This is a genomic window from Stieleria sedimenti, assembly GCF_025060895.1.
Classification (GTDB): domain Bacteria; phylum Planctomycetota; class Planctomycetia; order Pirellulales; family Pirellulaceae; genus Stieleria; species Stieleria sedimenti.
This window is the reverse complement of sequence record NZ_JANZKV010000200.1, coordinates 1-47,270: the sequence shown is the minus strand read 5'-3', so window position 1 is coordinate 47,270 and position 47,270 is coordinate 1. Positions and strand designations below refer to the sequence as shown.

Annotated in this window: 43 protein-coding genes and 1 tRNA gene; 21 read left to right on the top strand and 23 right to left on the bottom strand. The window is 58.8% G+C overall.

Features of this window, described 5'->3' with window-relative positions; genetic code table 11:
* Positions 1 to 80: 80 nt before the first annotated feature.
* Positions 81 to 1,316 (bottom strand): DUF1559 domain-containing protein, encoded by a 1,236-nt coding sequence (locus NZK35_RS24710; RefSeq protein WP_259635197.1) that lies wholly within the window; start codon positions 1,314 to 1,316, stop codon positions 81 to 83.
* Between the two features lie 85 nt (positions 1,317 to 1,401).
* On the opposite strand from NZK35_RS24710, the gene NZK35_RS24705 reads away from it, so the two are divergent.
* The 9 genes from NZK35_RS24705 to NZK35_RS24665 all read left to right on the top strand — a co-directional run bounded on the left by NZK35_RS24705 (position 1,402) and on the right by NZK35_RS24665 (position 8,501).
* The gene (locus NZK35_RS24705) at positions 1,402 to 2,574 is read left to right on the top strand and encodes a GspE/PulE family protein (protein ID WP_259635196.1); all 1,173 of its coding nucleotides are present in this window, start codon (positions 1,402 to 1,404) and stop codon (positions 2,572 to 2,574) included.
* Complete coding sequence (locus tag NZK35_RS24700; protein ID WP_259635195.1) at positions 2,571 to 3,626, top strand: type II secretion system F family protein; 1,056 nt, start codon at positions 2,571 to 2,573, stop codon at positions 3,624 to 3,626. Before NZK35_RS24705 ends, NZK35_RS24700 begins: the two co-directional genes overlap by 4 nt.
* Positions 3,623 to 4,447 carry a hypothetical protein gene (locus NZK35_RS24695; RefSeq protein WP_259635194.1) on the top strand — a complete coding sequence of 275 codons (825 nt, stop codon included), beginning with the start codon at positions 3,623 to 3,625 and terminating at the stop codon, positions 4,445 to 4,447. The genes NZK35_RS24700 and NZK35_RS24695 overlap by 4 nt, the downstream gene beginning before the upstream one ends.
* A gap of 104 nt (positions 4,448 to 4,551) precedes the next feature.
* On the top strand, positions 4,552 to 5,730 hold the full coding sequence (locus NZK35_RS24690; protein ID WP_259635193.1) for a type II secretion system F family protein: 1,179 nt from the start codon (positions 4,552 to 4,554) through the stop codon (positions 5,728 to 5,730).
* Positions 5,731 to 5,773: 43 nt separating this feature from the next.
* The gene (locus NZK35_RS24685; RefSeq protein ID WP_259635192.1) at positions 5,774 to 6,151 is read left to right on the top strand and encodes a type IV pilus modification PilV family protein; all 378 of its coding nucleotides are present in this window, start codon (positions 5,774 to 5,776) and stop codon (positions 6,149 to 6,151) included.
* A complete protein-coding gene (locus NZK35_RS24680; protein WP_259635191.1) occupies positions 6,148 to 6,669 on the top strand; it encodes a prepilin-type N-terminal cleavage/methylation domain-containing protein in 522 nt (173 codons plus the stop codon). The genes NZK35_RS24685 and NZK35_RS24680 overlap by 4 nt, the downstream gene beginning before the upstream one ends.
* Positions 6,666 to 7,025, top strand: coding sequence for a hypothetical protein (locus NZK35_RS24675; protein WP_259635190.1), 360 nt, complete (start codon positions 6,666 to 6,668; stop codon positions 7,023 to 7,025). Before NZK35_RS24680 ends, NZK35_RS24675 begins: the two co-directional genes overlap by 4 nt.
* 62 nt (positions 7,026 to 7,087) lie before the next feature.
* Positions 7,088 to 7,933, top strand: a complete 846-nt coding sequence (locus NZK35_RS24670; protein WP_259635189.1) for a DUF1559 domain-containing protein — start codon at positions 7,088 to 7,090, stop codon at positions 7,931 to 7,933.
* A gap of 13 nt (positions 7,934 to 7,946) precedes the next feature.
* Positions 7,947 to 8,501 carry a sugar O-acetyltransferase gene (locus NZK35_RS24665; RefSeq protein WP_259635188.1) on the top strand — a complete coding sequence of 185 codons (555 nt, stop codon included), beginning with the start codon at positions 7,947 to 7,949 and terminating at the stop codon, positions 8,499 to 8,501.
* Positions 8,502 to 8,683: 182 nt separating this feature from the next.
* On the opposite strand, the gene fmt is transcribed toward NZK35_RS24665, so the two are convergent.
* Both fmt and def read right to left on the bottom strand, forming a co-directional pair.
* Complete coding sequence (gene fmt / locus NZK35_RS24660; RefSeq protein WP_323379668.1) at positions 8,684 to 9,637, bottom strand: methionyl-tRNA formyltransferase; 954 nt, start codon at positions 9,635 to 9,637, stop codon at positions 8,684 to 8,686.
* A gap of 34 nt (positions 9,638 to 9,671) precedes the next feature.
* On the bottom strand, positions 9,672 to 10,256 hold the full coding sequence (gene def, locus NZK35_RS24655) for a peptide deformylase (protein ID WP_323379667.1): 585 nt from the start codon (positions 10,254 to 10,256) through the stop codon (positions 9,672 to 9,674).
* 254 nt (positions 10,257 to 10,510) lie between these two features.
* Here def and mch point away from each other — a divergent pair, with 254 nt between their 5' ends.
* The 3 genes from mch to NZK35_RS24640 are packed head-to-tail and all read left to right on the top strand — an operon-like array spanning position 10,511 to position 14,177.
* Entirely contained in the window at positions 10,511 to 11,554 is a 1,044-nt protein-coding gene (gene mch / locus NZK35_RS24650) for a methenyltetrahydromethanopterin cyclohydrolase (protein ID WP_407699826.1), read from the top strand.
* Positions 11,551 to 12,480, top strand: coding sequence for an ATP-grasp domain-containing protein (locus tag NZK35_RS24645; RefSeq protein WP_259635186.1), 930 nt, complete (start codon positions 11,551 to 11,553; stop codon positions 12,478 to 12,480). The genes mch and NZK35_RS24645 overlap by 4 nt, the downstream gene beginning before the upstream one ends.
* Positions 12,477 to 14,177 (top strand): fatty acid CoA ligase family protein, encoded by a 1,701-nt coding sequence (locus NZK35_RS24640; protein ID WP_259635185.1) that lies wholly within the window; start codon positions 12,477 to 12,479, stop codon positions 14,175 to 14,177. The genes NZK35_RS24645 and NZK35_RS24640 overlap by 4 nt, the downstream gene beginning before the upstream one ends.
* A gap of 565 nt (positions 14,178 to 14,742) precedes the next feature.
* Here the strand turns inward: NZK35_RS24640 and NZK35_RS24635 are convergent.
* Positions 14,743 to 15,396 carry a toprim domain-containing protein gene (locus NZK35_RS24635; RefSeq protein ID WP_259635184.1) on the bottom strand — a complete coding sequence of 218 codons (654 nt, stop codon included), beginning with the start codon at positions 15,394 to 15,396 and terminating at the stop codon, positions 14,743 to 14,745.
* A gap of 35 nt (positions 15,397 to 15,431) precedes the next feature.
* A complete protein-coding gene (locus tag NZK35_RS24630; protein ID WP_259635183.1) occupies positions 15,432 to 16,313 on the bottom strand; it encodes a carbon-nitrogen hydrolase in 882 nt (293 codons plus the stop codon).
* Positions 16,314 to 16,337: 24 nt separating this feature from the next.
* On the opposite strand from NZK35_RS24630, the gene bioD reads away from it, so the two are divergent.
* Together bioD and NZK35_RS24620 are read left to right on the top strand one after the other, a co-directional pair.
* Positions 16,338 to 17,024 (top strand): dethiobiotin synthase, encoded by a 687-nt coding sequence (gene bioD / locus NZK35_RS24625; RefSeq protein WP_259635182.1) that lies wholly within the window; start codon positions 16,338 to 16,340, stop codon positions 17,022 to 17,024.
* A 257-nt stretch (positions 17,025 to 17,281) separates the two neighbouring features.
* A complete protein-coding gene (locus NZK35_RS24620; RefSeq protein ID WP_259635181.1) occupies positions 17,282 to 18,412 on the top strand; it encodes a family 16 glycoside hydrolase in 1,131 nt (376 codons plus the stop codon).
* A 4-nt stretch (positions 18,413 to 18,416) separates the two neighbouring features.
* Here NZK35_RS24620 and NZK35_RS24615 read toward each other — a convergent pair whose 3' ends face one another.
* The 7 genes from NZK35_RS24615 to NZK35_RS24585 form a co-directional block, all read right to left on the bottom strand.
* Positions 18,417 to 19,517 carry a CobW-like GTP-binding protein gene (locus NZK35_RS24615; RefSeq protein ID WP_259635180.1) on the bottom strand — a complete coding sequence of 367 codons (1,101 nt, stop codon included), beginning with the start codon at positions 19,515 to 19,517 and terminating at the stop codon, positions 18,417 to 18,419.
* Between the two features lie 125 nt (positions 19,518 to 19,642).
* Positions 19,643 to 19,972 carry an ArsR/SmtB family transcription factor gene (locus NZK35_RS24610; RefSeq protein ID WP_259635179.1) on the bottom strand — a complete coding sequence of 110 codons (330 nt, stop codon included), beginning with the start codon at positions 19,970 to 19,972 and terminating at the stop codon, positions 19,643 to 19,645.
* A 94-nt stretch (positions 19,973 to 20,066) separates the two neighbouring features.
* On the bottom strand, positions 20,067 to 20,621 hold the full coding sequence (locus NZK35_RS24605; RefSeq protein ID WP_259635178.1) for a HupE/UreJ family protein: 555 nt from the start codon (positions 20,619 to 20,621) through the stop codon (positions 20,067 to 20,069).
* Between the two features lie 92 nt (positions 20,622 to 20,713).
* Positions 20,714 to 24,208, bottom strand: a complete 3,495-nt coding sequence (locus NZK35_RS24600; RefSeq protein ID WP_259635177.1) for an efflux RND transporter permease subunit — start codon at positions 24,206 to 24,208, stop codon at positions 20,714 to 20,716.
* Positions 24,209 to 24,246: 38 nt separating this feature from the next.
* Positions 24,247 to 26,487: an efflux RND transporter periplasmic adaptor subunit gene (locus tag NZK35_RS24595; protein WP_259635176.1), complete on the bottom strand. Its 2,241-nt coding sequence runs from the start codon at positions 26,485 to 26,487 to the stop codon at positions 24,247 to 24,249.
* A gap of 260 nt (positions 26,488 to 26,747) precedes the next feature.
* Positions 26,748 to 27,134 carry a hypothetical protein gene (locus NZK35_RS24590; protein ID WP_259635175.1) on the bottom strand — a complete coding sequence of 129 codons (387 nt, stop codon included), beginning with the start codon at positions 27,132 to 27,134 and terminating at the stop codon, positions 26,748 to 26,750.
* Positions 27,135 to 27,231: 97 nt separating this feature from the next.
* Complete coding sequence (locus NZK35_RS24585) at positions 27,232 to 27,765, bottom strand: hypothetical protein (RefSeq protein WP_259635174.1); 534 nt, start codon at positions 27,763 to 27,765, stop codon at positions 27,232 to 27,234.
* A 112-nt stretch (positions 27,766 to 27,877) separates the two neighbouring features.
* Between NZK35_RS24585 and NZK35_RS24580 the strand changes: the two genes are divergently transcribed.
* On the top strand, positions 27,878 to 29,347 hold the full coding sequence (locus NZK35_RS24580; protein WP_259635173.1) for a TolC family protein: 1,470 nt from the start codon (positions 27,878 to 27,880) through the stop codon (positions 29,345 to 29,347).
* A gap of 477 nt (positions 29,348 to 29,824) precedes the next feature.
* Here the strand turns inward: NZK35_RS24580 and NZK35_RS24575 are convergent, their stop codons facing one another.
* Positions 29,825 to 31,381, bottom strand: coding sequence for a sulfatase family protein (locus NZK35_RS24575; RefSeq protein WP_407699825.1), 1,557 nt, complete (start codon positions 31,379 to 31,381; stop codon positions 29,825 to 29,827).
* A gap of 409 nt (positions 31,382 to 31,790) precedes the next feature.
* Between NZK35_RS24575 and NZK35_RS24570 the strand changes: the two genes are divergently transcribed.
* Positions 31,791 to 32,798: a helix-turn-helix transcriptional regulator gene (locus NZK35_RS24570; RefSeq protein WP_323379666.1), complete on the top strand. Its 1,008-nt coding sequence runs from the start codon at positions 31,791 to 31,793 to the stop codon at positions 32,796 to 32,798.
* 11 nt (positions 32,799 to 32,809) lie between these two features.
* On the opposite strand, the gene NZK35_RS24565 is transcribed toward NZK35_RS24570, so the two are convergent.
* The 5 genes from NZK35_RS24565 to NZK35_RS24545 all read right to left on the bottom strand — a co-directional run bounded on the left by NZK35_RS24565 (position 32,810) and on the right by NZK35_RS24545 (position 38,330).
* Positions 32,810 to 34,042 (bottom strand): DUF1559 domain-containing protein, encoded by a 1,233-nt coding sequence (locus tag NZK35_RS24565; protein ID WP_259635171.1) that lies wholly within the window; start codon positions 34,040 to 34,042, stop codon positions 32,810 to 32,812.
* A 41-nt stretch (positions 34,043 to 34,083) separates the two neighbouring features.
* On the bottom strand, positions 34,084 to 34,254 hold the full coding sequence (locus NZK35_RS24560; protein ID WP_259635170.1) for a hypothetical protein: 171 nt from the start codon (positions 34,252 to 34,254) through the stop codon (positions 34,084 to 34,086).
* A gap of 228 nt (positions 34,255 to 34,482) precedes the next feature.
* Positions 34,483 to 35,217 (bottom strand): dioxygenase family protein, encoded by a 735-nt coding sequence (locus NZK35_RS24555; RefSeq protein ID WP_407699824.1) that lies wholly within the window; start codon positions 35,215 to 35,217, stop codon positions 34,483 to 34,485.
* Between the two features lie 336 nt (positions 35,218 to 35,553).
* Positions 35,554 to 36,618: a peptidase M42 gene (locus tag NZK35_RS24550; protein WP_259635168.1), complete on the bottom strand. Its 1,065-nt coding sequence runs from the start codon at positions 36,616 to 36,618 to the stop codon at positions 35,554 to 35,556.
* A gap of 329 nt (positions 36,619 to 36,947) precedes the next feature.
* Positions 36,948 to 38,330 carry an MFS transporter gene (locus tag NZK35_RS24545; protein WP_259635167.1) on the bottom strand — a complete coding sequence of 461 codons (1,383 nt, stop codon included), beginning with the start codon at positions 38,328 to 38,330 and terminating at the stop codon, positions 36,948 to 36,950.
* A 168-nt stretch (positions 38,331 to 38,498) separates the two neighbouring features.
* Between NZK35_RS24545 and NZK35_RS24540 the strand changes: the two genes are divergently transcribed.
* Together NZK35_RS24540 and NZK35_RS24535 are read left to right on the top strand one after the other, a co-directional pair.
* Positions 38,499 to 39,200 (top strand): hypothetical protein, encoded by a 702-nt coding sequence (locus NZK35_RS24540; protein ID WP_259635166.1) that lies wholly within the window; start codon positions 38,499 to 38,501, stop codon positions 39,198 to 39,200.
* Between the two features lie 204 nt (positions 39,201 to 39,404).
* A complete protein-coding gene (locus NZK35_RS24535) occupies positions 39,405 to 40,349 on the top strand; it encodes a cobalamin-binding protein (RefSeq protein WP_259635165.1) in 945 nt (314 codons plus the stop codon).
* Between the two features lie 9 nt (positions 40,350 to 40,358).
* Here the strand turns inward: NZK35_RS24535 and NZK35_RS24530 are convergent, their stop codons facing one another.
* Positions 40,359 to 40,742 (bottom strand): hypothetical protein, encoded by a 384-nt coding sequence (locus tag NZK35_RS24530; protein ID WP_259635164.1) that lies wholly within the window; start codon positions 40,740 to 40,742, stop codon positions 40,359 to 40,361.
* 194 nt (positions 40,743 to 40,936) lie between these two features.
* Here NZK35_RS24530 and NZK35_RS24525 point away from each other — a divergent pair, with 194 nt between their 5' ends.
* Entirely contained in the window at positions 40,937 to 41,722 is a 786-nt protein-coding gene (locus NZK35_RS24525; protein WP_259635163.1) for a 3-keto-disaccharide hydrolase, read from the top strand.
* 32 nt (positions 41,723 to 41,754) lie between these two features.
* Here NZK35_RS24525 and NZK35_RS24520 read toward each other — a convergent pair whose 3' ends face one another.
* The 3 genes from NZK35_RS24520 to NZK35_RS24510 form a co-directional block, all read right to left on the bottom strand.
* Positions 41,755 to 43,233 (bottom strand): HTTM domain-containing protein, encoded by a 1,479-nt coding sequence (locus NZK35_RS24520; RefSeq protein WP_259635162.1) that lies wholly within the window; start codon positions 43,231 to 43,233, stop codon positions 41,755 to 41,757.
* A gap of 110 nt (positions 43,234 to 43,343) precedes the next feature.
* Positions 43,344 to 45,098 (bottom strand): hypothetical protein, encoded by a 1,755-nt coding sequence (locus NZK35_RS24515; protein ID WP_259635161.1) that lies wholly within the window; start codon positions 45,096 to 45,098, stop codon positions 43,344 to 43,346.
* Positions 45,099 to 45,334: 236 nt separating this feature from the next.
* A tRNA-Glu gene (locus NZK35_RS24510) sits at positions 45,335 to 45,409 on the bottom strand.
* 300 nt (positions 45,410 to 45,709) lie between these two features.
* Between NZK35_RS24510 and NZK35_RS24505 the strand changes: the two genes are divergently transcribed.
* On the top strand, positions 45,710 to 45,946 hold the full coding sequence (locus NZK35_RS24505) for a DUF4339 domain-containing protein (RefSeq protein WP_259635160.1): 237 nt from the start codon (positions 45,710 to 45,712) through the stop codon (positions 45,944 to 45,946).
* A gap of 482 nt (positions 45,947 to 46,428) precedes the next feature.
* Here NZK35_RS24505 and NZK35_RS34970 read toward each other — a convergent pair whose 3' ends face one another.
* Positions 46,429 to 46,707 carry a hypothetical protein gene (locus tag NZK35_RS34970; RefSeq protein WP_407699823.1) on the bottom strand — a complete coding sequence of 93 codons (279 nt, stop codon included), beginning with the start codon at positions 46,705 to 46,707 and terminating at the stop codon, positions 46,429 to 46,431.
* A gap of 316 nt (positions 46,708 to 47,023) precedes the next feature.
* Between NZK35_RS34970 and NZK35_RS34965 the strand changes: the two genes are divergently transcribed.
* A partial coding sequence (locus tag NZK35_RS34965; protein ID WP_407699822.1) for a pentapeptide repeat-containing protein occupies positions 47,024 to 47,270 on the top strand: 247 nt, incomplete at its 3' end.

Here is a 47,270-nt window from a genome sequence, read left to right as displayed (position 1 = left end):
CATTTAGATTCTCTCCCAGAGGGAGAGAATCTAAATGTCAGCGCAGCAGTACCTTCGGAACACGCGTCAATGCAGACCACCTACAGAGATTCTCCAACCATCTCGTTTTGATTGCGTGTCCCCAAGGCTCCCCAGAGCCCGAAGGGGCTTGGGCTGCCGGGAGCCAGAAGGTCTTGTCCGTCGAGGGTCACGGTGCCTTTCATTCCACCCGACTCAATCGAATCGGTCAGGAAGACGACGGCACCATCGCCCATTGCCACGTGGCCGCCGCCTTGGTGACGACTGCTCAGGGATAACGTTCCGATGGTCGTCGAGTCGCCGCCGAAACAGAGTTGTGTATTGGGCGGCAGAACCGTGTTGAATCCGGTCATCAACGGCATCGCGTCGGCCCAACGATAACCTCTTCCCTGGCCGCGAATCGACGACAATTGAACCGTGCCGCGGGCATCCCAAAACCGGGGACGCTCCGGATCGATCTGGCTGCGGCAGAGTTGCACATCGTCCAACACGCCGCCGGTCCATCCGTTTTGCAGGGACGGAATCGTTCGAATGTCCTTGTCGCCAAGGTCGGTTGCGATCTCACCCAGCATGATCGTCGTGGACAGGCCGTCGGTGACGTCGTCAAACGAGGTGACCATCCTGGGAACAAACATCCCGCGTCCGGTCGCCTGCATCTGCGCCTCGCCGCTGGGTGACCACTTCGAATCCTGAAAGCGCCACAATCCTTCATCCAACCCTTCGATCGCGTCACCCAGGCACGCCGCATAATTGGTTCGCCCCAACGCGGGTGATCCGATGCCCGGATCCGACGGACAACGGTAGGTTGCGACCTCATGATCCCAAGGTCCATAGGATCGCATCGATGGAACGGGCCCCATGCTCGGATAGCGATGCTCCGGCTCGTTGAAGTCGTCGACGTCCATCGCCATGTCATAGAAGTCGTCTTGCTGGCCGAGTAAGTCTCCAGCGGGTGGCGGTCCGGTCCATTCGCTACTGATAGTTTTCCACAGCGGCGTGTTGCCCAGGAACGGCGTGATGGACACCAAAAAACTCAGCCGAAATTGATTGGTTGCTGCCGGATCGTTGGTGTTGTTGAACGTTCCGGTCCCATGCGGCGGAAGAATTCTGAACGCATCATGATACTGGGCGACACCCAACGCCACCTGTTTCAAGTTGTTGCTACAACTCATCCGACGCGCCGCTTCGCGTGATGCTTGGACCGCGGGCAACAACAGTCCCACCAAAATTCCGATCACACCAACAACAACGAGCAACTCCAGCAACGTGAATCCGTTATGATACCGGCGATGGTTCATGGTCTATTCCAGTGGGTTGAAAACCATAGCTTAGCAATCTCCCGCATCACGCGTGCTCCGTGACGCGAGCTTTTCGGAATAAGGAATGCTGGTTTCTTTCTCACGAACGCGACGATCCTCCACGGACCCTGACTTCGCAATCGCGATGGTCAACGAATGTCTAACCGCAGCAGTGGCTCGTGGTGCAAGTGACGTGCATCTTCAACCGCGATCCGGGCGTTGGGAGGTCTCGTTTCGGCTCAACGGCGTCCTTCAGCCCTTTGATTCCTACGACTTTAGCGAGCAAAGCGATCCGGTGGCCCGGCTGATGGCGTTGTCGGGATTGCCGTCCTATCGCGGTGGCGTCCCACAGGAAGGGCCGCTTCGTTGGCAAGACGCGGGCGGCGCTGAACACGAAATGCGGCTGGGCATTTTCCCGACGGTGCACGGCAATCGTGCCGCGATCCGCATCATCAGTGACCGCGAATCGATTCGTCACTTGGATCAGCTCGGGTTTGATGCCGCAACGAAAGAACAACTGCGATCGGTCTGCGATTCACGCGACGGATGGCTCCTCGTCGCTGGCCCCGCCGGCAGCGGAAAGACCACGACGCTCTACGCCTGTCTTCGCTACATCGCCGACAGCGGGTTTCCACGCAGCGTCTTGACGATCGAAGATCCGATCGAGTCGGTGATCGATTCGATCAGCCAAAGTCAATTGCAGCCGACCAGCGGCATGACCCTGGCGTCGGCGCTGCGCGCGGCGGTTCGACAAGACGCCGAGGTGTTGCTGGTCAGCGAGATCCGCGACGTCGAGACCGCCGAAGCAGTCTTGACGGCGTCGATGACCGGCCATTTGTGTTTTTCATCCATCCATGCCAGTTCAATCGGCGTGACGCTGCGTCGGTTGGTGCAAATGAAGTTGCCCAGTTATGCGATCCAGAGTGGCCTGCGCGGCATCTTGTGCCAACGGTTGGTGCGGCGACTCTGTTCGGCGTGTGCGGCCGAATCAAACTCGGCCTTGAATCCGAATTGCGATGGGTGTCACGGCACCGGATACCAAGGACGCATCCCGATCTCGCAAATTCTCGCCTTCGACGGATCCTCGGCCGGCCAAGCGGTGTTCGACGGATTGGTCGATGGCCGATCCGCGACTGAAATCGACGCGATCGCCGCATGCGCTGGGATCGATTCGTTGCACGACCAGGCGGCGCGATTGATCGACGAAGGCGTGACGGATGCAAACGAAGTGTTTCGCGTGCTGGGGCGACGACCATGACGACAGCGGACACACCGAAAATCAACTTGGACGACGACTCGCTGGTGATGCTGTTGAACGAGGTGTCGGCGATGGCGGCTTCGGGGCGTCCCTTGATTTCGGGACTGGCCGATTTGGATGACGCATCGATGGGTAAAATCGGGCGGGCAGCCAGGGCGGTGCGGTCCAAGATCGACCGGGGAGAACCGGCGTCGGAGTCGATTGCGTCGTTGTCACGCGGTTATCAAACGCCGCTGCGAGTTGCGATGGAAGTCATGGCACGGACCGGGTCCACCGTGCCGATCGACGAGGCAGGACGGTTGATTCGGCAAGCCGATGAGTCGCGGCGGCGGATCCGTTTCGCGTCGATCAACCCGGTGCTGAACGTCATCGTTTCCGCGGCGGTTCTGTTTTTCGTGATGCCCTGGATCCTCGTTTCGCTCTCCGAATCGCAATTGATTCGACCAGCGTTCGCGCCGTCGATCACGGAAATCTGTCAAACCTTCGCCCAAGACTTCATGCTGGCCGCCATCGCGACCCTGATCGTCGTCGGATTGTTTTCGCTGGTGTTGTATTGGGGCTTTTCTCGCTCCATCAGCGGCGGTTCTGTGTATCGCGATCACGCCACGTTCTGTCGCTGGTTGGCAATCCAGGTCAGTCCGCCCGACCGACCGGCTGCGACGAATGCGGGTGACCTGGAACTGGGCCGGTTGATTCAGTCGGCCGCCGAAGTCGCCGGCCCGACGTTCGCTGCATCGTGGGCCGGCGTGATCGAGAAAATACGTGGCGGAACCACCTCGGAACCCTCGTTGGCGATGCCCGCTGATACGCCCGATCCGGTCAGTTGCTGTGTCGCGGATTTGGTCAGTGGAAACCGTCAGGCGGAGAGCATTGCGTTGGATCTGGGGCGACTGAGCGATCTCTACACGCAAAAGTCTCAACGCAACCAACTGTGGTGGACCGAGATGTTGCCGCGTCTGGTGACTTGGATGCTAATGATCGCAATGATGGTGATTTTATTGCAGGCCATTGTGAAGCCGCTGTTGGACGTCGTCGGTGAGGTGTTGCCATGAATCCATCGCAAGTCGAGCTGGAAAACAGCATTGCCACGACCGCCGAACTCGAACTCTGGCAATCGATACGTGAGGACACGCGTCGCCGTCTGACGCGTGTGGTTTCGATTGGAGTTTTCTATCTGTTGGCCGCCCTGGCGGTCGGCTTGTATCTGATTCTGACCATGGCCGAAGTCGCCAGTGACACCGTGGTGTTGCGTTCCTGGAGACCGGAGGTGATCGACGTGAGGTGGATGAAGATGACGGCATTGGGCTACGCCGTCGCTGGGATCATCGCGATCATCGGCTACCTCGTGATTCTGATGATGATCCTGCAACGCCTTCCGGCGCTGTTGTCAACGGTCGCCGGGTCGATGCCATCGATCGGATCGACGATGCGGATGGTCGCGATGGGCGAGTTTTGTCAATCGATCTACCAATCGTTGTTGCACTCACAGGCCTACGGGAGCGCGTTGCAGCAGGCATCGGAGTCGGTTCATCATGCCGGGCTGCGGCGTTGGTCGGCGATTTCATCCAAACGCATCGAGCTCGGCCATCCGCTGTCGATGGTTCTGCAATCGTCACCGATCCAAGAACAACCGTTGTCCGCGCTGGCCGCCTTGACAACCGAAGAGCGTGCCGCCGAACAAGCAACCGAACAAGCCGTCCAGATCTGGCATCGGGCGACGTCGGAGTGTCACGTTTTGGCTCAATCGCGGCTCGATCGCACGGCCGCGGTCGTGTCGATCAGTTTTCTGTTAGCGTCCGTCTTCATCGCCTTTTTCGCACTCCTGTTGATGGGAATGTCGATGCAGACGCAGTTACGGGGGTTGATGTATTGACCGATCGGATCCTTCAACTGTTCGTCGCAATTGCAGTTCCGGCTGTTTTGGCGGCAATCGCGCGCGCGGTTAAACGACCACTGCTGCGTCGTCCGGCGGTTGCAATGCCGGTGCTGTTGATCGCGTTTCTGGACGTGGTGGAATGGCTGATGTGGGTGGTATGTTTGTTGGCGGTGTGCGCGGCGGCACCGCACCCGGTGACCTTGTTGCTGGTCGCACTGTTTGTCGTGTCCATCGCCGCGGCGAGCCGGATGCGTTACCGTGAAGAGCAGCGTTCGCTCAACCGTTGGCTGCGGATGGCCGCCGACAGCGGTGTCGCGCTGCCTTCGTTGCTCGACCACCTGGCCAACGGATGTCGCAGCCGAATCGCTCGCCAAGCCAAACGTTGTGTCAAACGCCTGTATCGGGGCGAAGCGATCGCCGACGCCGCCCGTCGCGCAAGACTGCCATTGGATGCCGATACCGTGGCTGCGATCTTGATTCCAGGACACGATGTTTCGTCCGACGAAGAATCGCTGCAATTGAATTTGATTCGTGACCCGGTCGCACCCGTTCAGCACCAGAACGAAGCGTCGCGTGCCATGACGCTGGCCGCCCAACAGTTCACCTACGTCGTTGCCACAGTGCTGCTCGCGTGGTTGTTCGGAATGCTGATCCGATCGCAACTGATCCCACTGTTTGACGAGATCTACGATGCAATGCCGTTCTCAGGCATTCGTTCCCATGCCGCGCTCGATACCGTTGCGTGGTTTGGGAACATCGTCGTGTGTTTATTGCTGGCGTGGCTGTTGCTCGCTGGAATCGTCCGCTGGTTACCGCATTGGATGGCACGCTGCATCCCTTGGTTTGGCAAAAAGGCGATCGACCAATGGCGCTGCGAAATCCTTCGGGCACTTCAACGCGGGATGTGTGCCGGACAAGCCGAAACACAAATTCTGCAATGTGCGGCTCAATCCACACGCGTTCGCTGGATTCGTTCGCGTTGCCGGTCGGCCGTCCGCTTGCTCGATGCCGGCACTCCCCTGGCGCTCGCGATGCGGGGCGGCAAAGTCGTCTCCGCCCGTGAGCAAGTTTGGTTGACCTGCGCAGCGAACAACGGGAACTTGCCCGCTGCGATCACGAAATTAGTCAGCGATGTGGGACGCCGCCAATCGCATCGCTGGAGAATCCGCATGGCGTGGTTCGTCCCGTTGGCGACGGTGCTGGTCGGCGGTTTCGTGCTGGCCCACACAGTGTTTTTATTTCATTTTTTGTATGGCCTGATCGGCGGGATGGCCGGCTGATCTCCAGTTCCTCCTGGCCGTGAAAAACAAGAGTTTGAACTCCATGACTCGTTCCCATCGACAGAATCATCGACGCCGACAGGGGTACATGTTGTTCGAAATGCTGGTCGCCATGGCGTTTTTGGCGGCCGCCACCGGGATTGCGCTCAAAACACATCAAGCCCGGATGGACTACGATCGCGATTCACTGGATCGATTACGCCGACAGTTGATGATCGAGAATTTGGCCGATCAGTTGGCGAGCGTCCCCTATTCGCAGATTTCGACCAAAGCCTCTGAGTTGCAATCCGATTCGGAAGCGGAAGTCGCCGTCGAACCGTTCGAATTCGAATCCACACAAGGACTGCATCTGACCATCAAGATGGAGACCGGCGGTCGTTCATTGTTGCACCACCTGTGGCGACTGGAGCCGACGTCATGAACCGAAACAAGACGCCCCTGATGCATTCGCGACCGAGAGGCGGACATCCCGCGACGACCGGAGGGTTCACGCTGATCGAGCTATTGCTGGTGCTCACGTTGACCGCCTCCCTGTTGGGCGGTGTGATCAGCTTGGTGTCGATCGCTCGCCAAAGCAGCCTGCGAGCGACGCAAAACCAATTTCACCGGCAAGAGATCCGCCGATTTGCCGACGACGTTCGCCGCGACGTTCGGCATGCCGCACGCAGCGTTGTGAAAGACGGCGAACTGGTGTTGACCGCCGCGACTTTGGGTCGAACCATTACCTATCGGATCGACGATGAATCGCTGGTCCAGCGACGCGTGGTTGAATCAAACGACTCGGCTCCGTCGGTCGACAGCTACGCGTTCGGCAAGGACGCCAGAGTAGACGTTCGATGGCTTGAGGAAATCCGAGCCGTCCGGTGGACGATCACACCAACTCAGCGTCCTAAACAACCGATTGAGATCCTCGCTTCGGAAAGGTCGACACGAGAATGAATCGTCGCTCCAAACAAATCAGACGCTTCGGGTCAATCGGGTTGATGCTGGTGTTGATGTTGGCCCTGCTGGTCGGCACGTTCGCGGTGTCGGTGGCGCGTCGTGCGTCGAATGAACGTCACCACGCGCTGCATCACCAGTCGATCATGGCTCTTGAATCGGCGATCGAGGCGGTCGAACAGTTCAACCCCACTCCAGACTCAAAGCTACGACTGCCCCTGGACCAGAACTCAAACCGATGGATCCTGGTGGAATCCGTCGGTGGTCCCGATACCAAACGTCAGTACCAGGCCACGCTCTACCACAACGATCAACCCGGCCTGTCCATCCAGCGACTTGCAAGGAGCGACACATGAGCTGCCCAAACGAGACGACAACGTCCCCGATCCGTTTTGAACCTCCAATTGATTTGCCAGCGATGTCTACACCCCGTCGAGCGTTCACGTTGGTCGAATTATTGGTCGTGATCGCGATCATCGGAATTCTGGTGGGATTGGCCGCGCCCGCATTGCAATCGATGCGGGAATCGTCGCGCCGGTCGCTGTGCCAATCGCGGTTGACGCCGATCGGGATGGCACTGCAAAGCTACCACGATCGCTGGCAGCAGTTTCCCGTCGGCACGGTCGCCGATTCAGGACCGGTGCAAAGTGAACCGGTGGGGAATCATCACAATTGGCTGGGACGCCTGCTTGATTTGCTCGACCAGCCGGTGATCGCAGCCCAGATCGATCGCTCCGTCAGCATCTACGACGACGCGAACGCAGCAGTATTGCAGCTGGAGTATCCGGGCGTGAAATGCCCGTCGGCGGGACGATACCCACCCAATGCCAGTTGTTATGTGGGCTTGCACCACCCGACGGACAAAGCGATCGACGAATCCGATCACGGCGCCTTTGTGTTGAATTTGCCGATCAGCCGCGACGACATCAGTGACGGCATGTCCAACACCGCGTTCGTTTCCGAAAAACTGCTCCGATACGACGACCTGGGCTGGCTCAGCGGCACCCGCGCGACACTCCGCAACGTGGGTGGCGGAATCCAGATCACCGAAGAACCGTCCGCGTCGCTGTCCCCGTTGGAGGTCGGATCGATCGGCAGCCGTCATCCCGCCGGCGTCCATGTGCTGTTCGGTTCTGGTGAAATCCGTTTCCAGACCGATCAGACCGATCAACGCGTCTTGGAACAGATGGTCGATCGTCGTGACGGCGGTCTGCCACTGCACTTTCAATCGATGGACGAACAACGGCGCCAGAGTGTCGAGTGAATCCCATTGCGGCATGCCGAGTGAGCGCGAAAAAATGTTGGCCGGCGAGCGATACGATCCAAGCGATCCGGAGCTGGCGGAAGCTCGCATGACTGCCCGGATGCGATGTCATGCGATCAACCAGTCGTCGCCTCGTGATGATGCCTTGCGACGCGGCGTCTTGCGGAAACTGTTCGCCAGCGGTGGCGATTCGGTTTGGCTCGAACCGCCGTTTCATTGTGACTATGGAACGAACATCCACCTCGGCAAAAAGGTTTACTTCAATTTCGATTGCGTGATTCTGGATGTTTGTGACGTCCGCATGGGTGACTTTGTTTTCGTCGGCCCGGGCGTTCACATCTACACCGCCACCCATCCCCTGGAAGCCGTGCCCCGCCGAACCGAGGAGTTTGGAAAAACCGTCACGATCGGAAATGATGTCTGGATTGGCGGCAGGGCGATCGTCTGCCCTGGGGTGACGGTGGGTGACTGCAGTGTCATCGCTGCCGGCAGCGTGGTGACGAAGGACGTGCCGCCCGGAGTCGTCGTTGCCGGGAATCCCGCCAAGGTGATCCGCTCGATCGACTGAGGCTCGCCAAGAAACAGGAATCGAAGCTTCGTGACTGGATGGAGTCCCGCGGTCTTACCCACCCTTCAAGCCGGCGGCGGTCTGTCGCAACGAGATCTTGATTCGACTGGTGTCCAGCGAAGGCCGATTCGTTTCAGTGCAATGACGGTAGAGAATGCGTGTCATGATGGCGGCATCGAGGGTCACTGGAACTGCGATCCCCGTGACAGTTGATAGCCGCGTTGAAATTCTTCACCGCTCATCTCGCGTTTTCCGGCCGGACAGAGGGTGTCGATTCGCAACGCACCGTCGCCTGCCATCACCACCAATTCCTTGCTTCCCGTGATTTGTCCGGGCTGTAAATCGTCGGTGGGCTCGTCAACCGGGGTGACCTTCAGGATGGTCAATCGGAGCGGCGGCTTGTTGTCGCGGACCTGGATCGTCGTGAACGCGATCGGCCAGGGTTGCATGCCACGCACCAAACAATCGATCTCTCGACGGCTCCGTTGCCAAGCGACTTGTGCTTCCTGTTTGCTCAATCGAGGCGCTTTGGTGGACCGTGTCGTGTCTTGGACTTCACCGATCGTCGACACACCATCCCAGCGCGAAAGATCGTCAATGCTTTGCATCACCAGGTCGACGCCGAGTTGTGAAAGCCGCTCTTCGAGTTGCCCGGCGGTTTCCTGATCGGAGATGTCGGTTCGGCGGGTGGCCAGGATCGGCCCACCGTCCAACTTGGGTGTCATCTGGATCACACTGACGCCGGTTTCGCGGTCGCCGTTGAGCAGCGCTCGTTGGACCGGGGCGGCTCCTCGGTAAGCCGGCAACAGCGATCCGTGCAGATTAATTCCGCCCAAACTCGCGACGGCCAAGGCGTCGGGTTTCAGGATTTGACCGTAGTCGCAAACCACCAACAGATCGGGCTGGAGGGCTTTGAGTTGCGCAATCGCCTCGGCGTCGTTGATACTGACCGGATCCAGGATCGGCAGCTCGTACTGCGAGGCCCAGGTCCGCACCGGAGCCGGCGGAGGTCCCTTGCGGCTTTTGATCGGCGGTTCGGGTTTGGTGACGACGGCCAGCAGCGTGTGATCAGAACGGCGAATGGCGTCGAACGAGGGAACGGCAAACGGACCGGTTCCCATGGTGATGATGCGCACGATGATGCTCTCTTTCAAAAAACGCTGATTCGACTCAGCAATATTTATTCGTCCATTCAGACAACCGCGCGACCAGCTGGTCGTCAGGCGGAATCGATCCGGTCGCCTGCTTGGAGCGAAAATCGGTTTCCAACTCGTCGATGCCGGCTTCCAGTTCCAACGCCGCATGTTCCCCCATGCGATCGAAAAACAGGGTCCCGTCCAAGTGATCGATCTCGTGCAAGAAAATCCGCGCCAAAAAACCTTCCAGCGTGGTTTCGATGGGATTGCCTTTCAGGTCGTACGCGCTGATGCGGACCGATTTGGGGCGGATCACGTCTCCGGTCAGTCCTGGCAGTGAAAGGCAACCTTCTTCGCCCACCTCGCTGCCCTTCGGCCGACTGACTTCGGGGTTCACGACCACGAACTCTTCGCCACTGCCTTTTTCGCCGGTGGGATTTGCGACAAAGAGTCTCAGCGGCAGATCGACTTGATTGGCCGCCAGCCCCACACCCCGGGCTTCGTACATCAAATCCAGCATCTCGTCAGCGATTTTTCGCAATTCGGCGTCGACACGCTTGATCGGCTTGCTGACATAGCGAAGCGTGGGATGCGGGTAGTAGATGATTTCGAGAGACATGACAGGCCACAAAGAAGCGATGGTAGGAGGACGAGGCCGGGCGGTGTGGAATCGCGAGGTACCCAACAGGACGGAGGGCCCGCGAGGCTGGGAAGGCTGATTCCGCGGCAAAGTAATCGGGTTGGATCGCAGCGATCGAGCGTTTGGGCGACCGCTGGTGCCACTAAGATGACCGATTCTTGGAGGTTTGTCATTCGGGCTTAGCCGGTATCCCTGGCCCCCTCTCGACATTTGGTCGTCCTTCGGCCACGATCCTGACCTACCAGAAACCCTTACTTGTCCGAAGACCACGTCAATCGCGTCCCCCCCTCCCACGATCCGCCGACCGCTGTTTTCCGCCCATGGACTATTCGCCGAACCAAGCTGCCACCGAAATCTGGGATGGGCTGCAATCTGACCCTCTGGCTCGGGTCCGGTTCCATCGTGTTGCCGAAGCGACCGTGTTGGATTTTGGTGTGGAAACGCCGGGCTCGATACAAGCCGGAGTGCTGTTGGCGCGCGCCTGCATGGGCGGACTCGGCCGGGTTTCGGTCGTCCCCTGCGATCCCGCTAGCTACGGCGTTGCCAACGCCGTCTGTGTCGAAACCGACTCTCCCCGCGTCGGCTGTCTGGGCTGCCAATACGCCGGCTGGCCGGTCCAATCCGACGACTACTTTGCCATGGGCAGTGGTCCGATGCGATTATTGCGTGGCAAGGAAAAGATGCTGATCGAGCAGGATCTCGGCGACAAGGGATCTGATTCAGCCTGCGGCATTCTGGAGTCCGACAAACTGCCGACGGTCTCTGCGATTGACACGATCGCCGGGGACTGTGGCGTGGCACCAAAGTCGGTGACCGTCGGGGTGGCTGCGAGCACATCGATCGCCGGTTCGATACAAATCGTCGCCCGCAGCGTCGAAACGGCGATGCACAAACTGGACGATCTGGAATTCGACATCCGATCGGTGATTTCGGCGACCGGCTCGGCTCCGTTGCCGCCGCCGGCCGAGCGAGGCAATACGATCGCTGGGATCGGCCGAACCAATGACGCGATGCTCTACGGCGCGACAGTTTCGCTCTGGGTCGATTGCCCTGACGAGTCCATCGAAGCGATTCTGGACAAAATCCCCAGTTCGGCGTCGGCGGATCATGGCCGCCCGTTTGCCGAAATCTTCGCCCAATACAATCACGATTTCTACGCGGTCGACCCGTCGCTGTTCAGCCCCGCAGTCGTCGCGATTCACAATCTCCGCTCGGGGCGGACCTTCACCTCCGGACGAATGATGACGGAGATCTTGCGAGAGTCCTTCGGCACATGAGCGGCTCGCCGGTCGCGTCGCGACGCCTGCTAATGCTCGGCCCGGAGAGTGGATGGCACGCCGAACGGCTTCGCGAAGCGGCATGTCGGCACGGCCATCGCTTGGAGATCGCGCCGTGGGACTCGATCGCCGCACGCATCGGTGATGATCGAACGCCGGTTTCGCTTCTGGCGGATCACCAGCAGCTTTCCGACTACGACGCGATCTTGACGCGAACGATGCCAGCCGGCTCGATGGAACAGATCACCTTTCGTTTGGCGGTGCTGCACGCGATCGCGGACCGAGTGACCCCGCATCGAACCGCCATCGTGAATCCGCCGCGCGCGTTGGAATGGTCGATCGACAAATTTGCATGTTTGGCAAGGTTGGCCGGTGCCGGATTGCCGACCCCCTCGACACGTGTCGTACAATCACGCCGTGAAGCGATGCAGGCGTTTGAAGAATTGGGCGGTGACTGTGTGGTCAAGCCGATCTTCGGAGGCGAAGGCCGCGGCGTGATGAGGATCAGCGACGCCGAGCTTGCTTGGACCAGCTTCTCCACCCTCGAACAGTTGGACGCCGTGCTTCAAATTCAATCCTTCATCTCGCCGGGCGGCCGCGACACCCGTTTGCTGGTCGTGGGCGAGCGGGTGTTTGGCGTGCGTCGACACAACCAGAACTGCTTTCGTTCCAATGTTTCCGCCGGCGCAACATGCCAGCGGATCGAAGTGGACGGGTGCTTGAAAGCGACCGCCAAACGAATCACCGAACTGTTCGGGCTGGTCTTCGCTTCGGTCGACCTGATTGACAACGATCACGGGCCACCGCTGTTTCTAGAAGTCAACGCGATCCCGGGATGGAAAGGGGCCCAAAGCGTGATCGACGAATCGATCGCCGAACACGTCATCACCGCACTGGTGGCTGAAACCGAAAGAGTGACAACATGAGCACAGGAGTTCGCGACGGAAACGTCGCCTCGCGGCTTCGCATCATCGCCTCGTTGACCCCCGGTGCGATCGCGATCGCCGAACCGAGCGGACCGCCGGCCGAGGACGGGCCCCGAAACTATGCCTTGACGACCTTTCAGAATCTTGACGAACGCACCGACTTGATCGCGCGGGGGCTGGTCGCCTGGGGAATCCGTCCGGGAATGCGGTTGGCGATGCTGGTACCCTTCGGAGGACAATTCATCGAATTGGTCTTCGCACTGTTAAAAGCGGGCGTGATCGTGGTGTTGATCGACCCGGGAATCGGGCGGAAACATCTGGTGCAATGTCTGTCCGATGCCAGGCCCGACGGCTTCGTGGGGATTCCGAAAGCGCAAGCGATCCGCACGTTGCTTCGACACCGTTTTCCGGCGGCTAGCTGGAACGTCACCCTGGGCAGACGTTATTTTTGGGGCGGCAAAACGCTTGACCAGATCATCCAACTGGGCCGTGATGCCACGTTCGATGGCAATTCGGACTCGCGAAAGACGCTGGAGTTGCCGATCATCAATCGGCCCGATCCGGCCGCGATCATTTTCACGACCGGCAGCACCGGGCCACCCAAGGGTGTCTTGTATAGCCACGGAACGTTCCATGCGCAAATCGATCGCATCCGCGAACGCTATGACATTCACCGCGGATCACGCGACCTGGCGTGTTTTCCACTGTTCGGCTTGTTCGATGCCGTGATGGGCGTGACCACGATCATTCCCGACATGGATCCAACCCGGCCGGCCGACGTCGATCCGCGACGCCTGATCGAAGCCGTCGAGCAATGGGAAATCGACCAGGCTTTCGGTTCGCCCGCACTTTGGAATACCGTTGTGCGGTGGTGCAACGAACACAGCGTCCAACGCCCCTTTCCTACGCTGCGACGCGTGCTCTCGGCAGGTGCCCCCGTTCCCGCGTCCACGATGGCCAGGCTGCGTGATTTGATCGCCGAAGAAGGCGAGATCTTTACGCCCTACGGTGCCACCGAAGCACTGCCGATCGCATCGATCGAATCACGCGAGGTGATCGCCGAGACAGGCCCGGCGGCGACCAAGGGCAAGGGCGTTTGCGTCGGCACTCGTTTTCAAGGCGTCCAGTGGAAGGTCATCGAAATCGATGACGGCCCCATCGAAACGATCGAACAAACCCGCGCCTTGCCGACCCAAAAGATCGGCGAACTGATGGTTTCCGGCCCCATGGTGACGCGCAAGTATGTCGTCCGCAGCGATCAAAATTCGATGCACAAAGTCATCGACGGCGACACCGTGTGGCATCGCATGGGTGACGTCGGCTACCTCGACTCACGAGATCGGTTTTGGTTCTGCGGCCGCAAAGCACATCGCGTGCGTGGCAGCAACCGAACCTGGTTTACGGTCCCCTGCGAAGCGATCTTCAACGCCCACCCGCATGTCTATCGATCCGCGCTCGTCGGACGCGGTAAGCCGGGACACCAAACCCCCGTGATGTTGATCGAACCGATCCGTGAACATTGGCCGAAGTCCGCGCAAGAATCCGAACGACTGGTGGCGGAATTATTGGATCTGGCCGCAAGAAATCCGATCACGCGAACGATCCAAGAAGTGATCCTCCGTGACGAACCGTTGCCCGTCGATATCCGACACAACAGCAAGATCTTTCGCGAAAAACTCGCCGCGGAACTTCAGTGAATCAGCATCTGGGGAGAGATTCTTTGTCCGCTGACCCGGATGATCGCTGAGAAGATGATTTTGAGAAAGATCGGAGGCCCCGCATCCGAGCTGCCCCGACTCGGATGCGAGTTATCTCTCCTCCAGCTGAGTTCGCGAAAACGGTGGTCTGCAACCGCACATTTCCGGCAAAATCAGCCGCCGACCGCCCCTTGTGCATGTGCCCCCACGTCACACTCGGTCTTCTCATGATACAGTCTGTTGGCAATAATGTAAATTGAGAACCCGCAAAACCCCCGCAAAGGTGATGCGAGACCTACTGAAGACTGGGGTAACCCCCTATTGAGGCTGGGTGCGTCGCGAAACGAGACACTCGGTGGCGGCACGTGCTCGTTTGACATCAGCCGGTTCGCGTCAGCGTCCGGGCCCGTATGCTCGGGTGCCCGCAGGCTCGCGCCAAACGGCTGATCATCGTTCGATATCAGCCGGTTCGCGCAAGTCGACGGGCAACAGCGCGAGCAAACGAGGCTTCAGTTAGCGGTCTTGGCCTTCAGCCCGCATCCAGGGAAACGACAGCCCTTCCCTCTCAATGCCGCTGCGGCCCGAAAACCGATCGGGCGGCCAAGGCGTCGCTGTGTCGAAGCAAGTAGGCGGTTCTGGAATTCGGGTCGACGCAGAGTTCTTTCAGCGTCGTCTCGCCCAGGCTTGCCAGTCCGCGGTAACGTTGATGGCGGTGGGCGATGTCTTTTTCATCGAGCACCGTACGAATCCGCTGCAGGTGTTCTTCACTGTAGGCATGCAGGGCGTCGGCGTATCCGCTGGCACGGATTTCGAACAACGGTGATTTGACCAGCGAGACACGGTTGGCATCCAACAGCGGACGCAAGTAGACATCGAAGAACATCAGCATCAACGCGCCGCAGTGAATTCCATCGGCGTCGGGGTCAAACAAGAACAGGATGCGATCGTAGCGCAACTCTGCCAGATCTTCGGCGTGCCAGCCCGTCCCCAATGCATCGATCAGTGCGGCGTACCACTGATTTTTCCGGACCGACGCATCGGTCGCCTTTGTCGCATTCATCGGTTTGCCTTGCATCGGCAAGACGGCCTGAAACCGCTGGTCGCGCACACGCGCGACCGCTTTGGATGCCGAATCGCCTTCGACGATGAACAACTCGCGATACGGTTGTTGGGCGGCCGAGCAATCGATGAGCTTGGTTTTTTGAGTGTTGAACGTCATGTCAGGCACTATCCCCATCCCGCCGACACGGTTGGTCAGTCGATCAACCGTTTTAACAGTCCATCGTAGGCATCGATGCGACGATCGCGCAAGAACGGCCAGTGCGTCCGCACGACATCAATTTCGTCGAGGTTACAATCGGCGCATAGGACGTGGTTGCCGGACTCGGCGGCTTGGGCGACGATTTCACCGCGAGGGGAAGCCACAAAGGACGATCCCCAGAATTCGACTTGGCCTTCCCTACCGACACGGTTGGGCGCCCCAAGCCAAATTCCGTTGGCGATCGCATGGGCCCGCATCGAGGTTTGCCACGCATCCAGTTGCCCCGCACCAAATTCTTCCTTTTCGCCGTCGATCCATCCGATTGCGGTCGGGTAGAACAGGATTTCTGCGCCGGCCAGGGCGAACAAGCGAGCCGCTTCGGGGAACCACTGGTCCCAGCAGACCCCCACACCCAGTTTGGCGTAGCGGGTTTGAATGGTACGAAACCCCATGTCGCCGGGCGTGAAGTAGAATTTTTCGTAATACAGCGGATCGTCCGGGATGTGCATCTTTCGGTACGTGCCCGCCAGGCTGCCGTCCGCGTCGACGACGACCGCGGTGTTGTGATAGACGCCGGCGGCTCGCTTCTCGAAAATCGGGGCAACGATCACCATTTCGTGCCGCTTGGCCAAGTCTTGCATGCGACGCACCGACGGCCCGTCGAGGGTTTCGGCGTAGTCGAAATTACAATGATCCTCGGCCTGGCAAGGATAGGGGGTTGCAAAAAGCTCTTGAAGACAGAGGATCTGGACCGATTCGGAAGCCGCCTCATCGACCCGCTTTTCAACTTCGTCGAGCGTTGCGTCGCGTGAGCCGGCGTACGACATTTGCAACAGTCCGATTCGCACATTTCGATTGGTCACAGTTTCATTCATTTCAGGCAAGGGAAAGGCATAGCATTGGAGATCGTCTTCGTTTCGGGAACCGGAACGGAAGTCGGAAAGACTTACGTTGCCCAACAGCTTGCGGTGGCGAAACGCAGCGCCGGTGTTCGCGTAGGAGTCTACAAACCCGTGGCGAGTGGTTGTATCCGGCAACCCCGCAATTCGGAGACGAATTCTGCGACTCCGGCCGCCCCACTCCTCTCCAGCGACGCCACCGCACTTTGGGAAGCCGCCGGCCGCCCCTGGAATCTAGACGCGGTTTGCCCCCAGCGTTTCGAAGCCTCGGTCGCACCGGACGAGGCGGCCAGACGGTCGCGGCAACGGGTCGACGTCGACCTGTTGACGCGCGGCGCTGATCGTTGGCGTGATCACTGCGACACGTTGATCATTGAAGGTGCCGGCGGGCTGTTGAGTCCGATCGCCGACGACCTGCTGAATATCGATCTGTTTCGGCGGTTTCAAGACGCCGAACTGTATCTGGTCGCGGCGAATCGGCTGGGGGTGATACACGAAGTGATCGCGACCTGCCGTGCGGCGGCGTTGTCCCAGGTCAGCGTCAGCCGGTTGTACCTGTCCGCAACCGGCCCCACGGCGGACGAATCGAGCCCGACCAACGCCGAACAAATCCGCCGCTGGTTGCCGGAACTGGACGTCCGCAAGGTCAGCTGGGGACAAGTCCATTGGGGCCGGGGGCTCGTCTAGCGATCCGAGGCCCAGCGACCCACAACGCTGTCCACGCGACGAAACGTCGGATGGTCGATTCAGCAACGCTCGGTGTATGAGTGTCCGATCGTACGATTGATCAGCCGTTTGGCGCGAGCCTACGGGCCCAAACGAGAGGAAACGAAGCGTCGCTTAGCGGTATTGGTCTTCAGTCGACAAACTGCCAAGCCTTTCGGCCGGCATGGTAAACTACCGAGAATTGATTTCCGCTTTCTACTTGCCCTACAGTTAAGAACATGCGCTACCCGTCACGGTTGCTATTCCTAGCTTTGCTCGTTTGCCTGATTGCGAATCGCACTGTTGCCGACGATGGTGGAAAGTCACGCAACCGCGTTGAATCCTCGCCAGCGGTCTCCGATTTCCAGCCTGACGGCGTTTGGAAACCGAAAGGTGCAATGATGAGTGGCGTTCTGTTGCCGCCGCCCGCGCTTGAGGCGATCACGCTGACGATCGAGGACGACCGATACGAAGTCACCGTCGAAGGTGAAAATCACTCGGACAAAGGGACCTTCACGCTGGACGAGAGTGTTACCCCCATGCGAATGACGATCCGCAGTCACTCCGGTCCCAACAAAGGAAAGACCATTCTGGCGATCTATGAGATCAAAGGTCCCGATGCAATGCGTGTTTGTTACGATCTATCCGGAAAGGCATTTCCGGCGGAGTTTAAATCGCCAAAAGGTTCCCAGCGCTACCTTGTCGGATACCGCCGCCAGGCCGCCCCGCAATCATCCGAGATGTCTTTTCAGTCGATCTTTGACGGTAAATCGCTTAACGGTTGGAAGGCGCTCGACATGAGCTACTGGTCGCTGCGCGACGGCGCGATCACGGGCCAATCGACGCCGGAGCACCCCTGCACCTCGAATCAGTTTCTGGTCTGGCAGGGCGGGGACGTCAGCGATTTCGAAGTCAAGCTCAAGTTCCGGGTGACCGGCAACGGATGCAATTCGGGAGTCCAGTTCCGAAGCAAAATCAGACCTGACGGCTTGGCGGTCGGTTATCAGGCGGATATCTACCAGAGCGGGCCTTACCTGGGAGGCGTTTGCGACGAAATGCATTCGCGGCAAGGCCCCGAGTTGTTGACCGCCAACGGCCAGCGGACCGTGATCGATGCTTCCGGCAAACGGACGGCGACCGACCTGGGCACCAAAGCGACCATGAAACCGGAGGGCGAATGGAATGAATACCACATCACCGCCAAGGGCCGGCACATCACGCTCCGTATCAATGGCGAAGTCTGCTCTGAATTGATCGACGAAGAAGAAGGACACTCCGATTTAGAGGGCATCTTGGGATTGCAACTGCGCTCCGGACAGCCGATGACGGTGCAGTTCAAAGAGATTTTTCTCAAACAACTGTCCGATTGACCTTCTACGTCCCAGCGCGGTAGGTCGGTACGGGACGTCCGGGTCGAAAACTTTCCAACGATCTCATCTCGGCCGTTGCGGCAAACTCGGCGGCCAAGGCATCGACAGCGCTGGCGACGGATTCCTGCAATGCTTCGGGAGCCAGACTGACACGCGCATTGATGATCAGTGTCAACACCTTGCCCTCAGCCTCTGAAGCGACCGAGAGCGTCGTCGCTGTATCGCTGCTGACCAGGTTGGCGACGCCGACGGCATCGCCGGAGGAACAGAAGACCTTCAAATGCGCCGGTTCGGCATCGCGTGCTTCCAGACGCGTTCGAATCAAGTCGACGATCCGCATGACCACACCATCGATCGGCATCGGATCACTGCAGGTCAAGGAAACGGTCGCATTGAGCCAACCCAACTCCGCTTCCCCCTCGGCGTAGACGTCATAATCGACGTCCATCAATTGCTCGCGGGCCGCCGCGTCACCGGCCAAAGACTCGCAAACCGCCGCCAAGTTTTCACCGGTCTTGGCCGATAGAAAAATCACCGGTCGACCGGGATATTGCTCTTCGACACAGTCCCGCAACTGGGTTTGCTGCTGTTGAGTCAATTCGTCAATGCGGTTGATCAAAATCAGCTCGGACTCTTCGAGTTGCTTGCGAAAGATGTATTCTGCTTTTTCCGAAAAACCTCGCCCCTGGCCGCCGGTCAAAATTTTCAGCCCGTGACTCGGTTTCAAAATGACCGCGTAGGGACTGTGAACAAACTTCTCACCGAGTTGCTCCATCATCGGGATCGCAATCGTGGCGATCAGGTCGGTGCAACTGCCGACCGGTTCGGCGAGGATGATGTCGGGCCGCTGATGGGTTTCAAACGCTTCGATGGCATCGGTCAAGCCATGGAAATTGCAACAAAAACACGACCCGGCCACTTCGTTGACATTCAGACCTTGGCTCCGCAGCAGCTCCGTGTCGACCAATCCGTCGGCCTGGTCGTTGGTCACCACACAGACATGTTTACCCTGGGACTGGTAGTGCCGCGCCAATCCAGAAATCAAGGTGGTTTTGCCGGCGCCGAGAAAGCCGCCGATCATGATAAACCGAATGGGAGACGTCATCGTTGCTGTCGCGGGGTACGAAGGGTTCGCTGAGGGCCGTGCTCGTCACGGCTGGGTTTCACGCCCCAACATTCTGATGAACGTCAGAATGTCCGTCAAGCGACGCTGATCCACGGTAGGCTGATTCAGTCGCTCGGCGACTGACCGACATCCAAACGGCAACAACCGAAATCGAGCACGCGATTGCGTTTGCGTCGACTCGCGTCGAGAAACTGCTCGTTGAGAGAATAGTAGATGAACTTGCCGTCGCGGCGGGTCTGGACGATGTCCGCGTGGTAGAGCACCCTGAGGTGGTGCGAAACGACGCCGATCTCTTGGTCCAACAGCTCGGCGAGATCGGAAACGCTCAACGCTCCGACTTGCAGCGCCCGCACGATGCGGATCCGGAGCGGATCGCCGACCGCTTTCAGGTAAGCCGCGCAACGTGTTTCTTCATCATTTTGTGACTGGGCCATGATTCATCAGTCTCCCGCATGCCGGGTAAGAAACGAGCAGACGAACGTGGCGTATGCTGGGAACCTACGGCTCCTTGGGTCGCAAGCTGGAAGCTTACGCCACGGTGTTGCTCGTTAAAGGGTCGACGCGTGGTGATCGAGATGGAGTGCGGTTGAACGCGGTTCCGATCCCGATGCCGATCAGATGGATCACAGCCGTCCCCAGGATCACGCCGACAAGGTAGTGGGCCGAACCGTCGCCAGCCCCAAGGTCGGCGCCGTGGGCAAACCCGTGTAGGCCGCCGCAAAGGGTGACGATGGCGGGGAACGTCGCGTGGTTGAATCGACCGACCAGGCAGGCTGCCAATGCAATCAGGGTGATGGCGAGTCCGATGTCCAGCCGGGAAACCGGTCCGATTAGCTGTCCGGCCAGGCTCGCGACCGCCATCGACCCGCAAAACAACACCGGAAGACTCCATCGACGACGCGGCCCGCATTGCGTCGCCAACACTCCGACCAAGACCATCGCCATCAGGTGATCGATTCCGGTCCAAGGGTGTGCGATCCCGGTTTCAACGGCGCCGCTGAATCCGTGCGAGTGGCCGGGATGTGCGTTGGCGGTCGAGACGGCCACGAACAAGCTGATCAAAGCCAAGATGCGAAGCATCATAAAAGTTCATCCCGTTGATGGTGAAGTGGCTGAATTCGTTGCGATCGGGCAACGGTTCTAGAATACAGAAGATATCATGGCCGGATGAGGGTTCAATGGCCCATCGCGTCATGCTCGCCTGCGTCGCCCTGCCAAAGTTCATCTTCCAGGCCGAACCGCATCTTCAGTTCCAGGTAGCCGCAATACAGTGTCGGCACGATGAACGACGTGAACGGCTCGACCAACATGCCGCCAAAAACGGGAATGGCCATCGCGCGGGCCACATCGGCACCGCGTCCATCGGCGATCATGACGGGGATCAACGCCGCCAGAGTCGTGACGGTCGTCATCACACAGGGTCGGATCCGCTTGAGCCCTGCTTCGTAGACCGTCTCGCGGATCTCGTGGACGCTGGTGATCCGTCGCTTTTGAAGCAATTGATGGACATAGGTTGCCATCACCACCCCGTCATCGACCGCCAACCCGAACAAGGCGATGAAGCCGACCCAAACCGCGGTATTGAGTTCGACCTGCATCCACGCGACCAAGATCATTCCCCCGGCAAAGGCGACGGGGATTCCGGAAAAGACCGCCAGCGAAATCGGCAGGTTACGGAACTGCACATAGATCAGCAACAGATTGATCCCCATCACGACGGGAATGATCCACATCAATCGGCGATTGGCTTCGATCTGGTTGCGGAAACTGCCGACGGCTTCGATCGAGTACCCGGTGGGCAGCGCAAGTCGATGAGGGTTGGATTCCGGCAACGTCTGGGCCTGTCGCAACTGTTCTTCAATGGCCGCGACCGACTCCAGATCCCCGACGCTACCGTTGGTCATGAAGGCCACGTGCGCGATCAGACGTCCGTTCTCACTGTTGATCGCACCGGGGCCCCAGGTCGTTTCCAGACTGGCGAGTTCCTCCAGCGGGACGACGGCGCCGCTTTGCGTGACCACCGGTAAACGGCTCAGGCCATCGATCCGTTCCCGCAAGTCACGGTTGTAGCGCAGCCGAACGGGATAGCGTTCGCGGCCTTCGACGGTTGTGATCAAATTCATGCCGCCCAGCGCCGTCTCGATCACTTCGTTCACCATGGACGCGCTCATGCCGTATCGCGACGCGGCTTCGCGATTGACGTTGAATTCGACGTAGGGTTTGCCGAGCACGATATCTGGATTGACCGTGCCGGAATTAACGTACGGCGACTTTTTTAGTTGTGCGGAAACGGCCATCGCAGCAGTCGCCAGGGTCTGCAGATCGTCGCCGTAGATGCGGATGGCCATCGGAGCTTTGATGCCCGATTGCAACATCACCACCCGGCCTTCGATCGGTTGCAGAGCCGATGCGGGTGTGACGCCGGGTAGCGTGGCGACGCGATTGATCTCGTCCCAAATCTGTCGAGCGGTCACACCGTCGCGCCACTCCGATTCGGGTTTCAGCATCACGTACGTTTCAACCATCGCGGCCGGGGCGGGGTCGAGCGCCGATTCCACCCGACCGATCTTTCCGAGCACATCTTTGACTTCGGGGATCTGGCCGATCAACACGTCTTGCGTTTGCAACACCTGCATCGCCTGCGAAAAACTTGCCGCCGGATACAGCGTCGGCATGTAGAACCAACTGCCTTCATCGAGGGCGATCCAATCGTCGCTTTGCAACCCCGTGAACAGATGCTTGGCGTCGACATAGCCGGGGACGGCATTCAAATCGACGCCGAGAGAAGCGGTGACCCGCTCGATCGGCCGCATCACCGTCGGAAGTCCGACGTAGGCACCGACGCCGAAGACCAGCAACAGTGCCGGAAAGGAGAGCGCGATCGCTTTGTGTCGGAGCGCTTGGCGCAGTCGCGCGGCATAGATCCAACGCACGAATCGACTGGTCGGAATCTCGTCGATCGGCCGGATCCGTTCTCGCATCAGTTGCCAGCCCAACAACAATCCCGCCAGTGCCATCGCAACGGTGACCATCCACCGTTGCAAGCCGAGGTGAGCAGCGAGCTCGTTTCCCCACAGAAAGTGCGACAGGGCCGCGGCAAGCATCGCCAGAGCGAGCGCGACCAGCAGCGCCGTGGGCTTGCGATACCGGGAACTTTTCAGCAACAGCCGGCTGAGGGCGGGGACCATCGTGATGGCGGTCAACATGGCCATCGCGATGGCGAAGGTCTTGGTGTACGCCAGCGGGGAAAACAGACGATAGTCTCGCCCGGTTAAGAAAAACACCGGCAGAAAGCTGACAATGGTGGTGGTGACGGCCGTCACCACCGCCGGAGCGACTTCGATGGTCGCTTCATACAGCACCTCGGATCGGGAACGCGTCCGATCGCCCTGCTCCCATTCCGCCAAGTTCTGGTAGATGTTCTCCGAAACGATGATGCTCATGTCGACCATGGTTCCGATCGCGATGGCGATTCCAGCGAGCGACATGATGTTCGAACCGACGCCCGTCAAATGCATCGCAATAAACGACATCAGCACCGCGGCGGGCAAACAGATTGCCACGACAACGCTGCTGCGAACGTGCAGCAGGAAGAGCAAGATGATGACCGCGGTGATCAGAATCTCGTCGCGCAACGCCTGGGTCAGCGTCGCCACGGTCTCGTCGATCAACCCGCTGCGATCGTAAACGCCGTGGATTTTGACGCCCTTCAATGCCGGTTCGATCTTGGCAATCTTGGCTTTGACCCGATCGATCACTTCGCGAGGGTTCTCGCCGTAACGCATCACGACGACACCACCGACCGCTTCGGCGCCGTTGTAGTCGAGCGCACCACGCCGAAAATCGGGCCCCAGTTGGACACTGGCGACATCGCGGACGTGCACCGGAACTCCGTCCCGCTGCACGATCACCGTTTCTTCGATGTCGCGGATCGCGTCCCCTCGGCCGCCTTCGCTGCCCAAAAATCCTTTGCCGCGGACGATGTACTCCATCCCCGTCGATTCCACCGTTTTGGCACCGACGTCAAGATTGGACCCCTTCACCGCCGTCGCCAGCGTTTGCAGTGGGACGTTATGAAATCGCAACTTGTCGGGATCCACATCGATCTGATATTGGCGGACATAACCGCCGATCGAGGCGACTTCGCTGACCCCCTCGACCGATTGCAGTTCGTACTTGACGACGAAGTCCTGTAGGCTTCGCAGCTCGGCCAATCCCATCCCGCCGGGCGGCGGGGTCAGCGTGTAATAGTAAATTTGCCCCAAACCGGTGGCGTCGGGGCCCAGTTGCGGAACGACCCCGTCGGGCAATTGCGAGGCGGCAGTCCCGAGTTGCTCGGAGACGCGGCTGCGTGCCCAGTAGAAATCAACGTCGTCCTTGAAGGTGACTTGCACGAAGCTGTAACCGAACATGCTTTTTCCACGCACCGACTCCGCTCCGGGCACGGCCAACAGAGAAACGCTGAGCGGATAAGTGACCTGGTCTTCGATGTCCTTGGGCGACCGCCCCGGCCACGGCGTCAACACGATGACTTGGTTTTCACCGACGTTGGGAATGGCGTCGATCGGAACGGCTCGATAGGCGAACCAGCCGCCGACGCTACTGCCGATCGCCACCAACACGACCAGCCACGGCTCTCTGACACAGAAACGGATCAGCAGGTTAAGCATCGCGCCGGTCTTCCCCATTGTTAGACGAGGAGACTTTCTCAGTGAAGGAGACAAGGAGAGGGGGAGAGAGGGAGAGGAATGCATGCCGGTCGATCATCGGTGCTTGATCGACGCGGTCGCCCGTGTCCTCCTCTTTTACCCCCGATCGCCTCCCTGTCTCCCTGTCTCCTTGTCTCCCCACTCCCCATGTCCCTCACCTCCTCCCCACACTCCAACATCTCGCTGCCCCAATACGGATTGCGCAGCTCGCCGCCGGATTGCATCCAATCGCCACCTCCGCCGGGGACCATCGGACAGAACAGGTGGACGAGGGACTCGGCGGTGCGAGGACCACGCACGCTGTTGGCGGCTTTCAGTAGGGCGTGACTGAGCGGACGGAAGCCCTGCCGAGTCTGTTCCAGAGACCCGGTCAGACGGTCGACACTTCGTCGCGCCCGCTGCAGATGCGACTGAGCGGGACCGGGAACGTCGCGCGATCGCAACAATTCACCCAGGGCTTCGTCGAGCTGTTGGACGAGGGCTGGATCCGGAATCTGATCGGCCGCCAACGCTTGGCCGATGTTGAAATAGGCTTCGAGAGCTTGGTCGAATTGTTCGCCCGCGACCGCCGGCAACACGATCATTTCTTGCACGGGCAATTCGAGCGGTCCCGGCGGGTACATTTTGGCCTTACGGGGATCCATCAGCGAGGGATTTCCGGCCAGTTGCATTTGGGAGTCGATCAGGAAATTGCCGTGGGTTGCGACCGTCTCGCCCGCCGCGAGGCCTTCTAGAATCACGGCGTCGTCGTCCGTCACGGGCCCCACAGTCACACGGCGAATTTCAAAACGTCCGGGATCGGTTTCCAGATACACCACGCTGTTGCCACCGGCCATCAGCACCGCATCACGCGGCACCGTGATCACTTGCTGCAAGGGCAGGGGTTGGTCAGCGAACCCAAGCGATGACGTCGGGATCAGGGCCATCCCGCAGATCGGACAATCGCCTGGCGTTTCGCGAATCACTTCGGGGTGCATCGGGCTGATGAATTTTCCTGCCAACATCGGATCGTAAATCAAATCCTGGCGAATGGCGGCGACGTAGACGCGGGCCGTCGCGTAGTCGCCGGGCCGCAACTTGCCATCCGGATTCGGCATCTCCACCCGCACGCGGACCGTCCGAGTTTTCTCGTGCACCGTCGGATCGATGAACGCGACTCGGCCGGTAAAGATCTCGCCCGGCATCGACGACACCTCCGCTTCGACTTCCTGGCCGAATCGAATCCTCGCCGCGTCGTCGGGGTACAAATCCAGCATCAGCCAGACCGTGGACAGATCGGCAATGCGATAGACCTTGTCGCCGGTCTTCAAGTAGTCGCCTTCCACGGCAAACTTGTTGATCACCGTTCCTCGGATGGGCGAGCGAATGCGGATTCGGCTGTCCGCCTTCCCCCGCGAACGCAACGCGTCAACTTGTTCTTCGGTCAGCCCGAGCTCGATGAGTTTTTGGCGGGCGAGCGAGGCGAAGTCCGACGTCCCGCCGAGTCGTTTCAGCGGGGCGTTGTCTTGGGCCGTCAAAAACTCGACCTGCGCAGAATACAACTCAGGGCTGTAGATCAACGCCAGATCATCGTCTCTTTCGACGGGAACGCCGACGTAATTGGCATAAAGTTTTTCGATGCGTCCGGGCACATAGGCCGAGATGGTTGCGAGTTTGCTTTCGTCAAAGTCGATCGATCCGATGGTGCGAATCGTCTGCGAGACCGGACCGAGTTTTGCTTTGGCGGTTTCAATGCCTATCAAGCGACGTGCGGCCGGCTCGATGGTGATCGATTCTCCGTCGCTTGGTCCACCGTTGGTCGCCTTGACTAATTTCATCGCACAGACGGGGCAACGCCCGGGCTCTTTCGACGGCGGCGTGCACATCATCGGACAGATGTAGCGATCTTCATCCTCCGCCGTTCCGCGCGTGCCCGCTGATCGCTGGTTCGAAACGGGCACCAAGTCCATCGCGCAGATCGGACACTTTCCCGGTCGGTTCTGTCTGATCTGCGGGTGCATCGGACAGGAATAAAGGGTTTCGCCGCCGTGATCGTGCGGATCAGTCGTTGACGCAGCCATCTCGCCACCACCACCAATCCAACCGACGCGTTGGGCGACACCGAGCAACGCTATCCCGACGACAAACGCCACCAACAGAACCGCTGCGTGGACCAGAGCTTTGCCGAGCCACTTGAAACCCGATAGTCGTTGCCGCCATCGAGACGAGCGTTTCGACGGCGCCGCTTCGTTGTCGTTCATGCGTCACACCAAGGAGAGGTTTCGATGAATCAGAACATGGTGAATCGGAACATGGTGTCGCCGCTGACACACCACGGCAGCGGCGCGCCATGGCCGGTAACCAGATCACACGGTTTCCCCGGCAATCAACACCGCGTTACCCATAGCGCGCAACCGACATCGCGCCATCAACGAGCGGAACATCAATGTCGCCGCAACGCGCGCCGGAACGTGGACGGTCCAACGTCCGGCGGCGTCAGCGACTCTCAGGGGATCACCCGCTACTGGGGCGAGTCGGTTGCGTCTTCGGCATGGTCGTGACCGGCGTGGTCATCGTCGGTGCCATGATCGTGGCCGGCCTGCGCATCAACCTTCGCGAACTTTTCGGCTTTCACATCCTCGTCGAGTGCCGCCCATTTTTCGGGGCAGCCTTCACAGCAAAAACCGATCGTCTTGCCCTCGTACTCCGCCGTCAATTCGGAGGTGGGCTTGCCGCCCATGATGGGGCACTTCGTGTTCGCGAAGTTGACCGCGGTGGCCTCCACCGGATCCGAAATCAACGGAATGGCATCTGCGTCGGTGGCGGTCGGAGTCGCATCACCGCATCCGGTGATCGCAGCGACCAGAATCAACAACAACAAGGTAGAACCAATCAAATAGCGCATCATCAATCTCTCTCGTGGCGACGGAATCTGTCCGTCAGAATCAAAATGGAAATCAGTAGGGTTTGTTTCAGTGGGCGCGCACGCCCCCTGTCAAAACCTGCTAAATCCGCCAGACGCAGAGTATGCGTTGAGAGAAATCGGCGCGACTGCCGGGCGTGGTATCGACCGAACGCGAGTGAACGATCGGCGAAACGTCCTCGGGCAACACGAATTCCAACGAAGCAAGTCGGAGCGACAGATCACGAACGGCCGAATCAGACGTGCTGGTGCGATCCATCGGCGGAACCGAGACACGACACGTGCATCGGCGGTTGACCGCCAGGTGATCGGCCGCGTCTTGGCTGGCTTTCAGATCGATCGAGCAGCCCCGCGGCGGCGGACCGACCGATTTGCTGGACAGTTTGTCATGCCCCGCAGCCAAACGACCTTCCATCCCGTCGCCGCGATCGGGGCAAGAGCAGCATCGCTGCTCTTGTTGGGCAACCTCACAGCAACCACACCCCCCGCACGTTTGCTTTTGCTCGCAAACGTTTCCCGAGCAGGTTCCCATCAACACCAACGCCGATACCGGCTGCATCGTCGTGAGGACGACCAGGCAAACGGTAAGGACGGTACGGATTATTCGGCGGTTCATCAGGGACGTGCGCAGCAAAGAAGCGTGATTGATGCCAAGTCATTGTCACCGCATGCCGAACAAAGTTCAAGGCGATTCTTTCGTCACGACGTGCACGACGGGCACAAAACGCATGATCACACCGCAAAAACGCAGACGAGTCTCCAAGGTGAAATCGGCCCATCCCCTGCTGCTGCTCGGTCTCATCGCGGTGACCGGTTGTCGCGGCGGGCTGACCCAAGTCGACCAAATCGATGACGCATTCGACGGCCATCCACTGATCGAAACACAGCCGCCCGAATCGCAGCGGTTCTCCGCCCGACCGAGCGACGAATCCGCATTGGAGCCAGCGGACGTCCATCTGGTCGCATTCCAAGACGATGAAGAGCCTACCGACCCGACAGACGGACCGAATGTCGTCACGCTCGATTCGTTGATTGCCACCGCTTTGGCCACCCACCCGTCGATCGCCGCCGCCCGTCAACAGGTCGCCGCGGCTCGGTATCGCGTTCCCCAGGCGACTGCCCTGGAAGACCCGATGGTCGGCAACACGTTCTGGCCGATTCACGACCAAGCCCTGCAAACCGCCGGTGGCCGTGTCGGACATCAGTTCGCGCTGACGCAAAAGCTGCCCTGGCCGGCCAAGCGGAGTGCGCGCGGCGCCGTCGCGATTCGCGAAATCCAGATCGCCAATGCCGAGATCGCTCGGACCGAACTCGAAATCACCGAAGCGGTTCGATTGGCCTATTACGAGCTGTGGCTGGCGAGTGAACTGATCCGAATTGTGGAAGAGAACTCCGAACGAGTCGAAGACTTGATCGCCGTCTCCGAAGCCCGTTATCGAACCGGTGGCAGCCAACAAGATGTCCTGCGTGCGGAAATCGAAGGAGACCGCTTGGAAGATCAACGGATCGCACTCCGTCGCCAACAGGAACAAGCCCGCGCCGACCTGGGAGCGTTGGTTCGTCAGCCGTTGCAGTACATGCCCACGACCGTAGACCAGCTCAACCTGGACGAGGTCAAACCAGAACTCGATTTGCTGGTCGCCCAGGCCGAACAACGCAACCCGATGTTGCAGGGACTGGCAGCCGAGATCGCACGTGACCGCGCGAAAGAATCCTTGGCGTGTCTTCAGCAATATCCCGACTTTCAACTCGGTCTGGGCTATTCCATCATCAGCGACGACCAGGACGTGCTGAGCGGTGTTGCCAATGGCCACGACAACATCAATTTCACCGTCGGCGTGACACTTCCGATCTGGCGGGACAAGATCAACGCAGGCATTCGCGAAGCGGCCCACCGGCGCAGCAGCACGGCACTTCGTTTGGATGCCGAGCGTGATCGCGTCCGTGGCACACTGCGCCGCCAAGTCGCTGCCGCCTACGCTGCAATCGAGCAATTGGAACTGTTCCGCGATCGCCTGATTCCGCGCACCGAGCAAACCCTGCAGATCGCGACGGCCGACTATCAAGGCAAGAAAGCGGACTTCACGGACTTGATCGCCACCTATCGCGAACTGCTTTCCCTGCAAGTCCAAGTCGCCCGCGCCACCGCCACTCTGGCCAGCACGCTGGCGCAGATCGAACGCATCGCGGGCTCGTAATCCGTCGCCAAGGCGTTCGTCGCTTGAGTAATCCGACGACGTCTGTGGCGGGCTTAGCAGGCGTAGGTCAGCGTCTATCGGTAGATGTCATGCGGGGGGAGCCATGGACCGTCTGGCAATCCGCTTCCCTCGATCGATCTGATCCAACAGACGATCTCCGGTACCACAGCAATGGATCACACCCACGGATGGCAGCGCGTACCCACGGATCCCAGGCTGCTTTCTATCCGTGGGTTCGCTCTGCCATCCGTGGGTTCATTTAAATCGGGCACTCGGGGCTGTCCTCAGGCTGGCGTTTCCAGCGTCGCACTGCAACCCGCCGGTTTGACTCCGCGATCCAATCAGACGGATGACCGGCGCATGACGTTTACCGCTAGACGGTCCACTACGCGGCTTCGTTTCGCCCCCGGCGGTGTTCGCTCCGCTCGACCGCCGGCTTATTGCTGGGATCCCTTTCGGGATACGAAGGCACCATCACTACGAGGCAGGACGACTGCGTCCCTGCTCGATCAGATCATCTAGCTGCTTCTTCAATCGTTCGGCGACGTCCGGGTGCTGCTCGATCACGTTGGACGTTTCGGCGGGATCGTCGTCCAAATTGAACAGTTGAAATGGCGGCACGCTGGTGTTGGCCAACTGAGTCTCGACCACCACGTTGCGGGCCGTCTTTTTTCCATAGCGATGCAGTTTCCATTGGCCGGCCCGCATTCCGTAGGTGCCTGCGGCGCCGTTGTCCTGTTGAACCAGATGGTCGCGGCCTTGTGCCCCGTCTTTTCCAAGCAGCGCGTCGATCACGTTGAAACTGTCCAAGAAAAAATCGTTCGGAAGCGACTGTTCGGTCAGCGCCGCCAGACTTGCCGCCAAGTCGATCGTGCAAACGACTTCATCGCTGACACCGGGTTTGATGCGACCTTTCCAACGCGTGATGAACGGCGTTCGCGTCCCGCCTTCATAGACACTGTATTTGCCACCCGAATACTGACCGGCGGCACGGTGATCGCCGATCGTTTCGATCGCACCGTCCTTGTAGCCGTCGTCCAGCACCGGGCCGTTGTCACTGCAGAACACGACCAATGTCTTCTCGGCCAGGTTCAATCGGTCCAGCGTCTTCATGACTTCGCCGACGCACCAGTCGAGTTCAATGATCGCGTCGCCGCGGAACCCGAGTGATGTTTTGCCTTGAAAGCGTTCGTGCGGCATCCGTGGAACGTGAATGTCATGTGACGAGAAGAACAAAAAGAACGGTTCGTCTTGATGCTGCTCGATGAATTCGACGGACTTTTCCACCCACTTGTCGGCCAGGTCTTCGTCGCGGAAACGGGCGGCATGTCCACCGGTGTAGAAACCGATGCGGCTGATGCCGTTGTGGATGGTCGAGTTGTGCCCGTGCGACCAATCCATTTTCAGCGTGTCGCGATGCGTCAGCCCCGTGGGATGATCGGGGCTGGGTTTTTTGGTGCCCACCCACAACGGATCGGCCGGATCGAGATTGGGAACGCGGTGATCGTGGACATAAACCTGCGGCACACGATCGTTGGTCGTCGGCAGCAAAAAACAGGTGTCAAAGCCGATCTCCAGCGGCCCCGGTTTCAACTGGCCATTCCAATCCGGCCCGTCTTCTCCACCGAGTCCGAGGTGCCATTTGCCAATCACCGCCGTGGCGTAGCCGGCGCGTTGCAACAGCGACGCCACCGTGTCGGTTCCCGGTTTGATGATCGCCGGCGCGTTGGGCGGTGCAATGCCCGTGCGTTCACCGCGAAACGCGTAGGTGCCCGTCAACAACGAATAGCGTGTCGGCGTGCACGTCGACGCTGAGCAGTAGCCGCTGGTAAACCGCAGCCCTTCGGCACTCAACCGGTCAATGTTTGGTGTCGTCAACGACGTCGCGCCATAACACGAAACATCTCCGTAGCCGAGATCGTCCGCCATGATCACGATCACATTGGGTTTTTCGGCGACCGCCGGCTGGACAAATCCGGCGGGGATGGCAAACACCATCAGCATCGTCAACAGCGGCAACAACTTGATTCGCATTGTGGTACTCGTGGGAGGATTAGTCATGGATGAGATTCCATCTTCTCGGAGGTCCTTCGCTCAGGACTTTGCGGGTCATCCATCGTGGGCGTCTTGCTCGGCCTGATGAAACCGCAGCCCCCAATGTGGCCGGCGGCACGACCATGTTGAAGGATGTAACAGTGTACCCAATCACAGGCCGGCTGTCGGGGACGGTGCAAATTCCGTTCGCGAAAAACAGGCAACACCAACAGACGTTTTGTCTGTTTCACTCATTGCAGACCGTTGCCCAACAGCGAGATCTTGGCAATGCACCAAAAAATCCGTGAAACACTGTGACAGTTACGCCCGCCGATCCGTGTCTAGAGGGACCGGCGAAGGATCGCCGGTTGCCATCCGTTGAAGCGCCACCCATGGGACCCCTCATTTGATGTTGCCCAGCCACACTCTCGTCACTGCTTTGCTGGACCGACTATACCTGCCGCTCTGGACTGCCAGACAAATGCAATTGGATGTCGATGCGGGACTCGACGTGCCAGCTGGACTGGTTTGCATGTATGTCATCACCCGCGGCAGCGCATGGCTCAAGCTGCTTGACGATGATCAACCTCCGACACGCTTGGCCGATGGAGACCATCTCATACTGACCCGCAGTCAGCCCCATCAAGTGGTCGCGCAACCGACGAGTTCCAGTCACCCCATCGCGGATTGGCTGGCCGGACCGTATGAAAGAGACAGCGACCCTGAAGACAGCGACCCTGAAAACGACGCCGCGCGAGTGAACCTGCTTCACGGACAATTTCAACCACAGCAACTGCATTTCAACCCATTGGAAATTGGGTTGCCAGACGTCATCCATCTAAACCATCATCAGCACGAACAGCTCCGCTCGTGCCTTCCCCTACTAAAGATCATTCAATCCGAGGAAGTGTCTCGTGAGCTTGGTTGGGAATTGACGGTACGACGATTGGCACAGCTCGTGTTCTACAAGACGTTGGGCGTCGCGTTGACCCTGGAGACGACGCAAGGCACCGACAATGCGCGACCGCCGGATTTCACTACCACACGACTCGCCGCGATCGTCGACCCGACCGTCGGCCCCGTGTTGAACGCGATCACCGATCGGCCGGGAGACCCCTGGACCGTGCCGTCGATGGCAAAAAGCGTTCGCGTCTCCAAAAGCCTTTTCTCAGAACGTTTTCGAACCCTTGTCGGTAAACCACCGCTGCAGTACCTGACTGAAATTCGCATGCAGAAAGCTTGTTGCCTGCTTCGAGAAACTGCTCTCGAAATTAGCAACATCGCAGTGTTGGTCGGCTATGAATCGGCATCCTCCTTCAGCAACGCATTCAAACGTCACTGCGGATGCACTCCGGCGAACTACCGAAAATCGGGTTGTCACGGTTCGAGGCCAGACCCCGAACCGATAGTCTGCTGACGGATTACGATCTATTGGTTCAGCTGTTGATCAACGGTTTCGTTGGCCGCGCGTGTACCGAGCGCCCCCCAAAGTCCGTAGGGGCTCGGAGCGCCGGGAACCGATGGCACAACGCTACTGGTGCTTTGGTAGTTCACGTAAATCGTTTGCGCGTGAGGATTGCCCGCTTCGATCGAATCGGTGATAAAGATCACCGCACCATCACCCAGCAAGGCATGAGCGCCGCCTTGGTGACGACTGCTGGGCGGGATGATGCCCGGCGAATTGATCCCGCTTCGTAGACAGATCTCACGGTTTGGCGGCGTGATCGTGGTGACCTGCGACCAAAATGGATAGCCCATCGCCCATTTAAACCCTCGTCCGTTTTCGGCCCCGGTGATCAAATCGGGCGCGGCAGGATCCCAAAACCGTGGTCGATCAGGATTCACAAACTGCTGACAGTAACTGGGGTCGTCATAGACATTGATCACGTTCTGAGATTTCGCCGTGGTGATCACCTGTCGATCGCCGAGATCGGTCGCGATCTCCGCAGCCGCAATCGTATTGGACAAACCATCCAGCACGTCACGAAACTTCATGTCCTTGCGTGGCACAAAAAAGCCGCGCAGCGATTCGCGGGCGCGCTGGGCGCGACCGTTGTTGGCGACAAACTTGCCTTTGTTCGCATCGAAATTCAACAACCCGACATTGGATTGATGAATCGAATCACCCGTTGAAGCGGCGTAGTTGGTGCGCCCCTGAGCCGGAAAACCGACCCCCGGATCGGACGGACAACGCAGCGTCGGAATCTCCGTCAGCCACGGCGGGTACATCGCCGTGTTGTGGTTCCCCAGCCCCATGTTGGGGACCGGCCCCATTGAATTGTAAACGTCATTGGTCGTCGTCGGGTCGCCATCGGAATCGAGCGGATTTCGAATCTGGTCCCAAAGCGACTGCTGCTCCATGAACGACGTCAATCCGACAAAGATGCTCAACTGCATCGAGTTGTTGCTAGTCACCGGAACTGCGTTGCCGGTGTTGGTTGCCGAATCCGTGCCACCCATCAACATCGGAAGCTGTTTGTAAGCCGAATGGTAATTGTGCAGTGCTAATCCGATTTGTTTGAAATTATTGCTGCAACTCATTCGTCGTGCCGCTTCACGAGCCGCTTGGACCGCCGGCAACAGCAACCCCACCATGATGCCAATGATGGCAATCACGACCAAAAGTTCGACAAGTGTGAATCCAGATTGCTTTCGTGTCATTTGTTCACTTCCATAAGAGAAAAGAGGGTTGGGGCAGTCGCTCATTCCGCTTCAATTTCTGGCGGTTCGGCGTTCGCGATCTCAGGGTTGTCGGCCAAGTAGTCACTCAGTTCACCGGCATCTGGAGCCCCCTCCGGTTTACCGCAACCACCGACACACGAAAGGCAGACGAGCAAGGTCAAAAGACCGCCCCATGATTGGATGAACTTCACGCGATTTCGCCTCGATAGAAGGAGCTATTTAGGACCAGTCCATTAAAGGACCGAAACCCAAAAAAGTTCTTCACGAGTTTGTCCAGATCGCTGTCGAAATTGTCCACCGAATCGGAAAGAGTCCGATCGGTCGAATGCCATAAGGCAGTGAAGAGGTGTCGAAGAAACCTAACGCACGTGTCGCATCTTCGAATCACTTGCTCGCGCCGTGCCGCGTTCGACGTTCAATTAACTCCGGTCGGCGCGTCCCTGGCGGCTTTGCCACTGAGACTTTCCGATGCCGTGCATCTTGCCGGATTCATCTTCCTTGGCCGTCACGCCCAACACGATGTCAAAGTTCACGGCAAGCTCGCCGAGCTTTGAGTCTTGGAGCGGTGCGAAGTCTGCCAGCACCGTTTCGCGAGACTTGGGATCGATGCCCTGGAACAGTCGATCACGGGCGTTGCCCGGATGCCCTTTCACGTACAACTGTGTGGTGAGAACCCGCTTTCCACCCTGGCTGATCCCAAAATGAATGTGCGGGGTTCGCCCCGGATAGGGGACGGGCTTGATCGTACGAAAGTAGTAATGGCCTTTCGAATCGGTCAGGAACCGGCCATACCCTTGAAAGTTCGTGTCCTGGTTCTCTCGATTCGTCTTATCACCGGTGTGGATGTACACCGCATTGTGGTCGACTTGCCAGATTTCGACGAACGCGTTGCGGAGCGGATTACCTTTGCTATCCAAAACACGCCCGCTCAGGTGTGTGATCTCACCGACGGCCGGGGTGATCGAATCATTGATCACCAGCAGATCGTTGTCGGTATCAAGCGGCATCTTGTTAGGATAAAACGGGCCTTCGGTTTGAGGCGGCGTCTGAATCAGCTCCGCGAACAAACCTGGCGTGGTCAGCGCCGTGGCTCCCAACGCCATACCACCACGAAGGATTCCGCGCCGCCGCCACATCGCTGCACTTTGATTCATAACCATTCCCTTTTTCTGCGCAGGTTGGACCCCACGGGATTTCAATTCGGATGAAGACGTCTGCAATGAAACGTCGTTGAGCACGCCAAGTTCCGCAGAAAATCTGAGTTCCCGCGACGACGTCATTGTACAGCGTGTCCGTAGGCCTAGCCCCAATGCCAGCTACTTTGACGCCAAGCGGGGTGTTTTTGTTAGCGGCATCGCGCGAGCCCTCCGGTCTTTCCAGGTGTGTTTGAAGCGCGACCGGACGGCACGCGCCGTTCCGCTCACTCCATCCGTGCACTCCGTGGTGAATCTGCCGCGTCGGGGCGAACCGTGTGACGCACCGACAAATCGTTACTGCGGATCGGGCAACTCACAGATGTTCCGCAGCAGTCGCAGCATCGCGGAGATGCTGGTTTTCTCTGCCGTTTCCGATGCGGTGTGATAAGACGTGGTGGGCAGTTGCAACGTCGTCCCGCGGACCAGGCCATCGGTCGCGGCGATGATGCGTCCCAGTTCCGTGCGGCCGATCGAGAGTGGCTTTTCACGCTCCAAGTTCAACAGTTCGACGTAACGATCTTTGAAGCGATGACGAATCTTCAAACGATCGCAGATCGCGACCAGTTTGTCGGTCAGCGGTTCGTCGAAGGTCGCCATCGAGTCTCGATTCCGGAGCACGACGTCTTGCTTGCCGACCTCGTCCAAGGTCGGGAAGGGGCTGGTGTCCAAAACAATCAGCCGATCGGTGCAAAGATCATGTCGTTGAAACCACTCCACGGCAAACCGCCAGCTGCGCCCGGCTTCTTCACCCGCGGTGAACAAGGCCGTGCCCTTGAACCCCGAGCGGATCAATTCGATCAGCATTGCAACGGAAACCACATTGTCCAGTTGTGCCGAGACAAAGTTCTGATCGACACGCAATCGATCGAGAAACGAAACGGGGAAGCCGGGCTGCAAAAATTCCAGTCCGTCGAGTTCAAAGATCAAGTTATGTCGTCGCGGACAGACGTAAGAACGCATGATCTGGCCTTGACCACAATAGGTTCCGGCGTAGGGCGTGTGAGCCTGGACGCGCTGGCCCTCAAAACGCCCGGCGATCAATTCCATGAACTGTTCCGATACCGAATCACCGGTCAGTTCACCGCGGTTGCCGGCGATGAACGCGGCATACTGAAACTCATTCGGGCCGGTACACAACAATCCGTGTCGGTCGATGTGTGCCGAGAGATAAACACTGTCCGGTTCGGAGCCCTGAGCCACCAACAGCCCGTGGTAGCGATCGACCTTGACCGGATACTCTTCCAGCTCGCGCCGCAGAACACGAAAAAACGCATCTTCCACGCCGACGACCGACGGTTCCCTGACCAAGGCCCGAAGCAGATGCAGGAATTCGTCAATGTTGGCAGAGGTGTCTTTCACCGAAGGTCCCTTGTCGATGGCCTGTTTCAATCCGCACTCAGATTGCGGGTCGGTGAATGATAGATGCCACATCGATGAGAGCGGAAGGGTGCGAGCGGCCTGTCAATTTCAGCCCGCACGCAAAAGCAAGGGGCCAGGCCGCGTCTCTCGCTTACGCGTCACGCATGACGTGATCACGTTGCGGTATTAATCGCGAGCCCGCCGGTCTCGCCGGGCACCGGACGGCTCGCGGGCTGTCGTTTTTTGTGAGCCGCGACGCGTCAGCGGCCGGGCNNCGACAGCCCGCTCGCGCCGTGCCGCTAACAACAGTGCCGCAGGGCTCCCGCCTTCTAGTTTGAGACGTTTGCATTTTCTTGGGTTCCGCCCTCTTCGCCGGTCTGGTCCGGCAAACTGGCCAGCACCGGGGTGTCCAACGAAGCGGAACCGGGTCGGACGGCAACGGTTCGCACTCCCATCTCATCCGAATCCACGATCAGCCGCGGCACCCGCAACAACAGCCCCAACGCCATCAAACGCCCGAGCGATGAGAGCCCGAACAGCACCAGGTAGCCGTGGAAGCTCAGGTCAAAATGGAATAGCACCGCGCCGCCCAGCAGAGCTCCCATGACCCACGCGGTTGTATTGAGCAGGTTGTAAATCGTCAGCACACTGGTGCGTTCTTCGACCGCAATCGATTCGAAAAACAGCAGAAAAAAGGCGAGTTCATAAGACGCCCAAAACACGCCGCTGGCCGCCTGAGCAAAAACCAGCCAGGCGTAGTGTTGCGAGACGACCCAACAGGCACTGATCGGTACAATGCCGACACTGCCGATCCAAAGCAAATTCTTGGCTCCGGTCCGGCTGGCCACGCGACCCCAAAACGACAAGGACACGACTTTCGCTAAGAATGCGATCGAAAACAGTCCGGTCAACTCTCCGTAAGAAAACTCAAGCTTGTTCAACATAAACGGCGTAAAAAACGGCCCTGACATCTGCACTGCGGCCTGAATGGCAAACAAATAGACCAGCAACTTTCCACCGCTGCTCTCACGCAAATGATGAAAGACACGTTTCCAAGGGATCGCGCGCATCCCCGCTGGCAACGGAACCGGCTCGCTCTGCTTGAGCAGCATCCAGGCCGAGACCAGACGGCACCCCCCCGCAACGCCAAACAAGACGGTGAACGCGACGAGCCGTAAATCCAGTGCCGTGAACCATTGCAGCAAGACACCGCCGATCAGGAACCCGGCGAACACGCATCCCTGGGAAACCCGCGTGCGATTGGCAAAATACCGGGCTCGGATCGGCCGCGGGACAATCGTGCCGATCCAGGTATTCCAGGCCGGCCCGGTCGCCAATCCGGTTCCCCAATAGACCGACACCACCAAGATCAACATCACCGCATCAATCGCCCCGATCCATGCGGCAATCACCAGTGGCACGAACGTCAACGCTTGAAGAAACGCGCAGATGACGACCCAACGTTTGTGCGACTGCAACAGACGTATTGCGGTGGGGGACGCCAATTGCATCAGGCCCCCGGCGATCAACGGCAAACTACTGACCATCCCTGCGGCCATTTCGCCCAAACCGATGGCCAACGCGAACGCGGCAATGTAGGTCTCGCCAAACCCCACCATGCCGCCAAATGCCGCACCGTCCATCATGCTGGCACTCAAGTCACCGCGCAGGCGGCGCCGTTGGAGAGTTCCGTTCTCAGGCAGCGATGTCAAACCATTCTCCGCGGTAGTCTTGCGTTGGTCGTTCGTTGTGCGACGTTATAGAGATCGTTGCCAGATCATCAACCCAGGTCCAACCTACGGGCGTCGTTCCACAAACGGGGGGCAGCGCATCGCTTCGGCCTCGGTGGGCTCTAGACCATCATGGCCATTGGCAACGCAATGCAACGCATCCCATTTTTTCCGCTATTGATCGCGGCCAGTCTGGTCGTGGGATGGTTCATCCCGTCGTTTTATGATTGGACCGGTTCCGATCAAAGTCGGCCATCGCCACTGATCGGACAGTTCGCCATCGGAATGCTCGTTTCGGTATCGATGTTTTGTTTGGCGCTTCCCTGGATGCCGTCTCCATCGCCGCAACACGCCAACGATCCAGCGGCACCAACGCGATTCACGATTCGAACCATACTGATCGCCACGGCCGTCGTCGCCGTGCTTTTGGCGGCCGTCGCGAAGTTTCCGTTGGCAATCAGCGGTGGCGTGTACGCGATCGTCTGGTGTTGGGTCGTTTGGACCTTGTTGAAGTTTCGGCACTACCGCTTGCCGACGGCCGCGCTATTGGCTTGTCTGTATTGCCCATATGCTTGGATTGCGTCCTGGAAGGGGCTCTCGGGCATGATGGAAGCCCTATTCGGGATGGCGGTGGGCTTGCCGGCGTTTTTCATCACGCTGTTTGCAGGCCGATTGATGGGGCAGCACTTTGATGGGCTGACGTGGCTGTCGATGTTGCTCACCGCCCTGATCTTGGCGGTCGGACTGTGGGTCATCCGACAGGGACCCAAACTCACGATCGCCTATTGCCTCTGGGTGCTGTTGGTCTCCGTTTCTGGATCCTTTGTGCTCAATGCACTGGTGCGAATTTGATGCGTGCAGCGGATTTTTGTACGACGGCCTTTTTAGTGCTGAGTCAGCGTTGCATGTTCGGCTTGCGTTTGTCGAGCAGAAAAGCCGCCGCCTGAAGCTGGACGGTCCCTGTAGCCTGCACACCGGGTTGACGATCGTCGGCTTGGAAAGATGATGGGACAACCGAGCTGAGGAAACACCAGCCACCCAAACCGTCGAGATCGAATGCGGATCATTTCCCTGCTCCCCAGTGCCACGGAAATCATTTGCGCGCTCGGTTTGCGCGATCAGCTGGTCGGCGTCTCTCACGAATGCGACTACCCGCCGTCGGTGTCCGATTTGCCCAAGGTGACGCGGACAATCATTCCGGGCGACGCATCGAGCTGCGAAATCGACGCGTTGGTGCGTGATCAAATGCAGCAGCAACGATCACTGTACAGCCTGGACGTGCCGCTGGTGCGTTCACTCGCACCAGACTTGATCGTCACCCAGACGTTGTGTGATGTCTGTGCGGTTTCGGAACGTGAAGTGAATCAAGCATTGTGTGCCCTTTCGGGCGACAGACGGGTCGTCCATTTGGAACCCGCCTGCCTGTCCGACGTCTTGGACAGCATCCGCCAAGTCGCCATCGCGGCCGGGTGTGACGGGCGCGGCGAAGATTACCTCAACCGCTTGAATCAACGTCTGCAAAAGGTAAAGGAACGCTCCCAAACGATTCGCCATCGGCCCAGCGTGATGCTGTTGGAATGGATTGACCCGCCGTTTAGTGCGGGTCACTGGAACCCCGAGCTGGTGAAACGGGCCGGCGGCACGGGAATCCTCGGCGGTGCGGGCGGGCGTTCGGTCCGCGTCAACTGGGATCGCGTCGTCTCGGCGAATCCTGACGTGATGCTGATCGCGTGCTGTGGATTCGACGTCCAGCGAACGCTGCGAGACGTTTGGCAGCTGCAATCGTCCCCGGGCTGGAGTTCACTCCGCTGTGTGCAATCGGGTCGTGTCTTCGTGGTCGACGGTTCGGCCTATTTCAATCGTCCCGGACCGCGTCTGGTGGACAGTCTGGAAATCCTCGCCCATACGCTGCATCCTCAAGTTCATCCGTTGCCGGACGGGCTACCCGCTGCATTTCGGATTCCTGACAGTGTCCCCCCGAAGGTTGAGTCAGAGTTTTGAGAAGCAGTGTCAACCCTCGAGCGTCTTGAGGTACTGCTCAATCGACTTCTTCATCGCTTCACGCTGTGCGGGATTCAGATCTTTGGAAATGCCGGTACCCTGCTCGATCTCCTTTAGCTGTTGCTCATACAGGTTCTTCATCATTGCACCAAACACCTGATTGAATCCGTCCTGCGGGGTCATCCGTTTGGACAGGGGAGCATTCAGTTTCAATTCCTTGATGTGTTCATCCAGCTTTTCTTGATCTGTGAAAAACTGCACCTTGGTCGATCGCTCATCGAAAACGAAGAACCCCTTTTTCGCTTTGCCGACGACATGCCCCTTGTAGTATCTCCACCACTGGATGTGGGAGACAAACACCGGGTTCGCATCCTCCTGTTCGGCGTCATTCAAGGCCCGATGGAGGCAGACGCCGTGTTTATCGGAAAAGGCATCGCACTTGGAGACCTCGTGTTTCCCTGGCGTCGTGACCGTCCACAAATCTTGACCGCAGAACGGTAGAGAATCGATTATCCTGGCGTAGGTCCGGTGCGGCTGTCGCAGCGACAGCCGCACATTTCCAATTCACCCACCTTTCGAGAACCGAAGTGTCGCGAAACTTGATTCAACAAACGCTCGTCCAGGGGACCCTCGTCTGCCTGTTTGCCATCAGCGTCTTTGCCGACGGCGGCAGCGTCGATCCCGCCCAAGAAGCGTGGTACGCCAAATACAAGAGCCAGCAGAACGCCCCCAAACCGGAGGACATGTTGCTGAACACCGATCCGGAGCCGGAATTGACCGAAGGCTTTCGCGATCTGTTCAACGGCAACGATCTGACAGGATGGTCTCCCAAAGGCGGGAATTGCAAATTTGAAGCCAAGGACGGCGTCCTGGTGGGAACCGTCGTGCCCGGATCGCCGAGCACCTACTTGAGCACCGACAAGAACGATTTCAAAGACTTCATTTTCACCTGCGAGATGAAATGGGAAGTCGACGGCAACTCGGGCGTCATGTTCCGGGCCCAGACCAAACCCGGAAAAAACGGTGAGACGGTGTTCGGGCCACAAGCCGAAATGGAAGGGATCAGCGGTGACCGATTCTGGAACGGCGGCATCTACGGCCAAAGCTGCGGCGGTTACTTCTATCCCGTCTGGTTGACCGAACACAAGGAAGCCCGCGCCGCCCTGGATCGCGAAGGCTGGAACCGATTGACGATCTCCGCCGAGGGCAACGTGATCAAAACGTGGGTCAACGGAGTCCCGGTCGCGCACTGGATCGACGACGGAACCTACGCGCAAGGTTTCTTCGGTCTGCAGATCCACAAGGGTGCCAAAGGCATCGTGCACTGGAAAGGCATTCGCGTCAAAGAGCTGCAGGAAACGCACGGAGAATAGGTGGGATAGGCTTCCGGTCTGTCGACGACGACCTACAAAGGACGTCGTACAACGGTCCGCTGCTGCGCGCCCAGGCGGTCGAACTCGGCTTCGGCTTCACTCGGCCGCATCGAGCGAAGCTCGCCGAACGTTGCCGGCATTTCGAACTGATGCCACCACTGGTCAAACGGAACCCGCCATGGCGTCGGCGGTAACGGCCCCGGATCTTGCATCACCCAATCGTCCGAAAACCAGCCCCGTTCGACTTGAGTCAAGTCGACGGTCGGGTTGACCAACGGTTGGGCGGGGCGTCCGTTGAGTGAAACGAGATGCAAGGCATATACCTGGCATCCCGGCTGGCCCATCGACGCGGCGAGGGATTGAAGCTTGAGCGCCGCCTGGCGGACCAGTTCAGGATCGCGCGGTGCACGGCTGAGTTGGTTCGGTGTCATCACGATTTTGGCCGGCACGATCAAATAGTCGTTGTCGGTTTGAATCTTAAACCACAGCAAACAGTCTTTGTGCCGCAGCATCATCCGCCAGGCAAATCGGTGGCCCCGCTCATTCCAGCTCGGATTGCCGGGCAATACCCAAGGCCGAATCGGCAGCAGCAACTGAATCACGACGTAGACAACGGCCAGCCGGATTGCGACGCGGTGGACCCCAGAAACGGGACGGTCCAGTTGAGCTGTTTCGGCGCGGCTGCCGCCCCCGCTGCGTCCCAGCAATCCCCCGAACCGCCGCAGCAACTGGGGAACAAACGAAACCGGAAAGAACACATACAGCGTCGCCAACATGAACCACGGAAAGACGCCGATTTGAAAAATGGTGGCGTTGGTCAGGTGGAACATCAACGCCGCCACCACTGCGAACGGCCGTGTCTTGTTCCACATCAACGCCGGGACAATCGACAAATCAAACAGCAAACCTCCCCAGGCCATCACGAACGCCGCACCGGGCAACTGGAACAGTGTTCCAATCACCGGCGTTTCAACGCGTGAATGGACAAACAGGTCGGCCGGTTGGCCGGCCAGCCAATCGGAATCGAGCTTGGCGATTCCGCCGAACACATACGGCAGCCCGAGTTGAAATCGAACCAGCCACCACTGCCACAGACGCATGTTGGAATCGTCAGCGTCCCGCCGGAAAAGCAGGCGGTCCAGCGAGAGTGTGCGGCCGCAAGGCAAAAAACAGCACAGCAGCGCGGTGCAGGCGAGCAGGTAGTCGTGGTTGTTGTAGATCTGGCGTTCAACCAACAACACATACGTCATCGTGGCAGCTAGGACGGCGGAGCTGAAACGGGTGAGCAACCCCAGAGCGAACGCGATCGCGGCGCCGCGGGCGATCTGAAAATGCCACCAGATTCCATCGCCCGGCCAGAGATTCACCCACTGGAATCCGGCGTACTTGAACAACACCGTGGGCTGGACGAACAGAATCCGCCAGCGGTCGTCCGCCAAATAGTCCGTCGCCCAGAACCAAAAGGTCGCGCCAAGGATCAAACGCAAAACGGCCAGCGGACTTGCATCCACCGGCCTCATCCCATACGCGAACGGTTGCTGAATCCCTTTCTGCTTACGCCCGTGCCATTCGTACCTGCCCCCTTTTCTGCGGTACTCTAAGTTTAGAAGTCGACCAAGCACTAATTGAGCAACGCATCCATATCGGCCGGCACCGTTCCCGCCGGGGGTGCCGCCGGAGCGGGCTCGCCTTCGGCAGGTGCGGCGTTACCGGCGGGTGCCTCGGCATCTGCGGCCGGATCGAGGGGATTTCCGAAACGGAAGACAGGGGCTTCGGTCGAGGACCGCTGTTGAACCGCCTTTCCTTCGGCAAGTGCCTCCAGCGTCGCGACCTGATCCTTCAGCGCCGTGACGTATTTCTTTCGGGTGTCCAGCGTGGTGTCGTTCAGCTGGCCGGTCACTTCAAACAGCGACGTCAGCCATTGCTTGGTCGCGGCGAGCGCGTCGGCGGGCGCCGAAGCCATCAAGCCGCCGGTCGCTTGGATCGATTCAACATCTTCAACGACTTTCCCTTGACCGGTGACGCCTAACAGCACTTGCTGCAGGACGTGATTGAGCTTTTTCCGGCTTGCGACTATCTCGGCGGGCTGTGGTTTGGCAGCCAATGGACGCATGCCCATGCCCATCCCCATCATGCCCATGTCCATGTCCATCATGCTCATGTCCATCATCTCATCCATGCCTTCCATTTCCATCTCCATTTCGTACATGTCATCCATGCCCATCATCGATTGGCCTCGCATGCCGAGGGCTGCGGCCGTCTTCTCGTTCGGGTCTTTGGTCTCCTTCAAGAAGCTATCCGGGGCGGCGGGTTGACGGACGCCTTGAGTGGTCGTGGTTTTGTCCAATTTTTCCAGACGCGCAAGCTCGCCTTGGTAAGCGGCCAAAACACGTTTGGACCATTGCTTCAATACTTCTTGGGTTTCCACGTCACCTTCGGGCATCTTGCCGGGAAGGCGGGCGATTGCGGCGGCGGAGTGAAGCGCGATCAGATTCGGTTTGTCTTCGTTGGTGCTAATGCTGACGAATTGCTTGCCCAAGGAAGCGTCGGTGCTCATCTGTGTCAGAATGCTCACCGCGTAGCGTTGCAAGAACGCGTGTGCTAATTCGTCGCGCCCGGTGGGCGGATCTGACTCAAGCAACTGAGTCATCGACTGGGTCAAACTGTCTTTGACACCTTGCAGGGTGGGATCGTTGGATGGCGAGTAGCGAACGTACCGTTCGATGCCCTTCAGTGCCGCCGCCCGCACACCGTCGGGGTTGTTGGCATCGTCGTAAATCGTCTTCAAATCGGTCAGCACAAACGAATAGGGTTTCGGAACCCCACCACGCTGCGCCGGGGGCCGAGACAACCCGGCGATGAATTGAATTGCGTTGATCCGCGCCGCAGGCTGGTAGTTGCCCATCGCGACGGGTTTGAGCCCGGCGTAGAGCCACCTCATCACATTGCCGGCACCGGGCGTCTGTGACCGAACCGCGCTGTCCATCACCGCGCGAACGTGGCCCATCACGTCATTGATTTGGTGCGTGGCGTCGGGCTGCGTGATCTTGGCCGGTACGTATTGCTGGAAGTACCGCTGCACAACGGCCAATTTGTTCTGCGAAAAACCGCTCAGATCGCGTGACGTCGCATAGGTTCTCGCTTCCCGCTGAACCGTCGCCAAGTTGTCGTCGATCAGGGCTTCGACATCGAGCACATCGTACTTGGCCGCTTGGCCCGATGCCGTCGCTGCGACGATCCCGGCGGCGGCCAACGCGACAAACAGTGCCAAAGCACGGATCCCTCGCTGTTTTCGACGCAAATCGGTCCGCGAAATCGACGCTGCGACCGCTCGACAATGATCAGGGTTGAAGGTGGCACGTTCAGTTCGTGTCATGACGAATCCGTTGTTATGTGTTGAGCAGACGGTTGAGCAGACAGTTGAATAGACGGTGGCAGAAAAGAGAAAAAACGTCGCGAGTCGATGGGCATTCAGCCGAGGGCGAGTCTGCTTTCACTCCGCGACGCATCATTATCTTATGGTTAAACGAAGCTCGTCAAACAAAATTAGAGAGCAATTGCACCATCGGATGCCAAATGTGGCGAATTTCACGGTTGCCGCCCAAAATGCAGTACCCCCTGCTCGATTTGAACGAGCGTTTCCAGGCGGAAAGCCTGACGTCCTAGGCCAAACTAGACGAAGGGGGCGATGGCGTCGCGTTAAACTATAGTTGTTGCCGAGAATCTTGCCATCGGAGGTTGATCCACCCCCGTCTGCCGAGGTAATTGTGTGCGATATCGCACCGGATTCGGCAAAAAAGTTGGCTTTGCCGCAATCTGCCCCTTTAATTGGCGCGCACTGTGCGACAACTCTTCGTTAAACTGTAGTTTCGGTGGAGAAAGCGACGATGGTGACGTGGGACAGAGGGAGGAAAAACGACACACGCTGCCAAGTCCAAGAGAGGCTCTCTCCCCAACTCTTTTCATTTTTTGAAGGTAGCGATCGAGATGTCAACGCAATGGTTTTATATGGCGAGCGGCTGGATCCGAAAGGCTCGGCGGATCGGCCCCATCTCTGAAGCCGACCTGCTGAACCGAATCGACAAAGGACAAATCGATCCGTCAACACTTGTTCAGAGTAGTAAGACACGCAACAAGTGGATTCCGATGAATAAGGTCGGGCCGGCGATGGAACATTGGCGACGCAGTCATCCCGAGGACTCCGATAACAAAGCGGCCCGGTAACGCCCGCGTCCCCGGCGAGAGTCTCGATGCCGACGACTTAGGCCTCGAAGGATTACATTGACTCCTCTGAGCCCGCGGCGAGCACCGTCGGCTCACTCGACAAACCGTTGGCAAGACCCGCTACAGTCTTAAGTTCTGACAAAGGACTCTCGCGGTCCAGCTATTCACAGAGTTTCAGTCACTTGGCCAGTCGCCCCCAACCCGCAGACTATGCCGCCATCGGAGTCGGACCGGTCCTGATCTTTTTGATGATCAGCAGCCTGGCAAACTTCTTCGTCTCGCTGCTCTACGACGGCAACTTCTCCGATCGTGTTTTTTATCTGATCCTGATGTACACCATGGGCTCGGTCGCGCTGGCCCGAATGGTCATCGAAGAGAGCCGAGCCTACTCGGCGGGCTACGCGATGGCCCTGGGCGCGGCCATGGTGTTTGTGATGACCGGATTTGTCGGGTCGATGTTCTTTTCTATCGGGCTGGTCATCCTAATCGGTTACCTCGCCGACCGCATCGTCCACGACTGCACCGTGATCGATGAATCGGTCGACGCCAGCGGCGAAGGGCTGATTGATCGAGGATTGGACGAAGCGAGTGGATTGTCGCGTCGAATCGCCACGGACAACCATGACGAGCAGGCACCTGTTTCGGAGCAAGAAAAACGGCGTCGGAAATCGCACCAACCCGGACGCACCGTGTTCCTGCTCGCGCTGGCGGCGCTGCCCCTGTTCGGGATCGGTCAGTTCATGCTGCAAAACAGTCCGCAAGTCTGGGCGCGTGCACAGTTGATGCTGGGACTGTATCTGTTCTCAAGTCTTTCGCTGTTGGTGACCACCAGCTTTCTAAACCTCCGTCGCTACCTGCGGCAACGCGACGTGGACATGCCCGGCGATGTCACGGTTGCCTGGCTCGCCGGCGGTGTCACCTTGATCGCGGCACTGTTGATGCTGGCGTTCCTGGCCCCCCTGCCGGGCGCGGCGATCGCCAATTTTGAACTGCCGAAATTCTTGAAAACCGATCCCAAAACCGCCAGCAGCGCCGGCTGGGGGAAAGAAGCCGCGGAAAAATCGGAGAACCCATCCGATGCAGAAACGAATCGCGATCGCGTCCCGGGACAGAAAGATCAGAAAGGAGCCGGCGACAATCAAAACCGTCCCGGTGGAAAGTCAGACGGCGAGAAACCAGGACAACAGCAATCCGGACAACAGCAATCCGGACAACAGCAATCTGGACAACAGCAATCTGGACAACAGCAATCTGGACAACAGCAATCTGGACAACAGCAATCTGGACAACAGCAATCTGGACAACAGCAATCTGGACAGCAGCA

Bases quoted from the DNA above. Each gene is read 5' to 3' on its own strand.
- NZK35_RS24710 (WP_259635197.1), bottom strand. From the start codon at position 1,316: ATGAACCATCGCCGGTATCATAACGGATTCACGTTGCTGGAGTTGCTC.
- NZK35_RS24705 (WP_259635196.1), top strand. From the start codon at position 1,402: ATGCTGGTTTCTTTCTCACGAACGCGACGATCCTCCACGGACCCTGAC.
- NZK35_RS24700 (WP_259635195.1), top strand. From the start codon at position 2,571: ATGACGACAGCGGACACACCGAAAATCAACTTGGACGACGACTCGCTG.
- NZK35_RS24695 (WP_259635194.1), top strand. From the start codon at position 3,623: ATGAATCCATCGCAAGTCGAGCTGGAAAACAGCATTGCCACGACCGCC.
- NZK35_RS24690 (WP_259635193.1), top strand. From the start codon at position 4,552: ATGCCGGTGCTGTTGATCGCGTTTCTGGACGTGGTGGAATGGCTGATG.
- NZK35_RS24685 (WP_259635192.1), top strand. From the start codon at position 5,774: ATGACTCGTTCCCATCGACAGAATCATCGACGCCGACAGGGGTACATG.
- NZK35_RS24680 (WP_259635191.1), top strand. From the start codon at position 6,148: ATGAACCGAAACAAGACGCCCCTGATGCATTCGCGACCGAGAGGCGGA.
- NZK35_RS24675 (WP_259635190.1), top strand. From the start codon at position 6,666: ATGAATCGTCGCTCCAAACAAATCAGACGCTTCGGGTCAATCGGGTTG.
- NZK35_RS24670 (WP_259635189.1), top strand. From the start codon at position 7,088: ATGTCTACACCCCGTCGAGCGTTCACGTTGGTCGAATTATTGGTCGTG.
- NZK35_RS24665 (WP_259635188.1), top strand. From the start codon at position 7,947: ATGCCGAGTGAGCGCGAAAAAATGTTGGCCGGCGAGCGATACGATCCA.
- def (WP_323379667.1), bottom strand. From the start codon at position 10,256: ATGTCTCTCGAAATCATCTACTACCCGCATCCCACGCTTCGCTATGTC.
- NZK35_RS24645 (WP_259635186.1), top strand. From the start codon at position 11,551: ATGAGCGGCTCGCCGGTCGCGTCGCGACGCCTGCTAATGCTCGGCCCG.
- NZK35_RS24640 (WP_259635185.1), top strand. From the start codon at position 12,477: ATGAGCACAGGAGTTCGCGACGGAAACGTCGCCTCGCGGCTTCGCATC.
- NZK35_RS24635 (WP_259635184.1), bottom strand. From the start codon at position 15,396: ATGACGTTCAACACTCAAAAAACCAAGCTCATCGATTGCTCGGCCGCC.
- NZK35_RS24630 (WP_259635183.1), bottom strand. From the start codon at position 16,313: ATGAATGAAACTGTGACCAATCGAAATGTGCGAATCGGACTGTTGCAA.
- NZK35_RS24620 (WP_259635181.1), top strand. From the start codon at position 17,282: ATGCGCTACCCGTCACGGTTGCTATTCCTAGCTTTGCTCGTTTGCCTG.
- NZK35_RS24615 (WP_259635180.1), bottom strand. From the start codon at position 19,517: ATGACGTCTCCCATTCGGTTTATCATGATCGGCGGCTTTCTCGGCGCC.
- NZK35_RS24610 (WP_259635179.1), bottom strand. From the start codon at position 19,972: ATGGCCCAGTCACAAAATGATGAAGAAACACGTTGCGCGGCTTACCTG.
- NZK35_RS24605 (WP_259635178.1), bottom strand. From the start codon at position 20,621: ATGATGCTTCGCATCTTGGCTTTGATCAGCTTGTTCGTGGCCGTCTCG.
- NZK35_RS24600 (WP_259635177.1), bottom strand. From the start codon at position 24,208: ATGCTTAACCTGCTGATCCGTTTCTGTGTCAGAGAGCCGTGGCTGGTC.
- NZK35_RS24595 (WP_259635176.1), bottom strand. From the start codon at position 26,487: ATGAACGACAACGAAGCGGCGCCGTCGAAACGCTCGTCTCGATGGCGG.
- NZK35_RS24590 (WP_259635175.1), bottom strand. From the start codon at position 27,134: ATGATGCGCTATTTGATTGGTTCTACCTTGTTGTTGTTGATTCTGGTC.
- NZK35_RS24585 (WP_259635174.1), bottom strand. From the start codon at position 27,765: ATGAACCGCCGAATAATCCGTACCGTCCTTACCGTTTGCCTGGTCGTC.
- NZK35_RS24580 (WP_259635173.1), top strand. From the start codon at position 27,878: ATGATCACACCGCAAAAACGCAGACGAGTCTCCAAGGTGAAATCGGCC.
- NZK35_RS24575 (WP_407699825.1), bottom strand. From the start codon at position 31,381: ATGCGAATCAAGTTGTTGCCGCTGTTGACGATGCTGATGGTGTTTGCC.
- NZK35_RS24570 (WP_323379666.1), top strand. From the start codon at position 31,791: ATGTTGCCCAGCCACACTCTCGTCACTGCTTTGCTGGACCGACTATAC.
- NZK35_RS24565 (WP_259635171.1), bottom strand. From the start codon at position 34,042: ATGACACGAAAGCAATCTGGATTCACACTTGTCGAACTTTTGGTCGTG.
- NZK35_RS24555 (WP_407699824.1), bottom strand. From the start codon at position 35,217: ATGAATCAAAGTGCAGCGATGTGGCGGCGGCGCGGAATCCTTCGTGGT.
- NZK35_RS24540 (WP_259635166.1), top strand. From the start codon at position 38,499: ATGCAACGCATCCCATTTTTTCCGCTATTGATCGCGGCCAGTCTGGTC.
- NZK35_RS24535 (WP_259635165.1), top strand. From the start codon at position 39,405: ATGCGGATCATTTCCCTGCTCCCCAGTGCCACGGAAATCATTTGCGCG.
- NZK35_RS24515 (WP_259635161.1), bottom strand. From the start codon at position 45,098: ATGACACGAACTGAACGTGCCACCTTCAACCCTGATCATTGTCGAGCG.
- NZK35_RS24505 (WP_259635160.1), top strand. From the start codon at position 45,710: ATGTCAACGCAATGGTTTTATATGGCGAGCGGCTGGATCCGAAAGGCT.